The sequence below is a fragment of the Clostridium sartagoforme genome, from assembly GCF_039521405.1.
GTDB classification, from domain to species: domain Bacteria; phylum Bacillota; class Clostridia; order Clostridiales; family Clostridiaceae; genus Clostridium; species Clostridium sartagoforme.
Genome location: NZ_BAAACH010000033.1, coordinates 57672 through 101528, shown reverse-complemented (window position 1 = coordinate 101528; position 43857 = coordinate 57672). Strand labels below are relative to the sequence as shown.

39 protein-coding genes and 1 pseudogene (1 of these 40 cut by a window edge) are annotated in these 43857 nt (G+C 26.4%); 33 read left to right on the top strand and 7 right to left on the bottom strand.

All coding sequences use genetic code 11. The annotated features are described in order from the left end of the window. From ABDZ60_RS13335 to ABDZ60_RS13315, 5 genes and pseudogenes are all read left to right on the top strand, one after another. Positions 1 to 104 (top strand): annotated as a pseudogene (locus ABDZ60_RS13335) (ABC transporter permease); the annotation flags it as partial. Positions 105 to 347: 243 nt separating this feature from the next. After that, positions 348 to 2177 (top strand): carbohydrate-binding domain-containing protein, encoded by a 1830-nt coding sequence (locus ABDZ60_RS13330; RefSeq protein WP_343778714.1) that lies wholly within the window; start codon positions 348 to 350, stop codon positions 2175 to 2177. Between the two features lie 260 nt (positions 2178 to 2437). Then, positions 2438 to 2764, top strand: coding sequence for a PadR family transcriptional regulator (locus ABDZ60_RS13325; RefSeq protein WP_047001997.1), 327 nt, complete (start codon positions 2438 to 2440; stop codon positions 2762 to 2764). Next, the gene (locus ABDZ60_RS13320; protein WP_343778712.1) at positions 2751 to 4055 is read left to right on the top strand and encodes a DUF2812 domain-containing protein; all 1305 of its coding nucleotides are present in this window, start codon (positions 2751 to 2753) and stop codon (positions 4053 to 4055) included. The genes ABDZ60_RS13325 and ABDZ60_RS13320 overlap by 14 nt, the downstream gene beginning before the upstream one ends. Positions 4056 to 4220: 165 nt before the next feature. Beyond that, positions 4221 to 4856 carry a hypothetical protein gene (locus tag ABDZ60_RS13315; protein ID WP_343778710.1) on the top strand — a complete coding sequence of 212 codons (636 nt, stop codon included), beginning with the start codon at positions 4221 to 4223 and terminating at the stop codon, positions 4854 to 4856. A gap of 201 nt (positions 4857 to 5057) precedes the next feature. On the opposite strand, the gene ABDZ60_RS13310 is transcribed toward ABDZ60_RS13315, so the two are convergent. Both ABDZ60_RS13310 and ABDZ60_RS13305 read right to left on the bottom strand, forming a co-directional pair. Beyond that, positions 5058 to 5747, bottom strand: a complete 690-nt coding sequence (locus ABDZ60_RS13310) for a DUF4956 domain-containing protein (RefSeq protein ID WP_016207346.1) — start codon at positions 5745 to 5747, stop codon at positions 5058 to 5060. Continuing rightward, on the bottom strand, positions 5741 to 6487 hold the full coding sequence (locus tag ABDZ60_RS13305) for a polyphosphate polymerase domain-containing protein (RefSeq protein ID WP_047001996.1): 747 nt from the start codon (positions 6485 to 6487) through the stop codon (positions 5741 to 5743). Before ABDZ60_RS13305 ends, ABDZ60_RS13310 begins: the two co-directional genes overlap by 7 nt. Positions 6488 to 6646: 159 nt before the next feature. Here ABDZ60_RS13305 and ABDZ60_RS13300 point away from each other — a divergent pair, with 159 nt between their 5' ends. The 7 genes from ABDZ60_RS13300 to tyrS all read left to right on the top strand — a co-directional run bounded on the left by ABDZ60_RS13300 (position 6647) and on the right by tyrS (position 14541). Further along, positions 6647 to 7003 (top strand): DUF3221 domain-containing protein, encoded by a 357-nt coding sequence (locus ABDZ60_RS13300; RefSeq protein WP_343778706.1) that lies wholly within the window; start codon positions 6647 to 6649, stop codon positions 7001 to 7003. 33 nt (positions 7004 to 7036) lie between these two features. Next, positions 7037 to 7867 carry a PhzF family phenazine biosynthesis protein gene (locus tag ABDZ60_RS13295; protein WP_343778704.1) on the top strand — a complete coding sequence of 277 codons (831 nt, stop codon included), beginning with the start codon at positions 7037 to 7039 and terminating at the stop codon, positions 7865 to 7867. Between the two features lie 22 nt (positions 7868 to 7889). After that, a complete protein-coding gene (locus ABDZ60_RS13290) occupies positions 7890 to 9884 on the top strand; it encodes a fructose-bisphosphatase class III (RefSeq protein ID WP_016207343.1) in 1995 nt (664 codons plus the stop codon). Between the two features lie 190 nt (positions 9885 to 10074). Then, the gene (locus tag ABDZ60_RS13285; RefSeq protein WP_047001994.1) at positions 10075 to 10686 is read left to right on the top strand and encodes a C40 family peptidase; all 612 of its coding nucleotides are present in this window, start codon (positions 10075 to 10077) and stop codon (positions 10684 to 10686) included. A gap of 84 nt (positions 10687 to 10770) precedes the next feature. Further along, positions 10771 to 11283 carry an RNA polymerase sigma factor gene (locus tag ABDZ60_RS13280; protein WP_016207341.1) on the top strand — a complete coding sequence of 171 codons (513 nt, stop codon included), beginning with the start codon at positions 10771 to 10773 and terminating at the stop codon, positions 11281 to 11283. Beyond that, positions 11276 to 12664, top strand: coding sequence for a DUF4179 domain-containing protein (locus ABDZ60_RS13275; protein ID WP_343778700.1), 1389 nt, complete (start codon positions 11276 to 11278; stop codon positions 12662 to 12664). Before ABDZ60_RS13280 ends, ABDZ60_RS13275 begins: the two co-directional genes overlap by 8 nt. Positions 12665 to 13323: 659 nt before the next feature. Beyond that, on the top strand, positions 13324 to 14541 hold the full coding sequence (gene tyrS, locus ABDZ60_RS13270) for a tyrosine--tRNA ligase (protein ID WP_047001992.1): 1218 nt from the start codon (positions 13324 to 13326) through the stop codon (positions 14539 to 14541). A gap of 78 nt (positions 14542 to 14619) precedes the next feature. Here the strand turns inward: tyrS and ABDZ60_RS13265 are convergent, their stop codons facing one another. Together ABDZ60_RS13265 and ABDZ60_RS13260 are read right to left on the bottom strand one after the other, a co-directional pair. Further along, positions 14620 to 15324, bottom strand: a complete 705-nt coding sequence (locus ABDZ60_RS13265) for a DUF421 domain-containing protein (RefSeq protein WP_047001991.1) — start codon at positions 15322 to 15324, stop codon at positions 14620 to 14622. Positions 15325 to 15438: 114 nt separating this feature from the next. Further along, positions 15439 to 15609 carry a hypothetical protein gene (locus ABDZ60_RS13260; protein ID WP_016207335.1) on the bottom strand — a complete coding sequence of 57 codons (171 nt, stop codon included), beginning with the start codon at positions 15607 to 15609 and terminating at the stop codon, positions 15439 to 15441. A 314-nt stretch (positions 15610 to 15923) separates the two neighbouring features. On the opposite strand from ABDZ60_RS13260, the gene ABDZ60_RS13255 reads away from it, so the two are divergent. The 3 genes from ABDZ60_RS13255 to ABDZ60_RS13245 all read left to right on the top strand — a co-directional run bounded on the left by ABDZ60_RS13255 (position 15924) and on the right by ABDZ60_RS13245 (position 19923). Then, a complete protein-coding gene (locus ABDZ60_RS13255) occupies positions 15924 to 16649 on the top strand; it encodes a MurR/RpiR family transcriptional regulator (RefSeq protein WP_016207334.1) in 726 nt (241 codons plus the stop codon). 334 nt (positions 16650 to 16983) lie between these two features. Next, complete coding sequence (locus ABDZ60_RS13250) at positions 16984 to 18579, top strand: PTS transporter subunit EIIC (protein WP_016207333.1); 1596 nt, start codon at positions 16984 to 16986, stop codon at positions 18577 to 18579. 15 nt (positions 18580 to 18594) lie between these two features. After that, positions 18595 to 19923, top strand: coding sequence for a 6-phospho-alpha-glucosidase (locus ABDZ60_RS13245; RefSeq protein ID WP_047001989.1), 1329 nt, complete (start codon positions 18595 to 18597; stop codon positions 19921 to 19923). A 50-nt stretch (positions 19924 to 19973) separates the two neighbouring features. On the opposite strand, the gene ABDZ60_RS13240 is transcribed toward ABDZ60_RS13245, so the two are convergent. Next, positions 19974 to 21182, bottom strand: a complete 1209-nt coding sequence (locus ABDZ60_RS13240; RefSeq protein ID WP_084820792.1) for a YibE/F family protein — start codon at positions 21180 to 21182, stop codon at positions 19974 to 19976. A 379-nt stretch (positions 21183 to 21561) separates the two neighbouring features. On the opposite strand from ABDZ60_RS13240, the gene ABDZ60_RS13235 reads away from it, so the two are divergent. The 9 genes from ABDZ60_RS13235 (at position 21562) to ABDZ60_RS13195 (ending at position 30650) form a co-directional block, all read left to right on the top strand. Further along, on the top strand, positions 21562 to 21969 hold the full coding sequence (locus ABDZ60_RS13235; protein WP_047001988.1) for a hypothetical protein: 408 nt from the start codon (positions 21562 to 21564) through the stop codon (positions 21967 to 21969). Positions 21970 to 22044: 75 nt separating this feature from the next. After that, entirely contained in the window at positions 22045 to 23118 is a 1074-nt protein-coding gene (locus ABDZ60_RS13230; protein ID WP_047001987.1) for an efflux RND transporter periplasmic adaptor subunit, read from the top strand. A 1-nt stretch (position 23119) separates the two neighbouring features. Continuing rightward, a complete protein-coding gene (locus ABDZ60_RS13225) occupies positions 23120 to 23800 on the top strand; it encodes an ABC transporter ATP-binding protein (protein ID WP_343778692.1) in 681 nt (226 codons plus the stop codon). Next, entirely contained in the window at positions 23790 to 24998 is a 1209-nt protein-coding gene (locus ABDZ60_RS13220; RefSeq protein ID WP_343778690.1) for an ABC transporter permease, read from the top strand. The genes ABDZ60_RS13225 and ABDZ60_RS13220 overlap by 11 nt, the downstream gene beginning before the upstream one ends. Positions 24999 to 25165: 167 nt before the next feature. Further along, complete coding sequence (locus ABDZ60_RS13215; protein WP_343778688.1) at positions 25166 to 26323, top strand: MFS transporter; 1158 nt, start codon at positions 25166 to 25168, stop codon at positions 26321 to 26323. A gap of 377 nt (positions 26324 to 26700) precedes the next feature. Further along, positions 26701 to 28590, top strand: a complete 1890-nt coding sequence (locus tag ABDZ60_RS13210) for an endonuclease MutS2 (RefSeq protein ID WP_343778686.1) — start codon at positions 26701 to 26703, stop codon at positions 28588 to 28590. Positions 28591 to 28823: 233 nt separating this feature from the next. After that, entirely contained in the window at positions 28824 to 29615 is a 792-nt protein-coding gene (locus ABDZ60_RS13205) for an EcsC family protein (RefSeq protein WP_343778684.1), read from the top strand. Positions 29616 to 29627: 12 nt separating this feature from the next. After that, positions 29628 to 30005: a VOC family protein gene (locus ABDZ60_RS13200; protein ID WP_343778682.1), complete on the top strand. Its 378-nt coding sequence runs from the start codon at positions 29628 to 29630 to the stop codon at positions 30003 to 30005. Positions 30006 to 30092: 87 nt separating this feature from the next. Further along, positions 30093 to 30650, top strand: coding sequence for a nucleotidyltransferase domain-containing protein (locus ABDZ60_RS13195; protein ID WP_343778680.1), 558 nt, complete (start codon positions 30093 to 30095; stop codon positions 30648 to 30650). 138 nt (positions 30651 to 30788) lie between these two features. Here the strand turns inward: ABDZ60_RS13195 and cplR are convergent, their stop codons facing one another. After that, positions 30789 to 32438 carry an ABC-F type ribosomal protection protein CplR gene (cplR, locus tag ABDZ60_RS13190; RefSeq protein WP_343778678.1) on the bottom strand — a complete coding sequence of 550 codons (1650 nt, stop codon included), beginning with the start codon at positions 32436 to 32438 and terminating at the stop codon, positions 30789 to 30791. Between the two features lie 504 nt (positions 32439 to 32942). Here cplR and ABDZ60_RS13185 point away from each other — a divergent pair. Continuing rightward, a complete protein-coding gene (locus ABDZ60_RS13185; protein ID WP_343778676.1) occupies positions 32943 to 34898 on the top strand; it encodes a GTP-binding protein in 1956 nt (651 codons plus the stop codon). 365 nt (positions 34899 to 35263) lie between these two features. Here ABDZ60_RS13185 and ABDZ60_RS13180 read toward each other — a convergent pair whose 3' ends face one another. Continuing rightward, complete coding sequence (locus tag ABDZ60_RS13180) at positions 35264 to 35932, bottom strand: hypothetical protein (RefSeq protein ID WP_343778674.1); 669 nt, start codon at positions 35930 to 35932, stop codon at positions 35264 to 35266. Between the two features lie 196 nt (positions 35933 to 36128). Here ABDZ60_RS13180 and gloA point away from each other — a divergent pair, with 196 nt between their 5' ends. The 8 genes from gloA to ABDZ60_RS13140 form a co-directional block, all read left to right on the top strand. Next, positions 36129 to 36512: a lactoylglutathione lyase gene (gene gloA, locus ABDZ60_RS13175; protein ID WP_343778672.1), complete on the top strand. Its 384-nt coding sequence runs from the start codon at positions 36129 to 36131 to the stop codon at positions 36510 to 36512. A gap of 262 nt (positions 36513 to 36774) precedes the next feature. Continuing rightward, a complete protein-coding gene (locus tag ABDZ60_RS13170) occupies positions 36775 to 37713 on the top strand; it encodes an L-lactate dehydrogenase (protein ID WP_343778670.1) in 939 nt (312 codons plus the stop codon). 199 nt (positions 37714 to 37912) lie between these two features. Continuing rightward, positions 37913 to 39307: a L,D-transpeptidase family protein gene (locus ABDZ60_RS13165; protein WP_343778668.1), complete on the top strand. Its 1395-nt coding sequence runs from the start codon at positions 37913 to 37915 to the stop codon at positions 39305 to 39307. Between the two features lie 33 nt (positions 39308 to 39340). Then, positions 39341 to 39712: a hypothetical protein gene (locus tag ABDZ60_RS13160; RefSeq protein ID WP_343778666.1), complete on the top strand. Its 372-nt coding sequence runs from the start codon at positions 39341 to 39343 to the stop codon at positions 39710 to 39712. Positions 39713 to 39855: 143 nt separating this feature from the next. Next, on the top strand, positions 39856 to 40080 hold the full coding sequence (locus ABDZ60_RS13155) for a DUF4318 domain-containing protein (RefSeq protein WP_343778664.1): 225 nt from the start codon (positions 39856 to 39858) through the stop codon (positions 40078 to 40080). A gap of 329 nt (positions 40081 to 40409) precedes the next feature. After that, positions 40410 to 41243: a deoxyribonuclease IV gene (locus ABDZ60_RS13150; protein ID WP_343778662.1), complete on the top strand. Its 834-nt coding sequence runs from the start codon at positions 40410 to 40412 to the stop codon at positions 41241 to 41243. 284 nt (positions 41244 to 41527) lie between these two features. Continuing rightward, positions 41528 to 42694: a class I SAM-dependent methyltransferase gene (locus ABDZ60_RS13145; protein ID WP_343778660.1), complete on the top strand. Its 1167-nt coding sequence runs from the start codon at positions 41528 to 41530 to the stop codon at positions 42692 to 42694. A gap of 231 nt (positions 42695 to 42925) precedes the next feature. Beyond that, a protein-coding gene (locus tag ABDZ60_RS13140; protein WP_343778658.1) for an AAA family ATPase crosses the window boundary here: on the top strand, positions 42926 to 43857 show its 5' end (the start). Its footprint extends 2443 nt past the window's final position; 932 of the gene's 3375 nt are visible here — the first part of the coding sequence; it begins with the start codon at positions 42926 to 42928; the stop codon falls past the right edge of the window.

Genomic DNA, 43857 nt, shown 5'->3' with positions numbered 1-43857 from the left:
AGATATTCCCATATATTGTTACTTTAATAGCATTAGTATTATTCTCTAAATCATCTCAAGCACCAAAGGCTTCTGGAGAACCATTTGATGCTGGTAAGAGATAGGATTTTAGTTAAAAGAGAAAAGTTAAAAGTTAAGTAATTAATGTAGAAATTCATTCAAAGAATGAATTTCTACTAAAATATTAAAGAGTTTATATAGTTCATAGGAGTGAATTATATAGATTCTTTTTTTATTTTATTACTTTAGGTTTTAAGGAGGTATATGTTTTAAGATTAATTTAAGGTAATGATGTTATCTTATTAATATCAAATGATTATTTAATTGAAATTTTAGGAGGAAGATTTATGAGTAAAAAAGTTATAGCAATGTTAGCAATGGCATCTTTATTTATAGTAGCTACAGGATGTTCAAATAAAGAAGCAAATTCAAATAAAACTTCAGTAGCTAGCAAAGTTGAAGTGGACACAACAATAACATTAGGAGATACAATTGTTGTAGATGGAGAAGGAGTAGTAGTTGAAAAAAATAAGGTTACTATAAATTCATCAGGAACATACAGTATATCAGGAACATTAAGAGATGGACAAATAGAAGTTAATGCTGGAGATGAAGACAATGTACAACTTATATTAAATGGAGTTAATATAACTAACTCAACTAGTTCCGGGATATATGTAGCAAATTCTAAAAATACTTATGTAATATTAGAAGATGGAACTAGCAATGAAGTTACGGATGGTGAAAATTATATATTTGAAGATATCTCAACAGATGAACCGAATGCAGCAATTTTTAGTAAAAGTGATTTGTTTATTAGTGGAACAGGATCTCTTAAAGTAAATGCTAAATATAATAATGGAATAACAAGCAAAGATGATTTAGAAATAGCAGATGGAACTATATCAATTGATTCAGTAGCAGATGGTATTAGAGGAAGAGATTCAATTACTATTTCAAGTGGTAATATAATTATTAATTCACAGGGAGATGGTATGAAGTCTAATAATGATGAAGATACAGAAAAGGGTTATGTATTAATTGAAGGAGGAACAATTAATATAACATCAGGTGAAGATGGAATACAAGCAGAAACAGTTGCAACAATAACAGGTGGAGATATAACAATAAATTCAGGCGGTGGAAATGAAAACACATCTAAAGTTCATAGCGATTTTAGAGGCTTTGGAAAAACTCAGGGAGCAGCAGTAGAGCAAGATGAAGAAATAGATACAACTAGTACAAAGGCCATAAAAGCAGCAGTTAATGTTAAAATTGATGGAGGAAATATCAATATAAATTCAGCTGATGATTCAATACATTCAAATGATAAAGTTGAAATTAATGGTGGAACTATTAATATAATATCAGGTGACGATGGAATTCATGCAGACTCAACAATAGATGTAAATAAGGGAGATATTATTATAGTAAAATCATATGAAGGTATAGAAGCAGAAACAATAAATATAAATGATGGAAATATAAAAGTTACTGCAAGTGATGATGGAGTAAATGCTTCAGGCGGAAATGATGGATCTTCAATAAATGGAAGACCAGGACAAAATAATTTTGCTTCAGCAGGAAAGGGAACAATAAATATTAATGGTGGAAAAATTGTTGTAGATGCAAGTGGAGATGGTCTTGATGCAAATGGATCAATATATATGAAAGATGGAACAGTTATAGTAAATGGTCCGGAAGACAATGGTAATGGGTCATTAGATTATGATGGAGAATTCCAAATTACAGGTGGATTATTAATTGCATCTGGAAGCTCAGGTATGGCTCAATCACCAAGTGAAACATCAAGTCAAAATTCAATTAATATATTCTCAGCAATACAAGCTAATACACTAGTCCGAGTTGAAGATTCAAGTGGAAATGAAGTAGTAACCTTTGTTTCAAGCAAGAATGTTCAATCAGTAGTAATATCTTCAGCAAATATTAAAATTGGAGAAACTTACAAGGTTTATACTGGAGGAACATCAACAGGGTCAGTAAATGATGGTATATATTCAGAAGGAAGTTATTCAGATGGTACGGAATTAGAAAGTTTTACAGTATCAGGAGTAGTAACTAACATAGGTCAAGTAACTGGAGGATTTGGAGGCCCTGGTGCTGGGATACTTGGTCAAGGAGAATTCCCAGGAGGAGAAATGCCTAAAAGACCTTAATAGAATATTTTATTGACAAGTAGTATATACAAATAATTTATAAATTATTTGTATATACTATGTTTTGTTTTTTTATGCTTATAATAAATTAAAAAATATTATGCAAATAATTATCAAATTACTAATAATAAACATATGATATATATTATGTAATAAGATATATTGACAATATTGATATTCGATAATAGAATTATATTGTAATATATGGTAATTATTTTATAAATTTAATATCGAATATCGATGTTTGGAGGTGGCAAAGGATGCCAAGAGAACAATTTCAGAATTTAACTGAACCAATGTACTATATATTAATATCTTTAATAGAAGAAAGATGTGGAGTAGATATAATGGCATCAGTTGAAGAATTATCTAAGGGAAGAGTTAATGTAGGACCGGGAACATTATATGCCCTTCTTGGTAGATTTGAAAAAGAAGGAATGATTAGGGAGACAGAAGTTGTTGGAAGAAAAAGAAGTTATATAATTACTGAAAAAGGCCTAGAAATACTTAAAGATGAATATGAGAGATTAATAATGTTAATTAAAGATGGAAAATCTTTTTTTGGAGGAATTTATGATGATATTTAGAAATAAAAAATGGGTTGTATTTAACTTTTTACCATATGAGCATAAAAGCTTAGAAGATTATTTAGAAAAGATGGCATTAAGGGGTTGGATATTAGAAAATATAAAAGGATATTATTTAAAATTTAGAAAAGATACTCCTAAAAAGTTAAGATATTCAGTAGATGTATTAGACAGCATATCCTTTATGGATGGAAAAGATACTGATAAAGCTCTAGAATATAGGGAATATTGCAAAGAGGCTGGTTGGGAATTTGTTTGTGAAAGAAATAAAATACAAGTTTATTGTAGTGAGCTAGATGAAGAAAGAATAGATATTCATACTGATGAAGTGGAAAAGTTTAATACTGTTAGGAAAGCATCATTAAAATATGTACTTTTAAATCTGATAACAATCATATGCCTTTTACTTGGTCAATATATTGCGACAATTGGAAGTTATAGTGCACACTTTTTAGCGAATCCATTAGGTTTAGGAACATTTATATTTGTTATTATTTTTTCACTTCATGAAATAATGGGATTAATTACATTTTTAATATTTAATATTAAGGGGAAAATATCTATAAATAATGGAAAAAAAGTAAGTTATAATTTAAAGAAAATATCATTAGTAAGAAGAATTATTTATTGTTTAATGTCTATTGTTTTATTTATAGCTTGGCTCTCCTTTGCTATAGAATCTGATGTTAGTATTTTAAAAATAGTTATTATTTTAGTTTTTTTAGTACTTGCATCAAATTATATAATTAATTTTATTAAGAATAAGAATATTAAAAATAAAAAAATAATAATTCAAGGAGCTTATCTAGTATTAACATTAGCAATATTTTTTACTATTACTAATATGATTTTTAGAGATGTATTTATTAAAGACTATAATTATAGCGATAAAATGTTAAATAAAGTAGATAATTTAAAAATTGAAGATTTTAATGATGTTAGTAAGGAAGATTCATTATATTTTAGAGCAGAGAAAACACCAGTAGCTGCTTATTTGTATTATGGAGATGAAGGAGAAAAAAATTACTTAAGTTATGAAATTTTTGAAAGTAAATATAAATGGGTAGTTGAGTATAATTTTAATAAGAGGATAAAATTTGTAAATAAAATAGGGGTAGAATATATAGAAAAGAAAACCAGTTTACCAAAAGATATAAATGTTTATATGAATGAACATGGACATCGATATACAATAATATCTCAAAATAAAATGGTAGAAATATCAAGTATGGATAATGTAAGTGAAGAAGAATTAATTAATGTGGTTTATGAGAAGTTATTTGAAAAATAAATAACAAACAATAATAAGAAACATTTTAAATTTTATATGTTATATTTTTGAATTGTTTCAAGTTATTAATATAGATAATAAAAATTCAGAAGTAATTAGAAATGATGGTATAAATTTAAGAGAAGATATATTCAAAGATATTAATATAGAATAATAGGAGAGATTATGATATTAAAAAGAATGTTTAAGTTTATATGGTTAATAGCCTTATTACCAACAATCATATCGGGGTGTGGAAATATAAGTTATAATAACAATAGTCATAAAGAGGTTATATCAAAGAGAAATGAAATGATTAAGACTATTACTCCTACAGAAGCTAAGGTAGATTTAGGGACATGGATTGGTGTAGATATGGCAACTATTAATTATGCCTCAAATGATAGAATAGTTATTCACGGAAACTTTGGACTTTTTATTTATGATTTAAATGAAGAGAAAATTATTAGGGGTATTGATGTTAAAGCTATAGGGTGCGGATCTACTCAAGGTGATAATGTATGTGTTGTTTCTGTTAGTAAGAATGGGAATATAATAAGATTACATCCATCTAGTAGTGAAAATATGTATGTTTATAACGTTGAAAATAATACTTTGATACGGACTAAATATGAAAAATCTAATGACGAGCTTAAAACTTTAATTTTAGAGGAAGAGTTTAAAAGTTATGATGGAGAATATTGCTATTCATATATAAAGCTTGAAAATGAAGAGGTTAGTTATTTAAGATGTCCTAAATCAAACATGGCAATAGATTTACAGTATATAAAGAATGATAAAGTTTATGATATATTTAAATAAATTTTAATTTTTATAATTTCCTTCATTAACTTGTTAATCATAAATGTTTTTAATAATAGATAATAGTGGAGATAGATTAATTAATGTGGTTTATGAGAAATTGTTTATTAGCAACTTAAAGTAATTAAATATAAGAAAGCGGAGATAAATAGATTAGGATCATTTCACGTAGTCTATTTATTTTCGCTTTTATACAATGACTTAATTATAAACTTTTTCTTCAAAACCAGCAAAATTTAGTGAAATATTTAAATTACCATTTTTGCATCTTAATTCATCTATAAATTTCTTTTGATCAACATCAAGTTTCATATGAATAATATAGTGAATTTCAAATAGTGAGCCAAAATCTCTAGTTTTTATAGTTTCAATATTCCATGAGTTTGTATATTTATTTAGTATGTCATCAAATATTCCATCATAATTTAAATCTTCAGGAATTGTAATTTTAAGTTTAGAAGTTTTTGTTCTAGGCATAGCAAATCTTGTCATATCTAGGATAACTACTAAGGCGCAGAGTATTAAAGTAAATATAAAGGCATATCCCACATAACCCATCCCACAGGTTAAACCAACAGCTAAGGTGAAAAATACATAAGTTATATCTTTTGGATCACCAGGTGCACTTCTAAAACGTATAATTGAAAATGCACCTGCTAAGCTAAATGCTCTTGCAACATTATTTCCTACTAAAAGTATGATAATAGCAATTATTACGGGTAGCATTATAAGTGTTACTGTAAAACCTGGGGCATATCCCTCTCTTTTATGTGTCTTCATATAGGCAAGACTTATAACTAGTCCAAGAATAATTGAAGATATAATAATTAATAGTGCGTTTACTAGAGTAAATGATTCTCCAGTAGTTGATGAAATGATAGTTTCTAACATGCGTTGTCCCTCCTATTAGAATAATTTGCATTTAAGCAATATTTCATATATTCATTTCCATATTTCGAAAAGTGAGTGTTATATATTGATAATTCAGAAAGAACTTTTGTAAACCAAACAGGTATTGCTCCAAGTATTTTTACCTCCATAAGATAATGATTTTCTTTTAGTAAATTTTCACCAAAGCTACCAAGTTCAAGAGCTAAGTTATCACGTCTAGTAATTATATTAGAATCAAATGTTATTCTAAAATCACTATTATCTTTTCCAAAGAAGGCTTTTCTGCTATAGCCTATATATACAGTTGGGTTAACTTCATTATTAGTTAAGTGGTATTCTATTTCATTAAGAACTTGATTATTAATGTAATCAGAAGTAGCAGGTTTTTCCCTTAATTCTAAGAACCTATAAGCCTCATTCAAAGTTAAAGTAGCTCTACGTTTATTTACTATACCATTAATTTTTTTCTTTAACTCTAAAAAAACTCTATCATCCTTACTATTAGGTACATTATAGCTCCTTAATCTAAGTTTTTCTTTATAATAGGGTTTGTTGATTGAATTTCGAATTATGTGACAGTCAAGTGTGTCATAATATATATTATAAATATCATAGTTTTTCCCATCTTTACAATATTTATCTGGATTCATATAGTTTTTTAAAATTGGAATAAGTTTGTTATATTGTTTCTCATTTAATATAAATTTTTTTTCAAATCTTTGAAATGATTTTATTGCCATACTATTACCTCCTATTGAATGATCTTTATGAAGTAATTATATAAACCTAACCTTAAAGAAATCTTAAATTAAAAAATAAATTTAAATTAATGTATATTTATATATCTAAAAATAGTAAAATTACAATAGTTAGAAATTAGTTTTAAGGAGAAAAAGAATGTGAAGTTTAAGAAAATCTATATAGGAATAATAGTATTAGGTATTTGTATGCTTAGTTTATGGATTATAGCAAACCACAAAAATGATAAAGTAGCTATAAGAGGAGTAGTAACAGTAATAAATGAAGAAAATGAAAAGGGTAATATTTTAGTAGAAGGAAATATTGAAGAAGATACAGAATTTGATAAGGCAAGTATTTATATAACCCAAAGAACGAAAATTATAAAAGAAGAGGCAAATGAAAGGTTAAAATTATCAGATATTAAAGTAGGAGATAAAGTAGAAGTGATAATTACAGGACCAATAAGAGAAAGTTACCCTGTTCAAGTAGATGCTAAAATTATAAGAATAAAATAAGTAAATATTGTCATGAAACTATAGGAGGGAAAAGTGAAGATTAATATATATCAAGTAGACGCTTTTACAAGTAAAGTTTTTAAAGGGAATCCAGCAGCTGTTTGTATTTTAGAAAAAGACATAGATGATGAGTTAATGAAAAATATTGCCCAGGAAATGAATTTATCAGAAACAGCATTTGTAAAACCATTAGAAAACTCTAATATAAGTGAGTGTAATTTATTTTCTTTAAGGTGGTTTACTCCAAAAGTAGAGGTAGATTTATGTGGTCATGCAACTATAGCAACATCGAAAATTTTATTTGATGAATTTAATGTAAAAGAACAAGAGATAAAATACAGAACTCAAAGTGGAATACTTACTGCTAAAAAGGAAAATGAAAAAATAAGTTTAGACTTTCCAATAGATAAGCCTTTAAATTTTCATTTAACAAAAGATGTATTAAAGGCTATGGGCATAATAAATTATTCAAAAGCTATAGTAGGTAAAGAAACAAGAAAACTTGTTATAGAGTTAAAAGATAAAGAAGAGGTAATAAATTTAAAACCAAACTTTGAGATATTAAAATCATTAAATTTTGGAACTAATGTAAAGGGGATAGCTGTTACTTGCATAGGAGATGAGAAATATGATTTTATTTCAAGGTACTTTAATCCATGGGCAGGTATAAATGAGGATCCAGTGACAGGCTCGGTTCATACCTTATTAGCTAATTATTGGAGTAATAAATTAAATAAAACAAAAATTATTGCATATCAAGCTTCAGATAGAGGTGGAGAAATTTCATTAGAATTGTTAGAAGATGATAGAGTAAAATTAAGTGGTGAAGCAGCTATAGTATTAAAGGGAGAATTATATCTTTAAATTTATGGGGGAGAATATTAGTATGGATAAATATAATAACATTGATGATGAAAATATACTAATACAAGATATTTCAAGACAAGATTATTTAAGATTATTAGCTAAACAATATCAAAGTATTGCAGAAGCATCTACAGAAATTATTAACTTAGAAGCAATTTTAAACTTACCAAAAGGAACAGAACATTTTCTAAGCGATATACATGGAGAATATGAGCCTTTTATACACGTTTTAAAAAATGGATCTGGAATGGTTAAAAGGAAGATTGAAGATATATTTGGAAATTCATTAATGGAAAGTGAGAAGAAAAGTTTAGCAACTTTAGTATATTATCCAGAACAAAAATTAGAGATAGTCTTAAAGGAAGAAAAAAATATTAACGATTGGTATAAAATAACTTTATATAGATTGATTGAGTTATGTAGATTTGTTTCATCAAAATACACAAGGTCTAAAGTTAGAAAGGCTTTGCCAAAGGATTTTGCTTACGTTATAGAGGAGTTACTACATGAGCAAAGCAGTGAAGTAGATAAGCAGAAATATTATGATAAAATAATTACTACAATTATTGACATAGATAGAGCAAATGAATTTATTATCGCTTTATCTAAACTTATACAAAGATTAGTTATTGATAGGCTTCATATATTGGGAGATATATATGATAGAGGACCGAGACCAGATATAATACTAGATACATTAATTAATTATCATTCAGTCGACATACAATGGGGAAATCATGATATGCTTTGGATGGGAGCTGCAGCTGGATCAAAGGTATGTATAGCAAATGTCTTAAGAATTTCAGCAAGATATTCTAATTTAGATATAATTGAGGATATCTATGGAATTAATATGTTACCATTAGCAACATTTGCACTGAAATACTATAAAGATGATTTATGCAAAAATTTTATTCCAAAAGTAACTGATAAAAATATATATAGCAACTCTGAAATTGATTTGATTTCTAAAATGCATAAAGCAATAACTATAATACAATTCAAACTTGAAAACGATATAATTAAGAGAAATAAAGAGTTTGAAATGGAACATAGGCTGCTTTTGAATTATATAGACTATGAAAAAGGAACTATTAAAATAAATAACAATATATATGAGCTTAATGACAAGACCTTTCCAACTATAGATAAAAACAATCCATATAAACTTACAAAAGAAGAAGAAATATTAATTGAAAAATTAGAATCCTCTTTTGTTAATAGTGAAAAACTACAAAGACATATTTTGTTTTTATTTGAAAAAGGAAATATTTATTTAAAGTATAACGACAGCTTATTATTTCATGGATGTATTCCTCTAGATTCTAATAAAAATTTTTCAAGTATGAATATACAAGGAAAAGAATATAGTGGTAAAGCGCTTTTAGAAAAATTTGAATCTTTAGTGAGAGAAGGATATTTTAGTAAAAGGGATACAAGAGAAAGAGACTATGGAATGGATATAATGTGGTATCTTTGGACTGGGGCAAATTCATCACTTTTTGGTAAAGAAAAAATGACTACTTTTGAAAGATATTTTATAGATGACAAATCTACACATAAAGAACATAAGAATCCATATTATAAATGGAGAGATGATGAGGAAGTATGTAAGAAAATCCTTAGAGAATTTGAGGTTGATCATATTGAAGGAAGGATAATTAATGGACATGTTCCAGTTAAAAATAAAAGTGGAGAAAGTCCTATAAAAGCTAATGGTAAATTGATGGTAATAGATGGCGGATTTGCTAAAGCTTATAGAAGCCATACTGGAATTGCAGGATATACATTAATATATAATTCTTATGGGTTTCAATTAGTTGCTCACGAACCATTTGATTCCACAGAAGAAGCTATAGTTAAAGAAAGAGATATTCTTTCTACAACAATGATAGTAGAAAAGAGATTAGAAAGAAAAAGAGTTAAAGATACGGATGTTGGTATGGAATTAAAAAGTCAAATAAGAGACTTAAAAATGTTACTTACAGCATACAGAAAAGGATTAATAAAGTAAAGTTTAAAATTTATGAATATCTAAGAAGAAGATATATATTAAAAAGCTATATCCAATTGAAGTTATAATTTTCAATTGGATATAGTTTTTTATTGGAGTAAACTATTTTGTAACCAAAAAGTAATTATGAAAAAATTTGGTTGTAAGTTAAAATTAATATATATTGTAATTATATGGGGTGGGATTTGTGATGAGAAAGAAGGTAGTCAATAGTAATATAGCTTTTATATTAGCTTTAATAATTTTAATAGTAGTTGGAATTTTAATATTTATTAATTTTAATGAAAAAGATAAATATGAAAACGAGGGAATAAATATGACAGAAGAAGAAAAGGTAATAGTAAATGAAGTTATTAAATTAGCAGAAGAAAAAATAGGTTTAGAATATGTATGGGGCGGAAAAGGTGAAATTATGACTGAAGAAAGGTTAGATGAACTTATAGGTTATTATGGAGATAAGTACTACCCATTGAAAAAAGAAACATATATAGGAAATCAAGCCTTTGATTGTTCAGGATTAACTTATTGGACTTATAGGGAAGTAACGGGAGTTGAAATTGGCTATTCAACTTTTGAACAAGAAGATATATTACAGGGATATGAGGTAAGTGAAGAAGATTTGCAGCCAGGAGACTTAATATATACACCAGGTCATGTAGTTTTATACAAAGGTAGAGGAGAAATAATAAATGCATATAATAAATTGCCATATCCAATTGGAGGAGTTAAAAGTGGCAAGCTTTATTTAGGTGATGATAGTGTAATATATAGACCCTTTGATTATATAAAATCCTTAGAATAATAAATTTTTAGGGAACTTTTTACCAGCTATAAAACTCTTATATATAGTTAATAGTTAAGGAGACAAGGTTTGGGGGGAAGAAGCTTGGAGCTAGAAGTTAAGAAGGCTATAAATGGTGATAAAGAAGCTCTTTTAAAACTAATCATGAGTGAAAAAGATAACTACTATAAATTAGCATTTGTATATATGAAAAATGAACAAGATGCTTTAGATATATTACAGGAAATGATAGTAGTTTTATATAAAGAAATTCCAAAGCTTAAAAAGCTTGATTCATTTTATAGTTGGAGCAAAACAATACTTGTTAATTTATGTAAAAAGGAGCTATCTAAGAGAAAGAAATATGAAGATGCTAATTTAGAAAATATGCCAAAAGAAGATACTTTTAATGAATCAGAAAATAAAATTTATCTAAAATCTCTTATAGAATATTTAAATGATAATCAAAAAGAAGCTATTAGGCTTAGATATTATTTAGATTATACTTATGAAGAAATTTCTGAAATTATGAAAATACCATTAGGAACAGTAAAATCTAGAATAAATAAAGGTATTAATAAAATAAGAAAAATTATAGGTGGTGATATAAATGATTGATTTAGATAAAGAATTAAATAATCTAGAAGAAAAGGCTTTAAAAGCTCCACCAGAATTTGAAAATTTAATGAGAAAAGCATTAAATAATACAAAAAGAGAAAATAAAAAGAAAATAAATTTAAACAACAAATATATAAAAATAGCTTTAATATTTATAGCATTTATATTCATTTTTAATTTAAGTACAGTTTCTGCAATGATAAAAAAGCTAATGGGATATGATGATTATTTTTCTTATAATAGTTATGTGAAAAAACTTAATAATAGAGGGGAACTTCAAGAGGTTAATAAATCAATAGAATTTAGCAACGGTAAAAAAATAACCATAGAAGCAGTTGTTTATGACAATAAGTATCTTTCTGTTTTTATGAGAGGAAGCATTGCTTATACGGATAGCTTTTTACCGACAGATGAACCTAATGAAGAATATGATTCTGCTAAACATAAATCTGACATAAGAATTTTAGATGGGGATTTTGCATCAGGTTCAAGTGCATTTAGTGAAAAAGATAAAAATGAAGATACATTAAGTGTATGGACCTTTAAAATAGGGGAAAATAAAAAAGATTTTACTTTAGAAATTACAGAAAAAGGCGAAGCTAAGGAGGTAACTGTAGATATAGATTCATCTAAGATAGTTAAAATTAAGAATATAAGGCCAGAAAATAATGAAATTCAAATAGATGGAGTAAGTTTTATAGTAAATAATTTAAGAGTTAGTCCACTTGCTATAAATTTAGATTATTCAGTAGTTTCTGATGATGAAGAAAAAATTGAGGCTATTCAAAAAAATGATGGAAACTTCTTTAATGAAGGTATATATATTAGGCCTGATATAGAGGGTAGAAATATCGAAAGAATGGGTGTAGTTGCATATGATGAAAAGGAAGCTATAAATAATGGTATTAGAATAGTTGAAAACTTTGTTTTAAAGGACTTAGCTATAGACAAATTTAATAAGGCTAAGATAGTTATAGAATCAGCAAACTTTAGCGAAGCTTTAAATATTGATATTAAGAGTAATATTAAAGATACTTGGATAAATGATAATTTATTTATAGAAGAGTTAAAATATGATGAAAAGAAAGAAGTGGTGGATATAGCTTATTGGAGTAAATATAAAAAAATATGGTTTGATAAATACGTGCCTTATGAAATACTTCCTTATGATGGAGTTATTTCATATGAGGATTCAATTCATAAAAGTAATATAGATGATTTTTTAGGTAAGGATTATAGAAAGTTTATATTTATGAGAAGACAGTTATATATTGGAGAGAAAGAAAAGCTTTTTGAAAGCAAAGGTTTTTTTGTTGCTCATAATAAAGCATTAGATATTAAGAAAAAAGATAGGACTATAAATCTTAAAATTAATTATTAGTTAATTGAAAATTACAAAAATATTGACAATATAAAAAATAAGATTTATAATCCATATTAATAATAAGCATAACGAAGATTTATAAGTTATTATATTTCGGAGTATAAGATTATGAAAAGCTGTGATAAGAACAAGTAGTAGTTAGTAAAACTTACAGAAAGTAACCGGTTGATGAGAGGTGCAAGATAAGCTAATTATGAATACATCTTTGAGCTTCACACCAAATGAAGTTTTAGCATAAGGAAAATATAATTTAGAATGATAGTTATATTAATTTATTAAAATTTAATTTTGAAAACTCTATCAGAGTTTTTTCATTAATTCTACATTCTGCATTTTACATTTTTCATTCTGCGAAGCATTTAGTAGGCTGTGACGTATTCCTTGCACACGTTATAGTGCTAGAGTATTACCTAGATATTTTCTGGAGTACTTGAAAAGGTAGGCAATGTGAATTGTCTATGAACTTAAGGTGGTAACACGAAGTTTTATCTCTCGTCCTTTTGATATAAGGGGTGGGAGTTTTTTTATTTCTAGAAAAGTATAAAATTTTGAGTATGTCCACTAGTAGTTCAAATAGTTTTATCAAATAGCCTTTCGTAAAGTTATTCTTATAGAACTTGCTTATATTTTAAATAATATAAGAGGAGTGTTAAAAAATGAAAAAAACAATTGATGAGCAAATGAAAATTATTAAAAAGGGAGCAGATACAATAGTTAATGAAGAAGAGCTTAGAAAAAAACTAGAAAAAGCTGCAAAAAATAATAAACCATTAATTATCAAGTTAGGGCTTGATCCAAGTGCACCAGATATACATCTTGGTCATGCTGTAGTTTTACGTAAAATTAAACAAATGCAAGATTTAGGCCATAAAGCAGTAATTGTTATTGGAGACTTTACAGGAAAAATTGGAGATCCAACAGGAAAGGCAAAGGGAAGAAAAGCATTAACGGATGAAGAAGTATTAAAAAATGCAGAAACTTATAAAACTCAAATTTTTAAAGTTTTAGATGAAAGTAAGACGGAAGTTCGTTTTAATAGTGAATGGCTTTCAAAATTAAATTTTAATGATGTATTAAAATTAGCAGCAACTACTACTGTAGCTCGTATGTTAGAAAGAGATGATTTTCGAAATAGATATAAAAACAATGTACCAATAGGAGTTCATGAATTCTTTTATCCTTTAATGCAAGCTTACGATTCAATTGCTCTAGAGGCTGATATTGAGCTTGGAGGTACTGATCAAACCTTTAATATTTTAATGGGAAGAACACTTCAAAAGACAATGGGAGAAGAGCAACAAGTTGCAATGTTTATGCCTATTTTAGAAGGCTTAGACGGAATTGAAAAAATGAGCAAAAGTTTAGGCAACTACATTGGGGTAAATGAACCTGCAAATGTAATGTTTAAAAAAGTGATGGAGGTTCCAGATAATTTAATTATAAAATACTTTGAATTAGCTACAGATGAACATCCAGATTTAATAGAACAAATAAAAAACAAACTAGATAGTGGTGAAAATCCCAGAAATATTAAATTAGAACTTGCACAAATAATAACAAGCTTATACCATTGTGAAGAAAAAGTTAAAACAGCAATAGAATTCTATAATTCAGCTTTTACTAAAAAGGAAATTCCAGATGATGTACCTAATTTAACTGTAGAAAGTAATAAGTTGAGGGATATTGTTTCAAATTTAGTAAGTGAGAAATATGTATCAAGTAAAAAAGAATTTGCAAGACTTGTAGAGCAAGGTGGAGTTCAAATTAATGGAGAAAAAATAAATAGCTTAGACATAAATTTATCATATGATGATGTAATAAAGATAGGTAAAAAGAAGTTTGCAAAACTTAAAATAAAATCTTTGCTTAGATAATTGCTAAAAAATACTTTATTGTAATATTTAAAAACTCTACTAAATTAGTTAAAGTAGAGTTTTTAAGTAGTGAAAAGCTTATTTATATAAAAAAACTTTTAGGTTATTTTTACTATCAATAGTAGCAAGAATAACGTTTTTTACATCAGTTTGATATGAAGTTTTTAAATTGGAAATAATCCAACTTTCATCCTTATTAGTTTCTTCTAAATTATTATAAAGAATTTTGCCTTCTTTAATAACTGTTACAGGTAAATTAAATGATTCTGTTTTCATTTGGTAATGAAAAGGCGTAATAGGTTCATATTTTGGATCTAAGAAAACAGAAAGTTTTCCATCAGCTTCCCAAATTGCTAATGCTACTTTTTTTACATCTTCTACTTTTTCCTCTCTTAGTTCCTCTAATAATACATCAATAGATATTCTTGCTTTATTTAATCCTTTATTTAGAATTTCTCCATTTTTAACAACTGTGACTGGTGAGCTGTTGAGGAGTTTCCTTAAGGATGGAAACCTAAGGATTCCAAGTAGTGAAATAAGATAAAGAATTACTAATACAATTGTTGTAATCATGGATCCCTCTAATCCAAGTTCTTCATCAGATAATGGATGAGCAATAATGTTTCCAATTACTAAAGCAATAACAAAATCAAGAAGTCTTAACTGCGATATAGTACGCTGACCTAAGATTCTTGCAACAACTAGTAAAAAGAAAAAGGCAATAACTGCACGAAGAATCCATTCAACTGCAGTGAGTGTTTCTTGACCATAAAAAAAATACATAAAAAATATCTCCTTATTTAAAAAGTTAAATATTAATGTTATTTTACCCAATAACAAGCTGAAAAATAACCCTACTAATATTTAGTAAGGTTATTTTTATATGGTTTTTAAATATTACTTATTATGAGATAATTTTGACCTTTTAGTAAACTTTTTGCCATTAGAATGGGCACCTTTCTTTTGACCATTTTCAATCCCAATTTCAGCGCCGGATTCTGAATACATTTTTCTAAGTTCTGCATTTGATTTAGGACGATCTTTTCTTCTATTTTTGTTATTATCCATTGTAATTACCTCCTAAAAATAAATTGTCTATATTAGTTTCCCACAATATAATTAAAAAATATTATAAAAATATAGCTTTATATAGTATTTATTATTCATATAGGTATAACTTGTATATTTAAAAATTTAATTATAAGGAATTAAATCAAGGAACTATAAAATAATAATATTAACTATTGTAAACTCAGATTTTTTAGGCGGTACAGAAATAGTAGCAGCTTTAAAAATATTTAATAATTAATTAAATATTTATGATTAAAAACAAAAATAAATATGATACTATATTAATAGTTATTTAAAATCGGAGGTATCTTATGAAATTTGATATTTACAAAATTGCTGATAATTATAAGTTAACAGAAACAGAAAGGCAAGTGCTTGAATATATATTAAAAAATATCGATGATGTTTTAGATAAAGGAGTAAGAGAGATTGCACAAATTAACTATACTTCTGCAACTACTATAATAAAGTTATCAAAAAAGTTAGGATATACTGGATATGTAGATATGATTTATAGATTAAATTTTATAGTGAAGAATAATGAGAAAAATCAAAAACGTACTTCAGATATAACTAGCTTTATTGATGAAATAGATAAAAATACTATAGACTCATTTATTGATAGTCTTATAAAACATAGACAGGATATAATTTATATTACAGGTACAGGATTTTCATCTCCAATTGTAGATTTTTTTTGTAGGAAGATGTTAGTCTTGGGTTTTAAATGTATTAAGACAAATTCCTATGGAGTATATGATAACAACCAAATAGGAGGAGCCTTAGTAATAGGAATATCAAAAAGTGGTGAAACAGAAAGTGTAACAAAGGTTATAGACTATGCTGCAAAAAATAATTTAGATATTATAACCTTTACTGGAAGGCCAAGTAGTCATATGGCCAAACAATCTACAATACATTTTTCCATATTAGATGATAAAGAGTTAGATGATAGAAATATTACAGCAAATTATTTTTATGCTAGAGTGATGATTATAATGGAATACTTACTAGATAAGGCAATGAATAGTTTATAGAAGTTTAAAAAAACTATCAGAGAAGAGTTTTCTGTGATAGTTTTTTATTATTTACGGTGAAAATTTAAAAAGATTACCATGTGAACAATTTTTTATAATTCCATTCCTTCAGTTTTCAAGTGGCATATGTAAGTTTGCGTTGACTTGGAGCGAAGCAAGGTCATAAGCCAATTTACATATATCCACTTTTAAGTGTAAAGGTAAACATGTTTACTTTTTAAGTAACATGTTACTGAAAAGGTTAAATCTATTAACAATATTTATTTAAAATGTTATTCTATGTTCAAGGTAATTACCAAGGAGAAAAATTTAAAAAGATAAGGGGTACATTAGAATGAAGGAAAAGATTTTAGATAGTATGCAAAAATTTGCAAAGGCTATGATAGGACCAGTCTTATTTTTACCAATAGTAGGTATGTCAATTGCGTTAACAGCTGTACTTACTAATAAAACTTTTGTTAGTGAAGGTGGATTGATTTGGACAATAGGAAAATTCTTTAATGGTATGCTTTCTCCTATTATGGGAAATTTAAGTATTTTATTTTGTGTTGGAATTGCCATAGGTATGGCAAAAAAGAAAAAAGCAGAAGCAGCATTTGTAGCAATTATGTCATACATATTATTTTTAGGAGCAAACAGTAAATGGTTAGAATTATCAGGTAAATTAATAGCAGGAAACACTGCTGGTGAGTTATATGGAACTGGACAGACTATTCAATTAGGCTTTCATGTAACAGATATGGGTGTTTTCCTTGGAATGATATTAGGAATAGCAGTAGCTGTAGTTCATAATAAGTATGTTAATAGAGAATTTAAAGGAGCTATGGCACCTTATGGAAATAGTAAACTTGTATTTATGATTATGATTCCAGTAGTTGCAGTATTAAGTATAGGAACAACTTATATTTGGCCAAGTATAGCTAATGGAATTACTGCCCTTACAGGATTTATGAGTACTGCAGGAGCATTAGGAGTATTTGTTTATGGATTCTTAAATAGATTTTTAGTACCAACAGGATTACATCATTTAATTTGGTCTCCATTCTTATATTCAGCAGTGGGTGATCAAATGATCATAAATGGAGAAAACGTTATAGGAGCAAAACCTGTATTCTTAGCATTACTTAACGACCCTACCATAACGATGATGCCAGATTCAGCAAGATTCTTAAATTATGGCTTAGTTAAAACTTTTGGAGTTATTGGTGTAGCATTAGCATTTTATTATACAGCTAAGAAAATAAAACGTAAAAATTTAAAATCTCAATTAATTCCATCAACATTAACAGCAGTAATAGCTGGTATTACAGAACCACTAGAATTTACATTTATTTTTGCAGCTCCATTATTATGGCTTGTATATTCTGTTATAGACGGACTTTTCCAAATGATAGTTTATATACTTAATGTAAGAGTTTGTGCAACAAATGGTATTTTAGATTTTCTTGTAATAAATTTACCAGCAGGAATTGGAAAAACTCATTGGCCAGTATATGTGTTAGTAGGATTAGTTGAAATAGCAGTAATTTTTGTAGTATTTAAATTTATGATTGAAAAAATGAATTTAAAGACACCGGGTAGAGAAGATGATGATAGTGATAATGCAATGGATTTAAATGAAAATGCAGTAAAAGTTAAAAAAGAAATGAAGTCATCTATAAAAGAAATTGACAATGCTGAAAATGATAAAGAAAAAGCTTTAACTATTATAAAAGCATTGGGAGGAAAAGAAAATATAGTAACTGTAGAAAATTGTTTTTCAAGACTTAGAGTAGATGTTATTGACGATACTGTAATTGATGAGCAAACATTAAAAACTACAGGAGCATCAGGTGTAGTTAGAAAAGGTAAAAATATACAAGTTGTATATGGACTTTCAATAAATAAAATAAGAACAATAGTAGATGAAGCATTAGAAATAGTAGAATAAGGAGGAATATTGGACATGAAGAAATTTAAATTAGTTATAGTAGGTGGGGGAAGTACTTATACTCCAGGGATTGTAAAGAGCTTATTAAGTAAAAAGGAAGAATTCAAAATAGATGAGCTAAGATTATATGATATAGATGAAAAACGTCAAAATAAGGTTGGTGTAATAGTAAAAAAAGTTGTTGAAATGTTTGATCCAGAAGTAAAGCTAACTTTTACAACAAGTCCAGAAGAAGCTTTTAAGGATGCAGATTTTATCTTTGCTCAAATGCGTGTTGGGTTATATAAGATGAGAGAAATGGATGAAAAGATTCCACTAAAATATAATGTAGTTGGACAAGAAACTTGTGGACCAGGAGGACTAGCATATGGTTTAAGAACTATATATCCTATGGTTGAAATAATTGATTTCTGTGAAAAATATGCAAATAAGAGTTATTGGATAGTAAACTATTCAAATCCAGCAGCTATTGTAGCAAAAGCTATGTACAAGCTAAGACCAAATGCAAGAATCTTAAATATATGTGATATGCCAGTTGCAATTATGAGAAATATGGCAAATATTTTAGATTGTGATAGACATGATATAGAAGCTGATTATTTTGGACTAAATCATTTTGGATGGTTTACAAATATAAGAGTAAATGGAGAAGATAGAACAGAAGAACTTAAAAGCTATGTTCTTGAGCATGGATATCTGCCACCAGATTCAAGAAGTGAAGTAAGACATAATGATGCATCATGGCTTCATACATTTACTAATGCAAAACATATGATGCAAATGTTCCCTAAATATCTTCCTAACACATATATGCAATACTATATTTTAGGAGATGAAGTTGTTGGACATTCTGATAAAAATCATACAAGAGCAAATGAAGTAATGGAAGGAAGAGAAAAGAAAATATTTGATTCTGTAGATCAATATAGCGCTACAGGAGAAATTGATCTTACACAATTCTTTACTGGAGTACACGGAGAATTTATAGTAGAAGTGGCTATGAGTTTAGCATTTGATCAAAGAAAAAGACATTTAGTTATGGTTGAAAATAATGGTGCTATTAAGAATTTACCAGATGATGCTATGGTTGAAATACCAGCGTATATAACTAAAGACGGTCCTGAAGCAGTTCGTGTTGGCGAAATTCCTACATTCTATAAAGGATTAATAGAACAACAAGAAGCTAGTGAAAAGTTAGTTGTAGAGGCTGCAATTGAGGGCTCATATGAAAAGGCACTTATGGCATTTACTATGAATAAGACAATTCCATCTGCATTTGTAGCTAAGCAAATATTAGATGAAATGATTGAAGCTAATAAAGAGTATTGGCCAGAATTAAAGTAATAGAAGCAATCTATTGAATAAATAAAGAGATGCTGCAAAAGCAGCATCTCTTATTTTTTTAATTTAATTTCATTTTTACATAAATAACAACCTATAAATGCAGTAATAGGAACAGCAAGTACAACACCTATACTACCAGCTAATCCTTGAATTATCTCAATTCCTAAAAGATCTAAATTTATCATTTTATTAAAAGGCATATTAGCTGAAAATACTAATATAAGGATACTTAATGATCCTCCAGCAAATGCTAAAATTAATGTATTGGTCATTGTTCCAATAGTATCTTTACCTATATTCATAGAACTTTTAAATAATTCATTAAAACTAATTTTATTATTTACACTGTGTATTTCAAATAAGGATGAAGCAATTGACATAGAGATATCCATGACAGCTCCTAAAGTTGCAACTAAAATTCCAGTAAACATTATTCCTCTAATTTTTAAACCAGTATCTTCTGCAATATACATTAAGCTTTCTGCCTCGCTCATATTTAATCCAGAAAGAGTAGTTAAAGAGCCAAAAATATATGCTACTATTCCTGAAATTATAACTCCAAAGACAGTACCTAAAATTGCAGTTAATGTCTTCTTGTTAAACCCGGAAACAAGCACTAGAGTCACGGTTATACTTAAGACACTCATAAGAATACCCGCTAATATAGGATTTACTCCTCTAAGCATTAAAGGAACCATTAAATAAACGCAACATATTAATGTAAAAAATAAAGCAACTAAGGATTTTATTCCCTTTACACCAGCTATTGCAACAACAGACAATACAAATATTGCTATTAATAAATACAACATATTGCTCCTATCATAGCTATATAAGGTCATTTGGGTAGTGTCATTTTTTTCTATTACACCAACTATAACTTTGGTGCCTTCCTTGACTTTTAAATTATACAATCTACTTATTGGATTTTCTATTTCATGTGTACTTCCAGAGTAAGGCTTGGCTGATATTTTAACTAATACTTTTTGAAAGCCCACTTCAACATCCTCTAAATAAGGATCTTTTGTTAAATCTTCATTTAATACTTCTGTAACAACTGCATTGTAATATTTCATATTACCATTATATTTATCAGGCAAAAACCCACCCTTAAATATAGACTTTGATAAAATAATTAATAATACGCTAAATAATATAACTCCTAAAAGCATAATCAAATTTTCATTTAAATTTAGTTTCTTTCTAGTTGAAGTCGTTTTCTTGGAATTTTGTTTATTATTCCCACCCTTTTTACCCATAGTTTCCTCCATATTAATATATATGTTTCAATTAATAATTTACATTATTATAGAATTATAAGGTTGAAGTTTGATAAGTTTATTTTAGCAAAATAGTAAAATTGAAATCATATATTTTTGTTTTTCTATATAAGTTGATAGAATACTTATTTTACTTAAATCTTGTCAATTTTAAAGACGATTTAAGTAAGTTTAGAATATTTATTACAACTAATATACTTATAATACTAATTATATTACAGTAAGATAAAAAGGTAAATTATAGTATTAAATATTTCTTTGAGTATGTAAATTTGTTAAGTTAAATTTGTTAAATAATTGCCTTTTTTAGTTATAAATGTTAAAATATAAACGAGCATTTAAGAAAGGGGGATTAATAATGGATAACATGATAAATAGGGAGAAAAGAGTAGGTGCTGGAATTATTACAATGTCTGTACTATATTTTATAGGACAAGCATTTACAATTTTAGGAGTTATAATTAATCTTGTATTTAAAGATCAAATAAATAACTTTTTATTGGAGGCAGGAACTGCAGCAGATGTAAATCCAACAGAGCTTACAATAACATTATGCATAGCAATAATCATAACTATAGCAGTAATATTAATTTTACTTAAAAAGCCTATTGGAGCATTTATATTTATAGGTATTGAAATTTTATCATTTGTTTATAAAGCAATAGTTGCTGGAGTTACTATATATACACCTTTAAGTTTGATTTTTCCAGGATTAATGATTTTCTTTATTTATAAAAAGAAAGATATATATTTTGTAAAGGAATAAGAAAAGTAAAGAGTAGATCTAAAATATAGATTTACTCTCTTTATTTTAATAAGATATAAAACAAGGAGTAGTTATATGAAAAAAAAGCAAATAGTAATAGGTATTAGTATATTTATGGTAGCTTTAATAGGAATTATTATTTCAGCATTATACGTTAAAAACAAATCAACTGTAAATAGTAATAAAGAAAGTAAGATTGATTATTTTGAAATAAAAGAAACTGGCGGCTTAAAGTTTAAAGGAAGCAGTATAATAAGTAAAGAACAGAAAATAATGTTGGATAAAAGTAATGGTGAGCTGAACGAAGTATTTGTTAAAGATGGACAATATGTAGAAAAAGATGTAGAACTTTTTAGTTATTATAATGAAGCTATTCAAGAACAAGTTGATGAGTTAAATAGGCAAATTAATTCATTAAATTCAAAAATTCAAAAAGAAAAAGAAAGAGTAAATAAGCTAGAAGCACTTAATAAAGAAGCACAAGCTAAAGAGGTTCAAGCAGCCTTAGATACAACAAATCAGATACAAAGTCCACAAACACAGCAAGTAGAAATAACTAGTATGGTTGATGAATTAACAGAAACTTTAAATGATACTATTTCTAAAAGAGATTCCTTAAATAATAAAGTTGTAAAAATTATAAAGGCAGAAATAAGTGGAAAAGTCTATATAAATAATGAAGATTTGACAAAAGAATATATGAGAATAATTTCAGAGGATTCCTTAATATATGCACAAGCATCAGAATTTGATGTAGATAAGTTAAAATTAGATGACAAAGTGGAAGCAAAAATTATAAGCAATAACAAAAAAGTTATGGGGAAAATAATTAAGATTGAAGAAGTCCCAACAATGTCCTCTGATGGGAAATCTGCAGGATACGCATTTTATATTAAGCCGGATGAAAGTATAAAAATAGGGTTTAGCGTAGAATTAACAGTGAATCCAGAAGAAGTTGCTATACCTAAAAGTTGTGTTATGGAAGAGTCAGGGAAAGTATATGTTAAGTTAGTTGAAGGTGAAAATAATAAAAAGGTAGAAATAAAGGCAACGCTAAAGGATGATAACTACATACTTGAAGATAGCACTTTAAAGGTAGGAGATAAGATACTAATAAATCCTTCAGAAGATAGTAAGGAGGAAGTATAGTATGATAAAACTGAAGGGTATAAACAAGTACTATACTTCAGGAGATGAAAAGTTACATGCTTTAAAAAATGTGGATTTAGAAGTGAAAAAAGGAGAGTTTTTAGCTATAATGGGGCCATCAGGTTCTGGTAAATCTACAATGATAAAAATATTAGGACTTTTAGATAAGGATTTCGAAGGTAGCTATTTGCTTGATGAAAAAGAAGTAAAAAGCCTTAATGATGATTTACTTAGTAATTTGAGAAATAAGAAAATAGGTTTTGTATTCCAAGATTTTAACTTAATAGATAGATTAACTATTAAAGAGAATATAGAGCTTCCCATGTTATATATGGGAAAAGGTATTAAAGAAACTAAAGATAAGGTAATTGAACTTTTAGGAAAAATAAATTTATTAGATAAGATTAATAAATATCCTACTCAATTATCAGGAGGACAACAGCAAAGAATATCTATAGTTAGGTCTCTTGTAAATAATCCAGATATAATAATAGCAGATGAACCAACAGGAGCTCTTGATAGTAAAACATCAGGAGAAATAATTGAAATATTTAATGAGTTAAATAAAGAAGGAATAACAATTATTTTAATTACTCATGATATAAATATTGCAAAAAAAGCAAAAAGAATAGTGAAAATCTTTGATGGCAATCTTGAGGAGGTAGATACTAATGAAGTTTAGAGTTTTAGTTTTTACAGCTTTAAGAAATTTAAACAGAAATAAGAAAAGATCTATTTTAACAATGCTCGGTATAATCATTGGAATAGCTTCTGTTATTACAATAGTAGCACTTGGACAAGGATATAAAAATAAAACTATTAAAGAGTTTACAGGAGAAACAGAGGGAGCTGTTGTTCTTATGGCAACTTTTAGCCCAGAAACTTTCACTGAAGAAGTTTCAACAATGGAGTTTTTTAAAGACAAACATAAAAGCAAAGTAGAAAGTTTAGAATCAGTTGAATCAGTTGAATTTCAATATAGTAGTAATTCTCTTGGGGAATTTATACAAATGGATTTTAGAGGAAAAAACATTAATGCTATGATTAAACCAGTAGAAGAATTTGACGTAAGTGATGAGGTTTTTGGAAGAAATTTAACTAATAACGATGATCTTTTAAACGATAGAGTTATAGTAGTTGCAGAGCAAACCTTAAAGAATAATTTTGATAATATGGACGAGTTGGTTGGTGGAATAGCAACTATAAATGGAATAGCATTTGAAATTGTTGGAATTAAAAAAGCTCCACCAGAAGAGGAGATAAGTTTTTTCGACATGGGTGGAGATATAAAAATTCCAAAGAAAACTTATGATAAATATTTCTCAGGCTTAAAAAAAGTAGAAGGATTAACTATTACTTTAAAAAAGGATAGTGATGTCAAAGCTAGTATAAAGGAAATAGAAAATACTCTAAATTCAATAGAAGGTAATGTAATAAAAGGTAAATATCAAATAATAGATACAAGTGGAGTAGTAAATTTATTAGGGGGAGTACTTAATACAATAACTATGTTTATAGCATCTGTAGCAGGTATTTCTTTATTTATAGCAGGAATAGGACTTATGAATATGATGTATACATCAGTTTCAGAAAGAACTAGAGAAATTGGAATAAAAAGAGCTTTAGGAGCAAGGAAAAAAGATATTAGAAAAGAATTTTTAATAGAAGGAATAGTAATTACAATGGTTGGTGGAGTAGTTGGATATATCTTAGGGATAATAATTGCTAACATAATATCCATGTACTTTAAACTAGTAATTACACCAAGTTTATTTACAAGCTTATTAGCAATAGGAATATCAATTATAATAGGACTTGCATCAAGTTTTATTCCAGCAAGAAAAGCATCAAATGCAAATACTGTAGATATACTAAAATAGAAAGTGGATTAATTCACTTTCTATTTTTGTTTTTAAATAATATAATATACTTATAGTTACTAGGAGGTATATTTATGTTTATTAGACCAATTTAACTTAATTCTAAATTCAAATTTTCACCTTTTTATAAAGGTTTATTTGTCATGTAATTTAGGAGGAAAGTTAAATTGAATAATAAAAGAAATATATATTTAATGTATATTATAGTATTCTTGCAGGGATTTGTATTTTATGGTCCAATTGCAACAGTATTTAGAGAAAATAGGGGAGTATCAATATATCAAATATTTTTGATTGAATCTATCTCTATGATTCTTATAATGTTGTTTGAAGTACCTTGGGGAATATTTGCAGACAAATTTGGATATAAGAAGACTTTAGTAATATCAAATTTTATATTTTTCATATCTAAAATAGTGTTTTTTAAAGCAAATTCGTTTTGGATATTTCTATTTGAAAGAATATTATTATCCATTTCAATATCGGGATTATCAGGTTGTGATACTGCTTTGATATATTTATCACTGGATAAAAATCAAAATAGTGAAAGAGTCTTTGGAAGATATGTATGGTTTTCTAATGTAGGGTTTTTACTTGGATCTATGATTTCAACTTATATAATTAATATATCAATTGATTTAACAGCTTATTACACTATTATCCCTTATGGAGTAGCTTTTGGTGTATCTTTATTTCTTAAAAATATAACTGATGAAGTTACTAAAAAGGAAAATGTAAAAAGTAAATTTAAATATAGTTTAAAACATGTAGCAGCTAATAAATATATAATAATATTTTTAGTTGGAATTTCTTTAGTCAAAGAAGTTGTTCAAAGTATAACTGTATTTTTAAATCAACAACAATATATTAAAAGTGGGATAGATATAAGATATTTTGGGATTTTATTAGTAGCAATTCAATTTATGAAATTAATATCAGTAAAGTCATATAAATTAAGTAATATGATAGGACAAATAAAATCAATAAATATGTTGATGATAGCTGTTTTTATAAGTTCATCTATATTAATAATCATAAGTAATGCAATATTAAGTTTTTTATGTGTATCAGTTATTTCTATTGGCATGGCAATAATGGAGCCAATGATTATAGATATAAAAAATAAGTCTATATCATCAGGAAATAGAGCTACTATTTTATCAATATATTCTATGATAGAAAGTATAACTTCATCGATTATAAATCCAATCATAGGTTTTGTATCCAACTCAGCTCTAGAAAATGGGTTAATAACATGCAGTTTAATTAGCCTAGCTGCAATTATTTTAATTAGATATTTTAGAAAAATAAATATAGAAAATTAAAAAAATTGTTGACTATAAATTAATTCTAACATATATTATATTTAGATAGATTTTAAAATAAAGCGAGGTATTTTTGTGAGTGTCTAGTATCTAAAATAGTAATTTAATATTAATTCTAAAAAATAGGGTGATATACCTTTATTTGTTATGGAATTAATAAAACTATTAATAGATACAAGTCCACGAATATACTTTAGGTATTTTATATACCTTTATTATTGTCGAATTCAAAGCTGTGGAAGTATCCATGGCTTTTTTTATTTTTAAATAGAATCATATTAAATTAAGTTTAAAACTTATAGAATCATAAAAACTATATTATTTAAAATCTATCTATATTTCGTAGACTTGTAAATAATACAAGGAAGGTTATTTATATGAATAAAAGTACACTAGAAAAATTACATTATTATAAATTGAAAGAAATTATTAAAGGATATTGCGTTAGTGGTTTAGGTAAAGCCTTAATAGATAAGCTTGAGCCTAGTGATAATATTAAAATTGTAGAACAAAGATTAGAGGAAACATCAGAAGGAAGAAGATTACTAGATGCATCTTATCATATACCACTAGAAGGAATTTTTGATGTAGTACCACTTATTGAAAAGATTGATAAGGGGGCATCATTAGATCCAAGTGAATTAGTAATGATATCTAACTTTTTAAGGGGATGCAGAAAAGTTAAATTATTTATAAAAGATAAAGAAGGATACGCTAGAACATTAAGCTCATATGGAGAAAATATTACAGATTTAAGTTATATAGAGGAAGAAATAAATAATTCAATCAAAGGTAGCGCTGTTGATTCAAATGCTAGTAAAGAGCTTAAAAAGATACGAAGGCATATTGATATTTGTGAAGGTAAAATAAAAGAAAGGCTTGAAAAATTCTTAAAAAATAGTACTAATAAAGAATATATTCAAGATAGTTTTATAAGCCAAAGAAATGGGAGATATACTATACCAATAAAGGCGGCTTTTAAGAATCAAGTACAAGGAACTATAATTGAAACTTCAACCAAAGGTTCAACTGTATTTATAGAGCCAAATATAATAACAAAATATACAACAGAACTTGCAACATTAAAGATAGAAGAAAGCATTGAAGAATATAGGATTTTATCTACAATTACTGAAATGATTTATGAAAGAATGAGAGATTTAAGAATAAATATTGAAGTAATATCAGAATATGACATGATTTGGGCAAAAGCTAAATATAGTCGTGAAATAAATGCAATTAAGCCTAAAATAAATAATCATGGTTATATAAAGATAGTAAGAGGAAGGTATCCGTTAATTAAAGATGTAGTGCCTTTAGATTTTGAAATTGGAGAAGATTACAGAAGTTTAATAATTACTGGGCCAAATGCTGGTGGAAAAACTGTTGTGTTAAAGACAGTAGGACTTTTAACTTTAGCAGCTCAATCGGGATTTCATATAGGAGCAAAAGAAGGAACTGAAATATCTTTATTTAATAAAATATTTGTAGATATTGGAGATGATCAAAGTGTTGAAAATGCCTTAAGTACATTTTCTTCTCATGTTAAAAATTTAGCACAAATTTTAAAGGAAAGTAATAAATCGACTTTACTACTCTTTGATGAAATCGGAAGTGGAACAGAACCTAATGAAGGAGCAGCTCTTGCAATTTCTTTATTAGAAGAATTTTATCATAAAGGATGCATAACAATTGCCTCTACACATTATGGGGAAATTAAAAATTTCTCAAAAGAACATCCTGATTTTGAAAATGCAGCTATGGAATTTAAAAAAGATACACTTGAACCACTATATAAGCTTTCAATAGGAAAATCAGGTGATAGTAATGCTTTATATATTTCAAGAAAGATGGGAATAGATGATAAGGTTATTGAAAAAGCAAGAAAATATATAGATTCTAAAGAATATAATTATGACTTAGTTAAAGAAAGTAAAGTTTCTAAAAAGAAAATTCAAAAGAATACAATTGAATATACTTCATATTCAATTGGAGATAAAGTTAGCCTTTTAGATAATAACAGAGAAGCAATAGTATATAAGGAAATAAATGAATTAAATAATATAACAGTATTCTATGATGATAAATTTATTGAAGTCAATTATAAAAGGTTGAAGTTAGAAATAAAGGCAGAAGAACTTTACCCAGAAGGATATGATTTAAATCAAATATTCATAAGTTATAAAGAAAGAAAACTTGAAAGAGATATTGAAAGAGGATCAAAAAAGGCTTTAAAGAAGATAAGAAAAGAGCATTTTGCTAATTAAAAATTCATAGTGTAGTTTATTTTATACTCCCATTTTAAGATTATAATCTTAAAATGGGAGTTTTTTATGATAAGGAAGGCTTCGGAACATTAATTTTTAATTAGTAGTTAATTTTATACTTTCCTTCATTTGATTATTTATTATTTAAGTTATTAAGATAAATATTATATAAGTATATTAAAAAGGTATATAATAAAAATAAGATTAAAATATCTTAAAGGTAGTGATTAATAATGAAGAAAATAATAAATAGAGAATTAACTAAATTAAATAAAAAAGAAAATAAGTTATTAAATAAAAAGGAAAATAAGTTTATTAAAAGTAAAGTAGAACCAATTTCAGATAAGATAGAAGAAAAAATACCACAAAAGCTAAAGGATACATTAGAAAATGCTTTTTATAATGGATTTAAATTAGTGTTAGAAAAGGGAAGTAAGTATATAGAAAAACTATATGATAAAGATAAAATTCAATTAGAACACGATGTAAATAATTATTCACTAGATAAAAAGGTTACTAGAAAAAGTATAAATCTAATGGATTCTCAAGGGAAGAAAAGTAAGCTTATAAATTCAACTATCTCAACTATAGAGGGTGCCGGACTAGGAGCATTAGGCATTGGATTACCAGATATACCATTATTTATTGCTATGATATTAAAGACAATATATGAAATTACTTTAAGCTACGGCTTTGATTATGAGAGTGAAGCAGAAAAGATTTATATATTAAATTTAATAAATGTTGCCTTAACAAATGGTGAAGAAAAAATAATTTGTAATGAAGAGTTAAATGAAATTGAACATAAAATAGATTCTGATATGGAAATAAGTAAAGATTTAAACTTAGAACTTAGAAATACATCACAAGTATTATCAGAAAATTTATTAATGGCAAAGTTTATTCAGGGATTACCTATAATTGGAGTTTTAGGAAGTATAACTAATTACAAAGTCATAAATAAAGTTAGTAAATATGCTAGAATTAGATATAAAAGGAGATATTTAAATAAAAAGATAAGATAAGGAGAATTAAATATGAATATTAAGTTTGTTACAGTTACAGTAAAAAATTTGAAAGAATCAATAAAATTTTATGAAGATATATTAAAACTAGAAATTGTAAGAGAATTTTCACCAATGGAAGGAACTAATATAGTATTTCTTAAAGGAGAAAGTTCAGTAATGTTAGAATTAATAGAATATGAAAATAAATCTATAGCAGATAGCAACTCAAAAGTATCTATTGGATTTGAAGTTTTAGATTTAGACAACAAAATAAAAGAGCTAGAGGAAAAAGATATAAAAATTATTAGAGGACCGACTAAGACAGGAGGAGGGGAAAAGTTTATATTTATAGAAGATCCAAACGGAGTGGAAATAGAGATAATAGAGGGCTTTAGTATTAATGTCTAAGTTACTTAATGAAATTAATGGTGTACTAGAGTACTCAAAAGTACTTTAGTACTTTTTGAGTTCAGTTAAAAGATGATGGAGAGATATATGAATACAGAATTATTATGTAAAATTTCAGATGGATTAAATAAAATAGGATGCAATTGGGGAATTGGAGGCTCAGTTTTATTAAACTATCATGGATTAATAGAAAAGCCAAATGATATAGATATTTTAATTAATTCAAAAGACAGTGAAAAAGTAGTTGAATTTATGGAGAGAATAGGAAGTAAAGTAGAACTATCATCAAAAGAGCCATTTAAAACAGAAAGTTTCTTTGGATACAATGTAGATGGCGTTATGGTAGAGTTTTTAGGGAACTTTAAAATAAATCTACGAGGTAATAAAATATATGAATTCATTTTAGACGATAAATCAATTGTGGATACTTTACTATTAGAAAATAGCAAAATAAATTTTACTTCTTTAGAAGATTGGTTTGTAGCATATATAGCAATGGATGATCCAAAGAAAAGAACTCATTTAATAAAAGAATATTTCAAGATTAATGGATTAAAGCATAAAGATTTATTACAAAGAAATTTAAAAAGGAATTTATCAGAGGATATTAATATATCAATAAAAGAAATTTTGTCACTAGAGTAATTAATGTTTCTGTTATGATAATATTGTAAACAGTATATTTTAATAAATGAATTAAAATATAAATAGTTTTGATGAAAAGGTAGACGTTGAGAATAAATAATTCTGTGTAGTTATTTATTCTCAACAATGCTATCTTTTTTATTGATTTCTTAGTTCTTTAAGATGTTTTAGTAATTCTAAATATTTATTTTCTAATAATGCTTTTTTATTTAAATCATTTTCAAAGGATAATAAAGAAATAACTTCTGAAAGTTTATTTTCTAATATTAATATATTTTCTTTAAGAACTTTTTCATCTTTATCAACTTTTGGTTTAGATTTAAAGTTTATATATTCATCGTAACTACCATCAAATTGAATAATTTTATTATTATCTATTTCCAATATATAATCGCAAATATTTGAAATAAATTTTCTATCATGTGATACTATTAAAAGAGTTTTATTAGTATTTTTCAAAGCATTTTCAAGAGATTGCATACATTTAATATCTAAATAATTTGTTGGTTCATCAAGAATTATTATATTGTTATCTGAAAGTAAAAGCTTACAAATAGCAACTCTTACTATTTCACCACCACTTAAATATGAAACTTTTTTAAATACAGTATCTCCCTTGAAACCAAAGCCATCTAAATTTGTTCTTATAAAACTTTCTTTGAAAGAAGAATTAATTTTAATATTATCTAATATTGTTTTATCTTGATTAAGTATATCTTGAGACTGATCTAAATATCCAATAACAACATTTTTAGAAATTTTTATATTTTCATTATTGTTATTGATAATTTCTTTTAGTAAAGTACTTTTACCACTTCCATTTTTCCCAATTAAAGCAACTTTTTTACCCTTTTTTATTTTAAAGCTAGATTCATTTAATAGAATTTTATTACTTATAGTAATGGTTAAGTTTTTTGCTTCAATAGGATTTTTAGAAGTAAGCTCTAAATTTTCAATAACATCGATTTTTATATCTTTATCTTCTTTAGGCTTTTCTTTTACATCCAATTGCTCGATTCTATTTTGAATAGCTTTTATATTATTTTCTAATTTCTTTTTACCTTTTTGACCACCCATTTTATGAAGTCTAGCTTCTGAATTTCCCATTCTTTTAGGTGTTCTTCTAATACCATCTCTTATATTTTCTTTTGATACTATAGCTTCTTCAAGTCTTCTTTTTTCATTAATATATTGATTATATTCAGTATTTTCCCTTGCTTTTTCTGCTTTCTTAAGTTCTATATACTTAGAATAATTTCCATTGTAGATATTTATCTTTCCATCTTTAATTTCAACAATAGTATTACATAAAGAATCTAATAGATTTCTATCATGTGAAACTAGAAGAAGAGCTCCGGAATAATTTTTTAGCATATCTTCAAGGGTTTCAACACTATTACTATCTAAATTTGAAGTTGGTTCATCGGCAATAATAAGTTTCTTATTTTCACTTAAAGCATTAGCAATTTTCATTTTGACTTTTTCTCCACCAGAAAGATAATCCTTATATTCAGTTGGAGCATTGAAAATACTTTTGATTTTGCTAAATGAACATTCATTTGAACTATTACCAAATTGACTAATATAGGAGTAACTTTTAGTTAAGTAACATGTTCCTTCATCAGAAATTTCATCACCGATTAAAATTTTTAAAAGCGTAGTTTTTCCTGCGCCATTATCACCAACTAATCCTATTTTATCTCCATCTAGTATTTCGAATTTGTCTATATCCAATATTAATTTATCGCCATAATATTTTTTGATTTTATTTAATAATGCTAAATGCATAAAAAAATCCCTCCTTAAAATGTAGGAGAGAGTATACGACTTTATAGAAGGGTAACACAAATAAACCTTAAGCCAGTAATCCACTCTCCGTAAATTTTTACACAACAAAAAAAGGCTAATAAAGCTCTTAAATTTTATTGTGAATTAAAAATTATAAAAGTAGATTACATTCTCATGTTTGAAATTACCTTTACCTTTCTTAAAATTATTTTCATTTTTCATTATAGCACTATTTTAAGTTATTTCAAATATTTCTATGATATAATTAATAATAAAAAAATATATATGTTTCAATTAATTATCTTAATCAATATAGATTTATATTATAAAAAGTTAATAGGCTTATATAAATAAAGTAGCAAAATTGAAATCATATATTATTAAAATTTTTATATAAGTTGCTAAAATAATGGTTTTACTTAAATAATTTTAATTTATAAATATAATTAAGATAAATGTAGACTTTATTACAACTTAATATAGTAGTTAAGAAAAGGTGATTTAATGAAAAAGACAATAGGAATTCTTGCTCACGTAGATGCTGGTAAAACTACGTTTTCAGAGCAAATACTTTATCATACAAAAAGCATAAGAAATAGAGGAAGGGTAGATCATAAAAATTCATTTTTAGATACACACGATATTGAAAAAAGTAGAGGAATTACTGTATTTTCAGAACAAGCTACATTTGCAATTCAAGATTCTACTTATTATCTTATAGATACTCCTGGACATATTGATTTCTCTACAGAAATGGAAAGAGCATTAAGCATATTAGATTATGCTATTTTACTTATAAGTGGAGTAGAAGGAATCCAAGGACATACTGAGACAATTTGGAATTTACTTAGAAAATATAATATTCCTACTTTTATTTTTATAAATAAGATGGATAGAACAGGAGCAGACTTAGAAAAAGTTATTGAAGAAATTGAAGAAAATTTAACTAATGATACATGTTACATAGATTCTATTAATGGAATGAGTGAAGAATTAATAGAATTTATTTCTGAGAGAAATGAAGATCTTTTAGAGAAATATTTAAATGGTGAGTATGAAGAGGATATTTGGATTAACGAGCTTAAAAACCTTATAAAAGAAAATAAAGTATTTCCTTGTTTAAGTGGAAGTGCTCTTCAAGATGAAGGAATAGATAATTTTTTGAACATATTTAATGAACTTACTTATACAAATTATAATGAAGATAGTGAGTTTTCAGGAAGAGTTCATAAAATACGATACGATATTAATGGAACTAGAATTACTTTTATAAAAGCTATTAGTGGGAGTCTTAAAGTAAGGGATGAAGTTACTTATGGAATAGCAGCTGAAGAAGTAACAGAAAAAGTAAGTAGTATAAGAATTTATAATGGTAGTAAGTTTTCTACTATTGAAAAAGTATCTGCAGGAGATGTTTTTGCAATAACAGGGATTACTAAAGCAATGCCAGGAGAAGGTGTAGGAAAAATTAGAGAAAGCATTCGATTCAATATGATTCCAACACTAATGTCAAAGGTTATTTTTGATAAATTTTATAATGTAAAAGAAGTTTTGGGATATTTTAGAATATTAGAAAATGAAGATCCAGCATTAAATATAATATGGAATGAAAAACATCAAGAAATTCAAGTTTCAATTATGGGTAAAATTCAACTTGAAGTACTTAAAGAAGTTGCATTAAATAGATTTAATTTAAAGATAGAATTTGGCCCTTGTGAAATTATGTACAAGGAAACTATAGATAACAACACATATGGATACGGGCATTTTGAACCATTAAAGCATTATGCTGAAGTTCATTTGAAAATAGAGCCAAACAAAAGAGGTGAAGGAATAACTTTTGAAAATAAATGTCATGCGGATGATTTAACTACAGGAAATCAAAATTTAATTAAGACACATATCTTTGAAAGAAATCATCATGGGCTTTTAAGTGGCTCACCAATTACAGATATAAAGATAACTTTACTAACAGGTAGGGCACATAACAAACATACTGAAGGTGGAGATTTTAGAGAAGCTACTTTTAGAGCAATAAGGCAAGGGTTAGAAAAAGCTAATAATATACTTCTTGAGCCATTTTATAAGTTTAAAATAGATGTAGAGTTAGATTATATGGGGAAGGTTATATCTGATATTCAAAGGCTAAATGGAGAGTTTGATTCTCCAGAAACAAAATTAAATAAAGTTTCTATAACAGGAAGAGGACCAGTAGCTACATTTATGGATTATAGTTCAGAAATACTTACATTTACAAAAGGAAAAGGCAATACAACTTTAGTCTTTGATGGATATGATGTATGTCATAATACAGAAGAGGTAATTGAAAAAATAGGATACAATAAAAATGCGGATATAGAATATTCATCAAGTTCAATTTTTTGCTCAAAAGGGCAGGGGTTTGTAGTTCCTTGGAATAAGGTAGAAGAATATATTCATTGTGAGAGTAAAGAAATTTAATATATATCTGTATAAATTTTTTTAAATTAATATAGGATGTGATATTATAAGAAAGCCCCTATTACAATTAATCACTTGATGTTTTATAAATTAGGAATGGTAACTTTTTATTGACCTAATTTTATTTGAGATTTAGCTAAATTAGGAAAATGCAAAGGAAAACTTTTAGGTGTTTGTCTTAAAAAAGATACTTACAAGGCATAGTTCACAGTTGTGGAAATAATTCAGATCTGCTGAATTAAGAAATCATTATATTAACCATCAAATAGTTGATATAACTTAAAATTCATAAACTACTAAGTAGTTTCATTATAAGCTGTGAACTGTGAATTTCGCACTGTGAACTATATAAATTACTTCGCAATTTAAAACAAGTGAGCCACAAGTTTATTTCCATCTTCCAGAACATTTACAGTAAAGAAGTTCCAAGGAACTATTGTTGCACCTACTCTAGAAATCGCAACTCTTATTTTGAAACTATTTCCAGAATTAATTTTAGAATCTATTCCTTCATAAGTTACTCTATCCAATCTAACAACCATTTCTTGTCCGCTAGAAAGCTCCATTTGACTTCTTAATGATTCTAAATCTTTTTTTAATTTTTCTTTATCTTTTTCAGTAATTGGTATATATCCTTTTTCGGAAGCATTATCATATGAAATTAAATAATCATATACAGAATTATCTTCATTTAAATATGAATATAATAAATCATTTATAAAATCTGTTTCTTTATATTCACCAGCAGTATAATGGATAGATTGTTGATCATCATAAATATTTGTACCAGATTCAATCAATGCTAAGTCCTTTGTAGAGATGTACATTTTTCCAAAGGCCTCAAAGGAAGTAGGTCTTTCAGGAGTTTTTTCTTCAGAGGTATCTTCAATATTCTGAGATGAATTAATGTCTTTAGGTAAATTTTCTTCAACATTATTGCCTACAGCATTATTCGAATTTAAAATTTTGCATGAAATTAAATTTATTGAAATTAACAATAAAAATAAAAAGGAAAATAATTTTTTGATTTTCATATGAATTTCCTCCCAAAGGTAAATTTACCCAATAAGTTATTTAGCTTTATTTTATTATAAAAAGGGAAAAAAGTAAATTAAAAGGGAAAATGTTTAAGTATATAATCAATAAAAATTCAAATAAATTAATTAGTTGATAAAATTACAATATATAAATATAATTTATATATACAAATATAAAATTAGGAGGAGAAGTATGTCAGTTAAAATGTTACACACTTGCATAAGGGTTAAGGACTTAGAAAAGTCATTAAAGTTTTACCAAGATGCATTAGATTTAATAGAGACAAGAAGAAAGGAATTTCCAGAACATAAATTTAGCCTTGTTTATTTATCAAATGAAAAAGGTGGATATGAAATAGAATTAACTTATAATTATGATGTAGAAAAACCATATGATTTAGGAAATGGTTTTAGTCATATTGCAGTTGAAGTGGAAGATTTAGAAGAGATGAGAGAAAGACATATTTCTTTAGGATATGAAGTTACTCCATTTAAAGGACTTCCAGGAACAAAACCTTCATACTATTTTGTAACTGATCCAGATGGATATAAAATTGAAGTAATAAGAGCTAAATAAAACTAAGAAAATCTAGTAACTTTACAAAAGTTACTAGATTTATTTTTATGTATTATGCATAAACTATTTAAAGCAATATTAAAGGCAATATGATATAGACCTTGGAAATATTATGTAAATAACGATAGTATATATTAAATGGCTTGTTTGGAATAGATAATTAAATAATAAAAATTATCTAAAAAGAGTACAAATTACCAAATAAATAGTTTATAATATAAATAAGTTAAAATAAAAAATAAAGGATAAAGGAGTATTATATATGAGTAAGATATCAATAATTGGAGCTGGTTCAATTGGAGCCACTACTGCCTTTGCCTTACTACAAAAGGAAGTAGCAAGAGAAATAGTTATTAATGATATAAATCAAGAAAAGGCTTTAGGCGAGGTTCTTGACTTAATGCACGGTAGTTCTCTAAATAGCCCGTGTAACGTAACATTAGGATCATTAGAAGATACTAAGAATTCAGATATAATTATTATAACAGCTGGTGTTGCACAAAAACCAGGAGAAACTAGATTAGATTTAGTTGATAAGAATTATAAAATTTTTAAAAGCTTTGTTCCAACAATAGCAAAATTAAGTCCTAATGCGATATTGTTAGTTGTATCAAACCCTGTGGATATACTAGCATATATGGCTTATAAGTTATCTGGCTTCCCAAAAGAGAGAGTTATAGGTTCAGGAACTGTTTTAGATACAACAAGATTAAGAAGTTTACTTGGAAAGTACTTTGGAATTGATGGAAGAATTGTTCAAGGATATGTATTAGGTGAACATGGAGATAGTGAATTTGTTCCATGGTCATCACTTACAATAGGAAACATTCCAATAAAAGATTTTTCAGAACAATTAAAAATTGAATGGGATGAGGCTACTGAAAAAGTTATTGCTGATGATGTTAAAAATGCAGCTTATGAAGTAATTAATAGGAAGGGAGCTACTGCCTTCTCAGTTGCAGCAGTTTTAACAAGAATAGTAGAAGCCTTCTTAAAGGATGAAAAAACAGTACTATCAGTATCTACTTTATTAGAAAATTATTTAGGAGTAAACAACACATATTTAAGTGTCCCAACAATAGTAGGAAAAAATGGAGTAGAAAAAGTATTAAATATAGAACTATCTAAAGAAGAAAGAGAAAAATTTGTTTCATCAGCTAAGATAATGAAAGAATATATTGATAGAATTGATAATAACTAGAATTATAAGTTTAATATTAATATAAATTACAACTCATTGAGAAGTGTCAACTTAGTTGGCACTTTTTAATTTTTATCATAAAATATATTATTTGCATGAACAATTTAACAAAATTAAGTTTTAAAAGTAAAAGACAAATCATAATATAAAAAGAAGTTATCTTTAATTTTAATTGGTATAATAAGGGGAATATATAAACATGAAAAATATTAATATACAAGACTTTCTTAAAAACAAAATAATAGGATACAGTATTATTACAGCTGCATCAATTACATTTATTTATTTACTTATATCAATATTTTTTATCAATCACTTATTTTTTAATACGACCATTAATGGTATAGATGTATCATTAAAAACCTATGAAGAAGCTCAAGATACACTAAAAGAATCCATAAATGAATATAAGTTAAAAATAGTACAAAGAGATGAAAAAATAGAAGAATTACTAGCGCAAGACATAGAATTAAAATTCAATGAAAATAATAGTGTTTTAAACATAAAAAAAATACAAGCTTCCTTAAAGTGGGGAAGATCATTATTTAAAAAGCAAGATTATTATATAAATGATTTAGTGAGTTATGATAATAATAAATTATTAAAAAAGATACAAGAGCTAGATTGCTTAAATAAAAATATAGTAGATCCAAGAAACGTAGACTTTAAATACTCAAATGGTTCTTATAATTTAGTGGAAGAGGTTTATGGAAATAAAATAGATAATAATAAGTTATATGAAACTATAAAAGTCAGCATATTAAATGGAGCAGTTGTAGTAAATTTAAATGATAAGTCTTGTTATGAAAATCCTAAATACACTTTAAAATCAGACAAGACAATAGAAACAAAAGCTATATTAGATAAGTATGTTTCCACTAAAATAACATATTTATTTGAAAATGAGAGTGAGGTTTTAGATGGAGATAGAATAAATAAATGGCTTAGTGTGGATGATAACTTAAATGTTAAAATTGATGAGAATGCAGTAAAAGATTATGTGTTAGAATTAAGCTCTAAGTATAACACGATGGGAATAACAAGAGATTTTAAAACCTCCACAGGAAAAGTAGTAAAAGTTAAGGGTGGATATTATGGGTGGAAAATCAATTCTATTGGCGAAACAAAAATGTTAATTGAAAATATAAAACTTGGAGCAGTATTAGAAAAAGAACCGGTATATACACAGAAAGCTTTATATAGAGGTAGTGATGATATAGGAGATACTTACGTAGAAGTAAATATAACAAATCAACATTTGTGGTTTTATAAAAACGGAAAATTAATTACCCAAGGAGATGTAGTTACTGGAGATTCTAGCAAAGGTTATTCTACTAATCTTGGAACGTATGCACTTAATTATAAACAAAAAGAAGCAACTTTAAGAGGGCCAAATTATGAAGCGAAAGTAACTTATTGGATGCCTTTTAATGGGAATATAGGAATTCATGATGCAAGTTGGAGATATTCTTTTGGGGGAGAAATATATAAGGGAAACGGAACACATGGATGTGTTAATTCTCCATCATATTTAGCAAAAACTATTTTTGAAAATATTGAAGAGGGCACTCCTATTATTTGCTATGAGGAGTGAATTTGATATAATAGTAAAAAGGGGGTATTTAATATGAAAGATAACAGAATTAACTTAGTAATAAAATCTTTGCTTTGGGGTATAGTTTGGCTTGGATTTGCAGCGTTAATAGGATTTATAATAACTAAAGTAACATCCTATAAAAACTTTGAAAACGTCTTATTTATAGAAGGAGTTATATTAGTTTTTGTAGGAATTTTTGCATCTATATCAGGAGATCCAATGGCGCTTTCTATGCAAGGAGCTGGACAAAACAGTGGTCAATATGCAACTAATGCAAATTTAGAAATTACTAAAATGGAAAGAGAAAAATCTAATAGAAAATTAAATATATCACTTGCAGTAAGTACATTTTCTTTAATATTAGGTGGACTATTTAGTGCTGGTATAACTTTTATAATATAAATAAAGATCTATATTTTAGTTAAAGGTTTATTTTTAATACATTCTCTAAATAATAATTAACACATTATGTAGAACAAAAGTATAGAAGCATTTAACAATTATATTATATAAGTTATTACTTATTAAATAAAAGGAGGGGTTTCATGGGGAAATTTTTTAGAAAAAGTTTTAATATTGATTTAAAAGATTCACTGGCGTATCCATCTGGAAAGACCATTTGCGATATTATAGAAAGAGAACAAAAGAACGTTGAATTTATAAGCAAAGAAAATCCCGTAATTTTTAAAATAGAGGATGGAACGTATGAAGTTAGTATTAAAATGGCTCGTGGTGGTTATTATTTATCTTGTAGAGAAGTCAAGGAGTAACATTTTATATTCTTTAGTAAATATTATAAGAATTAAGTAGAAAAGTGGGCAACTCGTATTGTCCACTTTTATTTATTACTTATCAATAACTCTCTAAAATAGAGATACTAATTAAGTAGTTATATATTAAAAATTATTAATTAATATATATTATTAATTAGTTCTTGATTTAATATAGGATATTATAGTATTATTTTATATAACTAACAGAAACTAATATTTAATAGAATTAGTTTCTAATTTAAAAATAAGAATAAGAAATTTAATACTACTTATAAAAGAGTATTAAATTTAATAAATTGAAATAAGACTATACTTTGGAGGAATTTATGTTAAATATAGGATGTCATTTATCAACTACAAAAGGTTTTGAAAATATGGGAAAAGAAGCACTGCAAATTGGAGCAAATACTTTTCAATTTTTTACCCGTAATCCAAGAGGTGGTAAAGCAAAAGAAATAGATATGGATGATATGGAAGCTCTTTTAAAAATTGCACGTGAAAATAACTTTGCAACTATTTTAGCACATGCTCCATATACATTAAATGCATGCTCAGCAGATGAAAGAACAAGAGAATTTGCCAGAGAAATGATGGTTGATGATTTAAATAGAATGGAACTTATGCCAAATAATTTGTATAATTTTCATCCAGGAAGTCATGTGAAACAAGGGGTGGAGATAGGAATTAATTATATAGTAGATTTACTTAATACAGTATTAAGTAAAGATCAAACCACAACAGTTTTATTAGAGACTATGGCCGGAAAAGGCTCAGAAGTTGGAAGAACATTTGAAGAAATAGCAGAAATAATATCAAGAATTGAATTAAAAGAAAAAATGGGTGTTTGCCTAGATACCTGTCATATTTATGATGCAGGATATGATATAGTGAATGATTTAGATAAGGTTTTAGAAGAATTTGATGCAGTAATTGGATTAGATAGATTAAAAGCAATTCATTTAAATGATAGCAAGAATCCATTTAAAAGCCATAAAGATAGACATGAAAAAATTGGAGAAGGATTTTTAGGATTAGAAGCTATAACAAGAATAATAAATCACCCTAAGCTAAAACATTTACCATTTTTTTTAGAAACTCCAAATGAATTAGATGGTTATGCAAAAGAAATAGAAATATTAAGAAGTAAATATGTAGAATAAGAAAAAATCTTGCTATCTATTAATTTCTTGTGTAATATTTAGTTATCAATACGGAATTTCTATAAATTGCGAATATAAAGGCTATGATAACTAGATATGTTCCGTAAGCTAATAGTTCTTTCTTCACCAAGTACGTCTAGTTTCTTGCTATATGCTTACTTCACATATTCTATTTATCTTCGCCAACTTATATTTATAATTTAAAATTGCTAAATTAAGAATTATTCACATTAATACATATCATTAGGTTTAATTCGTAATATACAACAAGGGGTTGTTTAGAGATGGAAGATTTAAAAAATGCTATTTATGAAATATTAAAAGAAGAAATTATAAAGATAGTTATTAGTAATAAAGTAAACAAAGAAGTTGAATATAATAAAATAAATTTTTTGCTAAAGGAAAATAGTAAAGGCAAAAAATATTATCAAATAGAAAAATTTACTGATAAACAAGTTTTTCATGAAAATATTGAAGTTAATGAAATAGAAAAAGCACTATTTGGTATTGTAAATGAAAATTATAAACAATTATCTGCATGGTCTAATGAAAGTTCCTTTGATTTGAAAATATCTAAAAAAGGAAAAGTATTTTTAGGAAAGAAAAGAAGTAATAATTCTAAGCTTTCTAATAAAAGTCATAATAAAGAAAAAAATTATATATTAAAAGAAGGAATGATAATAGAGCCTTTAATAGACCTTGGGGTCTTTACTAAAGAAGGTAAAGTCATAAATTCTAAATATGATAAATATAAGCAGATAAATAGGTTTATTGAAATAATAGATGATGAGATAAAGAAAAATGATTATAAAGAACTTACTATATTAGATTTTGGTTGTGGAAAATCATATTTAACATTTGTTTTATATTATTATTTTGTAGAAATAAAAAATATAAATGTGAAAATGATAGGTTTAGATCTTAAAGAGGATGTAATTAGAAAATGTAATGAAATAGCTAAAAGATATAGGTATGATAATTTGCATTTTGAGCTTGGCGATATAAATGGATATAAGTACGAAAATAATGTTGATATGGTAATAACATTACATGCCTGTGATACAGCAACAGATTATGCTTTATATAATGCAATTAAATGGAATGCAAAAATGATTTTTTCAGTACCATGTTGCCAGCATGAATTTAATAATCAAATGCAAGCAAATACATTACCTATACTAACCAAGTATGGTATAGTTAAAGAAAGAGTAGCTGCGTTAATGACTGATGCAGTAAGGGGAAACCTTTTAGAGGCGGTAGGATATAAGACACAACTCTTAGAATTTATTGATATAGCTCATTCACCTAAAAATATTTTGATAAGAGCTTCAAAATCTAAAATTTCAATGGAGAAAAAAGATAAAGCTTTAAAAGAAGTTTATTCACTTATAAATGAGTTTAACTTTAATCCTACTTTATTAGATTTATTGAAAAAGGACAATTTTATATAATGTTCATAGCTGTGCTTTTAATAGTACAGCATTTTTTATTCTTTAGAAAATTATAAAAGCTTTATTATTTGTGTAACTATTTATAATTTTTAGTTGATTTGGAGTGGAACGATGAAATAAGAAAACTTACATATGACCTTTTTATATTTGTGACTAAGTTACAATAAATTTGATAAAAATAATATAGAATAGTCTAATAAGAACATATTATAAAATGAGTGGGAGGTATATATGGATAGAAATGAATTAACATTATATTTAGAAAAGAAATTAAATAAAGAATTTATAGGACAAAGAGAATTCTTTAAAGAAATATCAGAATACTTTATAAATAAAGTAGAAAATAATGAAAAAGGAATTCTAGTTATAGCTGGACATAAAAATACATTTAAGAAGGCAAGTATTAAAACAATCTTTGAGGAATTATATGAAAAAAATTTAATGAAAAATAAAAATGTAGATGAAATAGATTTAGCATCTTATAATTTTAATATGGGGTATAATGCCTTTTTAACGGATTTATATGAGAAACTAGATAATGATAAATCAGATGGATTAATGTTTAAAAATACTGAAAAAGCATCAGAGGAAGTAATCAAATTACTATCAAATATATATCCTAATACTTGTATTCAATTAAATAATGATTACATAATTAAAAATAAGTTTCTGGTAGAAGCTAAAGTTCAAGACAAAAATAAGATTAATAAAATTGTTTGTCATAATAAATTCTTTATATTTATTTATAATTATGAAGATAAAAATGAGTTTGATGATTTTTCCCAATTATCATTAAAAAATAGAGAAAAAATTTTTTATACAAGAGAGCTAACACAAAAAGAGAAAAATATAATTATAAGAAAGAAGTTAATAAATGAAATAGAAAAGATAAAATCTGATTTTGGAGTACAAGTTTTATTAGGATTTAAGGATAATGTTAATGAAAAAGAAGTATTTGGTGTTTGCCAATATCTTCAAAAGAACTTCAATAAAAATAGTGGGTTTGATATTACAGAATATATATATTATAAAGTAAGTGATCCTTTAAGAAATTTTATATTAAAAGAATCTATAGAAGAAGGAGAAAAGATATTAATATATGTAAACCATAATAGGTTATATTGTAAAGCCAATAATGAAATATATAGGTTAAATAAGTATTC

What these genes read in the sequence shown, in the direction of transcription:
- ABDZ60_RS13265 (WP_047001991.1), bottom strand. Translation starts at nt 15,324, where the DNA reads ATGTATTTTTTTTATGGTCAAGAAACACTCACTGCAGTTGAATGGATT.
- ABDZ60_RS13315 (WP_343778710.1), top strand. Translation starts at nt 4,221, where the DNA reads ATGATATTAAAAAGAATGTTTAAGTTTATATGGTTAATAGCCTTATTA.
- ABDZ60_RS13145 (WP_343778660.1), top strand. Translation starts at nt 41,528, where the DNA reads ATGGAAGATTTAAAAAATGCTATTTATGAAATATTAAAAGAAGAAATT.
- ABDZ60_RS13330 (WP_343778714.1), top strand. Translation starts at nt 348, where the DNA reads ATGAGTAAAAAAGTTATAGCAATGTTAGCAATGGCATCTTTATTTATA.
- ABDZ60_RS13205 (WP_343778684.1), top strand. Translation starts at nt 28,824, where the DNA reads ATGAAGAAAATAATAAATAGAGAATTAACTAAATTAAATAAAAAAGAA.
- ABDZ60_RS13220 (WP_343778690.1), top strand. Translation starts at nt 23,790, where the DNA reads ATGAAGTTTAGAGTTTTAGTTTTTACAGCTTTAAGAAATTTAAACAGA.
- tyrS (WP_047001992.1), top strand. Translation starts at nt 13,324, where the DNA reads ATGAAAAAAACAATTGATGAGCAAATGAAAATTATTAAAAAGGGAGCA.
- ABDZ60_RS13320 (WP_343778712.1), top strand. Translation starts at nt 2,751, where the DNA reads ATGATGATATTTAGAAATAAAAAATGGGTTGTATTTAACTTTTTACCA.
- ABDZ60_RS13200 (WP_343778682.1), top strand. Translation starts at nt 29,628, where the DNA reads ATGAATATTAAGTTTGTTACAGTTACAGTAAAAAATTTGAAAGAATCA.
- gloA (WP_343778672.1), top strand. Translation starts at nt 36,129, where the DNA reads ATGTCAGTTAAAATGTTACACACTTGCATAAGGGTTAAGGACTTAGAA.
- ABDZ60_RS13250 (WP_016207333.1), top strand. Translation starts at nt 16,984, where the DNA reads ATGAAGGAAAAGATTTTAGATAGTATGCAAAAATTTGCAAAGGCTATG.
- ABDZ60_RS13155 (WP_343778664.1), top strand. Translation starts at nt 39,856, where the DNA reads ATGGGGAAATTTTTTAGAAAAAGTTTTAATATTGATTTAAAAGATTCA.
- ABDZ60_RS13195 (WP_343778680.1), top strand. Translation starts at nt 30,093, where the DNA reads ATGAATACAGAATTATTATGTAAAATTTCAGATGGATTAAATAAAATA.
- cplR (WP_343778678.1), bottom strand. Translation starts at nt 32,438, where the DNA reads ATGCATTTAGCATTATTAAATAAAATCAAAAAATATTATGGCGATAAA.
- ABDZ60_RS13275 (WP_343778700.1), top strand. Translation starts at nt 11,276, where the DNA reads ATGATTGATTTAGATAAAGAATTAAATAATCTAGAAGAAAAGGCTTTA.
- ABDZ60_RS13165 (WP_343778668.1), top strand. Translation starts at nt 37,913, where the DNA reads ATGAAAAATATTAATATACAAGACTTTCTTAAAAACAAAATAATAGGA.
- ABDZ60_RS13180 (WP_343778674.1), bottom strand. Translation starts at nt 35,932, where the DNA reads ATGAAAATCAAAAAATTATTTTCCTTTTTATTTTTATTGTTAATTTCA.
- ABDZ60_RS13260 (WP_016207335.1), bottom strand. Translation starts at nt 15,609, where the DNA reads ATGGATAATAACAAAAATAGAAGAAAAGATCGTCCTAAATCAAATGCA.
- ABDZ60_RS13170 (WP_343778670.1), top strand. Translation starts at nt 36,775, where the DNA reads ATGAGTAAGATATCAATAATTGGAGCTGGTTCAATTGGAGCCACTACT.
- ABDZ60_RS13285 (WP_047001994.1), top strand. Translation starts at nt 10,075, where the DNA reads ATGAGAAAGAAGGTAGTCAATAGTAATATAGCTTTTATATTAGCTTTA.
- ABDZ60_RS13210 (WP_343778686.1), top strand. Translation starts at nt 26,701, where the DNA reads ATGAATAAAAGTACACTAGAAAAATTACATTATTATAAATTGAAAGAA.
- ABDZ60_RS13225 (WP_343778692.1), top strand. Translation starts at nt 23,120, where the DNA reads ATGATAAAACTGAAGGGTATAAACAAGTACTATACTTCAGGAGATGAA.
- ABDZ60_RS13150 (WP_343778662.1), top strand. Translation starts at nt 40,410, where the DNA reads ATGTTAAATATAGGATGTCATTTATCAACTACAAAAGGTTTTGAAAAT.
- ABDZ60_RS13235 (WP_047001988.1), top strand. Translation starts at nt 21,562, where the DNA reads ATGGATAACATGATAAATAGGGAGAAAAGAGTAGGTGCTGGAATTATT.
- ABDZ60_RS13245 (WP_047001989.1), top strand. Translation starts at nt 18,595, where the DNA reads ATGAAGAAATTTAAATTAGTTATAGTAGGTGGGGGAAGTACTTATACT.
- ABDZ60_RS13310 (WP_016207346.1), bottom strand. Translation starts at nt 5,747, where the DNA reads ATGTTAGAAACTATCATTTCATCAACTACTGGAGAATCATTTACTCTA.
- ABDZ60_RS13305 (WP_047001996.1), bottom strand. Translation starts at nt 6,487, where the DNA reads ATGGCAATAAAATCATTTCAAAGATTTGAAAAAAAATTTATATTAAAT.
- ABDZ60_RS13240 (WP_084820792.1), bottom strand. Translation starts at nt 21,182, where the DNA reads ATGGGTAAAAAGGGTGGGAATAATAAACAAAATTCCAAGAAAACGACT.
- ABDZ60_RS13160 (WP_343778666.1), top strand. Translation starts at nt 39,341, where the DNA reads ATGAAAGATAACAGAATTAACTTAGTAATAAAATCTTTGCTTTGGGGT.
- ABDZ60_RS13290 (WP_016207343.1), top strand. Translation starts at nt 7,890, where the DNA reads ATGGATAAATATAATAACATTGATGATGAAAATATACTAATACAAGAT.
- ABDZ60_RS13230 (WP_047001987.1), top strand. Translation starts at nt 22,045, where the DNA reads ATGAAAAAAAAGCAAATAGTAATAGGTATTAGTATATTTATGGTAGCT.
- ABDZ60_RS13185 (WP_343778676.1), top strand. Translation starts at nt 32,943, where the DNA reads ATGAAAAAGACAATAGGAATTCTTGCTCACGTAGATGCTGGTAAAACT.
- ABDZ60_RS13255 (WP_016207334.1), top strand. Translation starts at nt 15,924, where the DNA reads ATGAAATTTGATATTTACAAAATTGCTGATAATTATAAGTTAACAGAA.
- ABDZ60_RS13325 (WP_047001997.1), top strand. Translation starts at nt 2,438, where the DNA reads ATGCCAAGAGAACAATTTCAGAATTTAACTGAACCAATGTACTATATA.